This window comes from Escherichia sp. E4702, from assembly GCF_963883545.1.
Classification (GTDB): Bacteria; Pseudomonadota; Gammaproteobacteria; order Enterobacterales; family Enterobacteriaceae; genus Escherichia.
The window spans coordinates 1-57,671 of the sequence record NZ_CAWORF010000008.1 but is presented as its reverse complement, the minus strand read 5'-3'; the positions used below and the strand labels follow the sequence as shown (position 1 = coordinate 57,671).

Annotated in this window: 52 protein-coding genes and 2 rRNA genes (1 of these 54 running past the window's edge); 20 read left to right on the top strand and 34 right to left on the bottom strand. The window is 52.1% G+C overall.

All coding sequences use genetic code 11. The annotated features are described in order from the left end of the window. From hcaE to AACU94_RS03460, 6 genes are all read left to right on the top strand, one after another. On the top strand, positions 1–1,204 hold the 3' portion of the coding sequence (gene hcaE / locus AACU94_RS03485; RefSeq protein WP_130258868.1) for a 3-phenylpropionate/cinnamic acid dioxygenase subunit alpha. Its footprint begins 158 nt before the window's first position; only the last 1,204 of its 1,362 coding nucleotides appear in the window; its start codon lies beyond the left edge, outside the window; it ends in the stop codon at positions 1,202–1,204. Continuing rightward, positions 1,201–1,719, top strand: coding sequence for a 3-phenylpropionate/cinnamic acid dioxygenase subunit beta (gene hcaF, locus AACU94_RS03480; protein WP_135488941.1), 519 nt, complete (start codon positions 1,201–1,203; stop codon positions 1,717–1,719). Before hcaE ends, hcaF begins: the two co-directional genes overlap by 4 nt. Beyond that, a complete protein-coding gene (locus AACU94_RS03475; RefSeq protein WP_130214639.1) occupies positions 1,719–2,039 on the top strand; it encodes a bifunctional 3-phenylpropionate/cinnamic acid dioxygenase ferredoxin subunit in 321 nt (106 codons plus the stop codon). The genes hcaF and AACU94_RS03475 overlap by 1 nt, the downstream gene beginning before the upstream one ends. Continuing rightward, positions 2,036–2,848 (top strand): 3-phenylpropionate-dihydrodiol/cinnamic acid-dihydrodiol dehydrogenase, encoded by an 813-nt coding sequence (gene hcaB, locus AACU94_RS03470; RefSeq protein WP_135488940.1) that lies wholly within the window; start codon positions 2,036–2,038, stop codon positions 2,846–2,848. Before AACU94_RS03475 ends, hcaB begins: the two co-directional genes overlap by 4 nt. Positions 2,849–2,857: 9 nt before the next feature. Further along, positions 2,858–4,060 (top strand): phenylpropionate dioxygenase ferredoxin reductase subunit, encoded by a 1,203-nt coding sequence (gene hcaD, locus AACU94_RS03465; RefSeq protein ID WP_135488939.1) that lies wholly within the window; start codon positions 2,858–2,860, stop codon positions 4,058–4,060. Between the two features lie 96 nt (positions 4,061–4,156). Then, a complete protein-coding gene (locus tag AACU94_RS03460) occupies positions 4,157–4,579 on the top strand; it encodes a DoxX family protein (protein ID WP_001087245.1) in 423 nt (140 codons plus the stop codon). A 148-nt stretch (positions 4,580–4,727) separates the two neighbouring features. On the opposite strand, the gene AACU94_RS03455 is transcribed toward AACU94_RS03460, so the two are convergent. The 6 genes from AACU94_RS03455 to AACU94_RS03430 form a co-directional block, all read right to left on the bottom strand. Beyond that, on the bottom strand, positions 4,728–5,600 hold the full coding sequence (locus AACU94_RS03455) for an aldose 1-epimerase (RefSeq protein ID WP_130214645.1): 873 nt from the start codon (positions 5,598–5,600) through the stop codon (positions 4,728–4,730). 11 nt (positions 5,601–5,611) lie between these two features. Further along, the gene (locus AACU94_RS03450; RefSeq protein ID WP_167850754.1) at positions 5,612–6,706 is read right to left on the bottom strand and encodes a zinc-dependent alcohol dehydrogenase family protein; all 1,095 of its coding nucleotides are present in this window, start codon (positions 6,704–6,706) and stop codon (positions 5,612–5,614) included. 32 nt (positions 6,707–6,738) lie between these two features. After that, positions 6,739–7,737 carry an ABC transporter permease gene (locus tag AACU94_RS03445; protein ID WP_135488938.1) on the bottom strand — a complete coding sequence of 333 codons (999 nt, stop codon included), beginning with the start codon at positions 7,735–7,737 and terminating at the stop codon, positions 6,739–6,741. 24 nt (positions 7,738–7,761) lie between these two features. Next, a complete protein-coding gene (locus tag AACU94_RS03440; RefSeq protein WP_130214647.1) occupies positions 7,762–9,273 on the bottom strand; it encodes a sugar ABC transporter ATP-binding protein in 1,512 nt (503 codons plus the stop codon). Between the two features lie 22 nt (positions 9,274–9,295). After that, on the bottom strand, positions 9,296–10,279 hold the full coding sequence (locus tag AACU94_RS03435; protein ID WP_105268353.1) for a substrate-binding domain-containing protein: 984 nt from the start codon (positions 10,277–10,279) through the stop codon (positions 9,296–9,298). A 96-nt stretch (positions 10,280–10,375) separates the two neighbouring features. Beyond that, positions 10,376–13,657: a DUF5107 domain-containing protein gene (locus AACU94_RS03430; protein WP_135488937.1), complete on the bottom strand. Its 3,282-nt coding sequence runs from the start codon at positions 13,655–13,657 to the stop codon at positions 10,376–10,378. A 117-nt stretch (positions 13,658–13,774) separates the two neighbouring features. Between AACU94_RS03430 and AACU94_RS03425 the strand changes: the two genes are divergently transcribed. Next, positions 13,775–14,968 carry an ROK family protein gene (locus AACU94_RS03425; protein ID WP_130222051.1) on the top strand — a complete coding sequence of 398 codons (1,194 nt, stop codon included), beginning with the start codon at positions 13,775–13,777 and terminating at the stop codon, positions 14,966–14,968. Between the two features lie 197 nt (positions 14,969–15,165). Here the strand turns inward: AACU94_RS03425 and glyA are convergent, their stop codons facing one another. Continuing rightward, positions 15,166–16,419: a serine hydroxymethyltransferase gene (glyA, locus tag AACU94_RS03420; RefSeq protein WP_000919159.1), complete on the bottom strand. Its 1,254-nt coding sequence runs from the start codon at positions 16,417–16,419 to the stop codon at positions 15,166–15,168. Between the two features lie 330 nt (positions 16,420–16,749). On the opposite strand from glyA, the gene hmpA reads away from it, so the two are divergent. Further along, positions 16,750–17,940 (top strand): NO-inducible flavohemoprotein, encoded by a 1,191-nt coding sequence (gene hmpA, locus AACU94_RS03415; protein WP_130214657.1) that lies wholly within the window; start codon positions 16,750–16,752, stop codon positions 17,938–17,940. Positions 17,941–17,983: 43 nt separating this feature from the next. Here hmpA and glnB read toward each other — a convergent pair whose 3' ends face one another. From glnB to purL, 5 genes are all read right to left on the bottom strand, one after another. Continuing rightward, positions 17,984–18,322, bottom strand: coding sequence for a nitrogen regulatory protein P-II (glnB, locus tag AACU94_RS03410; protein WP_000717691.1), 339 nt, complete (start codon positions 18,320–18,322; stop codon positions 17,984–17,986). 60 nt (positions 18,323–18,382) lie between these two features. Then, entirely contained in the window at positions 18,383–19,717 is a 1,335-nt protein-coding gene (glrR, locus tag AACU94_RS03405; protein WP_064526171.1) for a two-component system response regulator GlrR, read from the bottom strand. Then, complete coding sequence (qseG, locus tag AACU94_RS03400; protein ID WP_135488936.1) at positions 19,707–20,420, bottom strand: two-component system QseEF-associated lipoprotein QseG; 714 nt, start codon at positions 20,418–20,420, stop codon at positions 19,707–19,709. Before qseG ends, glrR begins: the two co-directional genes overlap by 11 nt. Positions 20,421–20,583: 163 nt before the next feature. Then, complete coding sequence (qseE, locus tag AACU94_RS03395; protein WP_135488935.1) at positions 20,584–22,011, bottom strand: two component system sensor histidine kinase QseE/GlrK; 1,428 nt, start codon at positions 22,009–22,011, stop codon at positions 20,584–20,586. 596 nt (positions 22,012–22,607) lie between these two features. After that, positions 22,608–26,495, bottom strand: coding sequence for a phosphoribosylformylglycinamidine synthase (purL, locus tag AACU94_RS03390; protein WP_135488934.1), 3,888 nt, complete (start codon positions 26,493–26,495; stop codon positions 22,608–22,610). 257 nt (positions 26,496–26,752) lie between these two features. Between purL and mltF the strand changes: the two genes are divergently transcribed. Next, entirely contained in the window at positions 26,753–28,309 is a 1,557-nt protein-coding gene (gene mltF / locus AACU94_RS03385) for a membrane-bound lytic murein transglycosylase MltF (RefSeq protein WP_135488933.1), read from the top strand. On the opposite strand, the gene tadA is transcribed toward mltF, so the two are convergent. Continuing rightward, positions 28,306–28,809, bottom strand: a complete 504-nt coding sequence (tadA, locus tag AACU94_RS03380; RefSeq protein ID WP_240726430.1) for a tRNA adenosine(34) deaminase TadA — start codon at positions 28,807–28,809, stop codon at positions 28,306–28,308. The genes mltF and tadA overlap by 4 nt on opposite strands. A 57-nt stretch (positions 28,810–28,866) precedes the next feature. Further along, the gene (gene yfhb, locus AACU94_RS03375) at positions 28,867–29,502 is read right to left on the bottom strand and encodes a phosphatidylglycerophosphatase C (RefSeq protein WP_130214667.1); all 636 of its coding nucleotides are present in this window, start codon (positions 29,500–29,502) and stop codon (positions 28,867–28,869) included. Positions 29,503–29,709: 207 nt separating this feature from the next. Between yfhb and AACU94_RS03370 the strand changes: the two genes are divergently transcribed. Both AACU94_RS03370 and yfhL read left to right on the top strand, forming a co-directional pair. After that, positions 29,710–30,558 (top strand): MurR/RpiR family transcriptional regulator, encoded by an 849-nt coding sequence (locus tag AACU94_RS03370; RefSeq protein ID WP_130207550.1) that lies wholly within the window; start codon positions 29,710–29,712, stop codon positions 30,556–30,558. 55 nt (positions 30,559–30,613) lie between these two features. Next, positions 30,614–30,874: a 4Fe-4S dicluster ferredoxin YfhL gene (yfhL, locus tag AACU94_RS03365; RefSeq protein ID WP_001196283.1), complete on the top strand. Its 261-nt coding sequence runs from the start codon at positions 30,614–30,616 to the stop codon at positions 30,872–30,874. A 193-nt stretch (positions 30,875–31,067) separates the two neighbouring features. On the opposite strand, the gene shoB is transcribed toward yfhL, so the two are convergent. From shoB to rseD, 13 genes are all read right to left on the bottom strand, one after another. Beyond that, positions 31,068–31,148, bottom strand: a complete 81-nt coding sequence (gene shoB, locus AACU94_RS03360; RefSeq protein WP_130214702.1) for a type I toxin-antitoxin system toxin ShoB — start codon at positions 31,146–31,148, stop codon at positions 31,068–31,070. Positions 31,149–31,567: 419 nt separating this feature from the next. Then, positions 31,568–31,948 carry a holo-ACP synthase gene (acpS, locus tag AACU94_RS03355; protein ID WP_064526159.1) on the bottom strand — a complete coding sequence of 127 codons (381 nt, stop codon included), beginning with the start codon at positions 31,946–31,948 and terminating at the stop codon, positions 31,568–31,570. Further along, positions 31,948–32,679: a pyridoxine 5'-phosphate synthase gene (gene pdxJ / locus AACU94_RS03350; RefSeq protein WP_130222055.1), complete on the bottom strand. Its 732-nt coding sequence runs from the start codon at positions 32,677–32,679 to the stop codon at positions 31,948–31,950. Before pdxJ ends, acpS begins: the two co-directional genes overlap by 1 nt. Before the next feature lie 11 nt (positions 32,680–32,690). Next, on the bottom strand, positions 32,691–33,419 hold the full coding sequence (gene recO / locus AACU94_RS03345) for a DNA repair protein RecO (protein ID WP_130258880.1): 729 nt from the start codon (positions 33,417–33,419) through the stop codon (positions 32,691–32,693). A gap of 131 nt (positions 33,420–33,550) precedes the next feature. Then, positions 33,551–34,456: a GTPase Era gene (gene era, locus AACU94_RS03340; protein ID WP_000020738.1), complete on the bottom strand. Its 906-nt coding sequence runs from the start codon at positions 34,454–34,456 to the stop codon at positions 33,551–33,553. Continuing rightward, positions 34,453–35,133 (bottom strand): ribonuclease III, encoded by a 681-nt coding sequence (gene rnc, locus AACU94_RS03335; RefSeq protein ID WP_001068343.1) that lies wholly within the window; start codon positions 35,131–35,133, stop codon positions 34,453–34,455. Before rnc ends, era begins: the two co-directional genes overlap by 4 nt. Positions 35,134–35,405: 272 nt before the next feature. Beyond that, positions 35,406–36,380 carry a signal peptidase I gene (gene lepB, locus AACU94_RS03330; RefSeq protein WP_000002532.1) on the bottom strand — a complete coding sequence of 325 codons (975 nt, stop codon included), beginning with the start codon at positions 36,378–36,380 and terminating at the stop codon, positions 35,406–35,408. Positions 36,381–36,395: 15 nt separating this feature from the next. Continuing rightward, positions 36,396–38,195 (bottom strand): translation elongation factor 4, encoded by a 1,800-nt coding sequence (gene lepA / locus AACU94_RS03325; RefSeq protein ID WP_000790173.1) that lies wholly within the window; start codon positions 38,193–38,195, stop codon positions 36,396–36,398. A gap of 197 nt (positions 38,196–38,392) precedes the next feature. After that, positions 38,393–38,872 carry a SoxR-reducing system protein RseC gene (gene rseC, locus AACU94_RS03320; RefSeq protein WP_131162553.1) on the bottom strand — a complete coding sequence of 160 codons (480 nt, stop codon included), beginning with the start codon at positions 38,870–38,872 and terminating at the stop codon, positions 38,393–38,395. Next, positions 38,869–39,825, bottom strand: a complete 957-nt coding sequence (rseB, locus tag AACU94_RS03315; RefSeq protein ID WP_064526144.1) for a sigma-E factor regulatory protein RseB — start codon at positions 39,823–39,825, stop codon at positions 38,869–38,871. Before rseB ends, rseC begins: the two co-directional genes overlap by 4 nt. Next, complete coding sequence (gene rseA / locus AACU94_RS03310) at positions 39,825–40,475, bottom strand: anti-sigma-E factor RseA (protein ID WP_130214673.1); 651 nt, start codon at positions 40,473–40,475, stop codon at positions 39,825–39,827. Before rseA ends, rseB begins: the two co-directional genes overlap by 1 nt. 32 nt (positions 40,476–40,507) lie before the next feature. After that, on the bottom strand, positions 40,508–41,083 hold the full coding sequence (gene rpoE, locus AACU94_RS03305; RefSeq protein ID WP_001295364.1) for an RNA polymerase sigma factor RpoE: 576 nt from the start codon (positions 41,081–41,083) through the stop codon (positions 40,508–40,510). After that, entirely contained in the window at positions 41,080–41,235 is a 156-nt protein-coding gene (rseD, locus tag AACU94_RS03300) for a rpoE leader peptide RseD (RefSeq protein ID WP_064526141.1), read from the bottom strand. Before rseD ends, rpoE begins: the two co-directional genes overlap by 4 nt. Positions 41,236–41,490: 255 nt before the next feature. On the opposite strand from rseD, the gene nadB reads away from it, so the two are divergent. After that, on the top strand, positions 41,491–43,113 hold the full coding sequence (gene nadB, locus AACU94_RS03295; RefSeq protein WP_130214675.1) for an L-aspartate oxidase: 1,623 nt from the start codon (positions 41,491–41,493) through the stop codon (positions 43,111–43,113). On the opposite strand, the gene trmN is transcribed toward nadB, so the two are convergent. Continuing rightward, positions 43,098–43,835: a tRNA(1)(Val) (adenine(37)-N(6))-methyltransferase TrmN gene (gene trmN / locus AACU94_RS03290; protein WP_130214677.1), complete on the bottom strand. Its 738-nt coding sequence runs from the start codon at positions 43,833–43,835 to the stop codon at positions 43,098–43,100. The two genes, nadB and trmN, sit on opposite strands and share 16 nt — an antisense overlap. A 131-nt stretch (positions 43,836–43,966) precedes the next feature. Between trmN and srmB the strand changes: the two genes are divergently transcribed. Next, the gene (gene srmB / locus AACU94_RS03285) at positions 43,967–45,301 is read left to right on the top strand and encodes an ATP-dependent RNA helicase SrmB (protein ID WP_135488931.1); all 1,335 of its coding nucleotides are present in this window, start codon (positions 43,967–43,969) and stop codon (positions 45,299–45,301) included. A gap of 32 nt (positions 45,302–45,333) precedes the next feature. Here the strand turns inward: srmB and AACU94_RS03280 are convergent, their stop codons facing one another. Next, a complete protein-coding gene (locus tag AACU94_RS03280; RefSeq protein WP_135488930.1) occupies positions 45,334–46,215 on the bottom strand; it encodes a LysR family transcriptional regulator in 882 nt (293 codons plus the stop codon). 102 nt (positions 46,216–46,317) lie between these two features. On the opposite strand from AACU94_RS03280, the gene eamB reads away from it, so the two are divergent. Then, on the top strand, positions 46,318–46,905 hold the full coding sequence (eamB, locus tag AACU94_RS03275; protein WP_130222058.1) for a cysteine/O-acetylserine transporter: 588 nt from the start codon (positions 46,318–46,320) through the stop codon (positions 46,903–46,905). 55 nt (positions 46,906–46,960) lie between these two features. On the opposite strand, the gene grcA is transcribed toward eamB, so the two are convergent. Then, positions 46,961–47,344 carry an autonomous glycyl radical cofactor GrcA gene (gene grcA / locus AACU94_RS03270; protein ID WP_000627804.1) on the bottom strand — a complete coding sequence of 128 codons (384 nt, stop codon included), beginning with the start codon at positions 47,342–47,344 and terminating at the stop codon, positions 46,961–46,963. Between the two features lie 304 nt (positions 47,345–47,648). On the opposite strand from grcA, the gene ung reads away from it, so the two are divergent. Continuing rightward, the gene (gene ung / locus AACU94_RS03265) at positions 47,649–48,338 is read left to right on the top strand and encodes a uracil-DNA glycosylase (protein ID WP_130214686.1); all 690 of its coding nucleotides are present in this window, start codon (positions 47,649–47,651) and stop codon (positions 48,336–48,338) included. A 47-nt stretch (positions 48,339–48,385) separates the two neighbouring features. Here ung and AACU94_RS03260 read toward each other — a convergent pair whose 3' ends face one another. Next, the gene (locus AACU94_RS03260) at positions 48,386–49,423 is read right to left on the bottom strand and encodes a tRNA/rRNA methyltransferase (protein ID WP_130222059.1); all 1,038 of its coding nucleotides are present in this window, start codon (positions 49,421–49,423) and stop codon (positions 48,386–48,388) included. 206 nt (positions 49,424–49,629) lie between these two features. Between AACU94_RS03260 and trxC the strand changes: the two genes are divergently transcribed. The 5 genes from trxC to AACU94_RS03230 all read left to right on the top strand — a co-directional run bounded on the left by trxC (position 49,630) and on the right by AACU94_RS03230 (position 55,344). Further along, the gene (gene trxC, locus AACU94_RS03255; RefSeq protein ID WP_001098726.1) at positions 49,630–50,049 is read left to right on the top strand and encodes a thioredoxin TrxC; all 420 of its coding nucleotides are present in this window, start codon (positions 49,630–49,632) and stop codon (positions 50,047–50,049) included. A 68-nt stretch (positions 50,050–50,117) separates the two neighbouring features. Continuing rightward, entirely contained in the window at positions 50,118–50,816 is a 699-nt protein-coding gene (gene tapT, locus AACU94_RS03250) for a tRNA-uridine aminocarboxypropyltransferase (protein ID WP_130214690.1), read from the top strand. Between the two features lie 31 nt (positions 50,817–50,847). Beyond that, a complete protein-coding gene (patZ, locus tag AACU94_RS03245) occupies positions 50,848–53,508 on the top strand; it encodes a peptidyl-lysine N-acetyltransferase PatZ (protein ID WP_135488929.1) in 2,661 nt (886 codons plus the stop codon). A 113-nt stretch (positions 53,509–53,621) separates the two neighbouring features. Continuing rightward, on the top strand, positions 53,622–54,977 hold the full coding sequence (gene pssA, locus AACU94_RS03235) for a CDP-diacylglycerol--serine O-phosphatidyltransferase (RefSeq protein WP_130214694.1): 1,356 nt from the start codon (positions 53,622–53,624) through the stop codon (positions 54,975–54,977). Between the two features lie 43 nt (positions 54,978–55,020). Beyond that, a complete protein-coding gene (locus tag AACU94_RS03230) occupies positions 55,021–55,344 on the top strand; it encodes a YfiM family lipoprotein (protein WP_130214696.1) in 324 nt (107 codons plus the stop codon). Here the strand turns inward: AACU94_RS03230 and kgtP are convergent. From kgtP to AACU94_RS03215, 3 genes are all read right to left on the bottom strand, one after another. Continuing rightward, complete coding sequence (gene kgtP, locus AACU94_RS03225) at positions 55,341–56,639, bottom strand: alpha-ketoglutarate permease (protein WP_130222062.1); 1,299 nt, start codon at positions 56,637–56,639, stop codon at positions 55,341–55,343. The two genes, AACU94_RS03230 and kgtP, sit on opposite strands and share 4 nt — an antisense overlap. Positions 56,640–56,975: 336 nt before the next feature. Continuing rightward, positions 56,976–57,091: ribosomal RNA gene (gene rrf, locus AACU94_RS03220) — 5S ribosomal RNA — on the bottom strand. A 97-nt stretch (positions 57,092–57,188) separates the two neighbouring features. Beyond that, positions 57,189–57,671 (bottom strand): 23S ribosomal RNA (locus AACU94_RS03215); the annotation flags it as partial.

Sequence of the window (57,671 nt, the reverse complement as noted above, 5' to 3'; positions counted from 1 at the left end):
AAAACCTGGTGATTTCTTTAACACCTACATGGGGGAAGATGCGGTTGTCGTGGTGCGCCAGAAAGACGGCAGCATTAAGGCGTTTCTCAACCAGTGCCGCCACCGGGCCATGCGCGTGAGCTATGCCGATTGCGGCAATACTCGCGCCTTCACCTGCCCATATCACGGCTGGTCTTACGGCATTAACGGCGAATTGATCGACGTACCGCTGGAACCTCGCGCCTACCCACAAGGTCTGTGTAAATCCCACTGGGGATTAAACGAAGTTCCCTGCGTAGAAAGTTATAAGGGGTTGATTTTTGGCAACTGGGACACCACTGCACCGGGCCTGCGTGATTATCTTGGTGACATTGCCTGGTATCTGGATGGCATGCTGGATCGTCGCGAAGGCGGCACCGAAATTGTCGGCGGTGTACAGAAATGGGTGATCAACTGCAACTGGAAATTCCCGGCGGAGCAATTCGCCAGTGACCAGTATCACGCTCTGTTCAGCCACGCTTCTGCCGTTCAGGTATTAGGAGCAAAAGATGATGGCAGTGATAAACGCCTCGGCGATGGACAAACCGCTCGCCCGGTATGGGAAACCGCTAAAGATGCCCTGCAATTTGGTCAGGACGGTCACGGCAGCGGTTTCTTCTTTACTGAAAAACCGGATGCTAATGTCTGGGTTGATGGCGCAGTTTCAAGCTATTACCGCGAAACCTATGCCGAAGCAGAACAACGTTTAGGTGAAGTTCGCGCCCTGCGCCTGGCAGGTCATAACAACATCTTCCCGACACTTTCCTGGCTCAACGGCACTGCCACGCTCCGCGTCTGGCATCCGCGCGGCCCCGACCAGGTAGAAGTGTGGGCGTTCTGTATCACCGACAAAGCCGCCTCCGATGAAGTTAAAGCCGCTTTTGAAAACAGCGCCACCCGCGCTTTTGGTCCGGCTGGTTTTCTCGAGCAGGATGACTCGGAGAACTGGTGTGAAATCCAGAAACTGCTGAAAGGCCACCGCGCTCGCAACAGCAAACTGTGTCTGGAGATGGGGCTCGGTCAGGAAAAACGTCGCGACGACGGCATTCCAGGCATTACTAACTATATCTTCTCAGAAACGGCCGCACGTGGAATGTACCAACGCTGGGCCGATCTCCTGAGCAGCGAAAGCTGGCAGGACGTGCTCGATAAAACCGCCGCTTACCAGCAGGAGGTGATGAAATGAGTGCCTTAGTTTCGCTGGAGTTACATCACCGTATCAGTCAGTTTCTCTTTCACGAAGCCAGTTTACTGGATGACTGGAAATTTCGTGACTGGCTGGCGCAGCTCGACGAAGAGATTCGTTACACCATGCGCACCACAGTTAACGCGCAAACACGCGACCGCCGCAAAGGCGTCCAGCCGCCGACAACCTGGATTTTTAATGACACCAAAGACCAGCTGGAGCGACGAATCGCCCGTCTGGAAACGGGCATGGCCTGGGCGGAAGAACCGCCGTCACGCACCCGCCACTTAATCAGCAACTGCCAAATAAGCGAAACCGACATACCAAACGTATTTGCCGTGCGGGTGAATTATTTGCTCTACCGGGCTCAAAAAGAGCGCGATGAAACGTTCTATGTTGGAACGCGTTTCGACAAAGTTCGCTGTCTGGAAGACGGGAACTGGCGCTTGCTGGAACGGGATATCGTCCTGGATCAAGCGGTCATCTCCTCCCATAACCTGAGTGTACTGTTCTGATGAATCGAATTTATGCGTGTCCCGTTGCGGATGTGCCGGAGGGTGAGGCTCTCCGGATCGATACCTCGCCCGTCATCGCCCTGTTCAACGTTGGCGGCGAGTTTTATGCCATTAACGATCGTTGCAGCCATGGTAATGCGTCGATGTCAGAAGGGTATCTGGAAGATGACGCAACGGTGGAATGCCCACTGCACGCCGCCAGTTTTTGCCTGAAAACGGGGAAAGCGTTATGTCTGCCCGCCACCGATCCGCTAACCACTTATCCAGTACACGTTGAAGGTGGTGACATCTTCATCGACTTACCGGGGGCGCAGCCATGAGCGATCTGCATAACGAATCCATTTTTATTACCGGCGGCGGCTCGGGATTAGGCCTGGCGCTGGTCGAGCGATTTATCGAGGAAGGCGCGCAGGTTGCCACGCTGGAACTGTCGGCGGCAAAAGTCGCCAGTCTGCGTCAGCGATTTGGCGAACATATTCTGGCGGTGGAAGGTAACGTGACCTGTTATGCCGATTATCAACGCGCGGTCGATCAGATCCTGACCCGTTCCGGCAAGCTGGATTGTTTTATCGGCAATGCGGGCATCTGGGATCACAATGCCTCACTGGTTAATACTCCGGCGGAGGCACTGGAAACCGGCTTCCATGAACTGTTTAACGTCAACGTACTCGGTTATCTGCTGGGCGCAAAAGTCTGCGCTCCGGCGTTAATCGCCAGTGAAGGCAGCATGATTTTCACACTGTCAAATGCTGCCTGGTATCCTGGCGGCGGTGGCCCGCTGTACACCGCCAGTAAACATGCCGCAACCGGGCTTATTCGCCAACTGGCTTATGAACTGGCACCGAAAGTACGGGTGAATGGCGTCGGCCCGTGTGGTATGGCCAGCGACCTGCGCGGCCCACAGGCGTTGGGGCAAAGTGAAACATCGATAATGCAGTCTCTGACGCCGGAGAAAATTGCCGCCATTTTACCGCTGCAATTTTTCCCGCAACCGGCGGATTTTACGGGGCCGTATGTGATGTTGGCATCGCGGCGCAATAATCGTGCATTAAGTGGGGTGATGATCAACGCCGATGCCGGTTTAGCCATTCGCGGAATTCGCCACGTAGCGGCTGGGCTGGATCTTTAAGGACGTGCAATGAAAGAAAAAACGATCATTATTGTCGGTGGCGGGCAAACGGCGGCAATATCTGCGGCCTCGCTACGCCAGCAAGGATTCACTGGTGAGCTGCACCTGTTTTCCAATGAGCAACATCTTCCTTATGAACGACCACCGCTCTCGAAAACCATGTTACTGGAGGATTCCCCGCACTTGCAGCCCGTGTTACCCGCTATCTGGTGGCAGGAAAACAACGTTCATCTGCATTCTGGCGTAACCATCAAAACATTGGGACGCGACACACGGCAGTTAGTGTTAGCCAACGGCGAAAGCTGGCACTGGGATCAGCTTTTTATAGCAACCGGCGCGGCAGCCCGACCACTGCCGTTACTTGATGCACTGGGAGAACGCTGCTTTACCCTGCGCCATGCCGGTGATGCCGCCAGACTACGGGAAGCACTACAAGCTGAACGGTCAGTAGTGATTGTCGGTGCCGGAACTATTGGTCTGGAACTGGCTGCCAGCGCCACGCAGCGCGGTTGTAAGGTGACAGTGATTGAACTGGCAGCAACCGTCATGGGCCGCAATGCGCCGCCGCCCGTGCAACGCTATCTTTTGCAGCGCCATCAGCAGGCTGGCGTGCGCGTCTTGCTCAACAATGCCATTGAGCATGTGGTCGATGGTGAGAAAGTAGAGCTGACGTTGCAAAGCGGCGAAATGCTTCAGGCCGATGTAGTGATTTACGGTATTGGTATCAGCGCCAACGACCGCCTGGCACGTGAGGCCAACCTTGATACGGTAAATGGTATTGTCATTGACGAGGCTTGCCGCACCAGCGATCCAGCCATTTTTGCCGGTGGCGATGTGGCAATCACTCGTCTTGATAATGGTCTGCTGCACCGCTGCGAAAGCTGGGAAAACGCCAATAACCAGGCGCAAATTGCCGCAGCCGCAATGCTGGGGCTACCGCTTCCGCTACTGCCGCCACCGTGGTTCTGGAGCGATCAGTACAGTGATAACTTACAGTTTATTGGCAATATGCGTGGCGATGACTGGATTTGTCGTGGCAACCCGGAAGCCCAGAAAGCGATTTGGTTTAATCTGCAAAGCGGTGTGCTTATCGGCGCGGTAACGCTGAATCAGGGACGTGAGATTCGCTCAATCCGCAAATGGATCCAGAGCGGTAAAACGTTTGATGCGAAACGGCTGACAGATGAGAACATCGCGCTTAAATCACTGTAACCAGGATAATTAGCGAATATCTCAACGCCTGGGGCGTGGCGAGGTGCAAGAGTGTGTATTACGTTTAAATCACATTATCTTGCAAAGGGATTGGTTATGAACTCACTACGTTATTTTGATTTTGGTGCTGCCCGCCCCGTTTTGTTATTAATTGCCCGTATCGCCGTCATCTTAATTTTCATTATTTTTGGTTTTCCCAAAATGATGGGCTTTGACGGAACGGTACAATATATGGCCTCGCTGGGCGCACCGATGCCGATGCTGGCGGCAGTTATTGCGGTGATTATGGAAGTACCCGCCGCGATATTAATCATACTTGGCTTTTTCACCCGTCCGCTGGCGGTGCTGTTTATTTTCTACACGCTGGGAACGGCGGTGATTGGTCATCATTACTGGGATATGACTGGCGATGCGGTTGGGCCAAATATGATTAATTTCTGGAAGAATATCAGCATTGCTGGCGCATTCCTGCTGCTGGCAATTACCGGGCCGGGGGCTATTTCTCTCGATCGGCGTTAGGAAAGATGCCGGATGCGGCGTGAACGCCTTATCCTGCCGACCGTTCCAACACCAATTGTAGGCCTGATAAGACGCCATAAGCGTCGCATCAGGCATCGTGTGCCGAGTGCCGGATGCGGCGTGAACGCCTTATCCGGCATTTTATAAATTACAGCCACTCTACCCGCAACGACATCTCAGAGGTTGTTGATTCCCCCGGCGCAAGCGCAATGAGGTCACCCCCTTCCGGGCGATGATGGTCATCCGGCGCATGGCTCATCGGCTCCAGACAGAAGAAATCAAACGCATACCCTTTATCAAACGCGGGATCGGAGACAAAGATGAAATAGCACGGCGCAGGCGGCGTCGTTTCCATGATGACGGCGTAACCCTCCTGCGGCTGCTCGATGCGGGCCTGACCATTCCATCCGGCAAAACCATTGTTCACCCACTGGCGCGGCAACGGCGCGTGCTGGTTGAAATCCAGTTCCTGCGGTAGCTGCTCGCAAAACTCACCCGCCAGCCACTGCTCCCGCTCCAGCCAGTAACCGCTCGCCTGTGCCTGAATCCGCGTTTGCGGCGACAACGGAAAATAAGGATGCCAGCCGGTACCAAATGGCAGCGTCTCTGCCCCTTGATTGGTGACAGCGAGCGTCACCGTCAGCGTATCCGCCGTTAAATGAAACGCCTGACTTACCCGATAGTGATAGACACCGCTGCGATGTTCATACACCAGACACAAACTATCATCGCTGTGCGAGACACATTGCCACTCGCCCAACCAGCCATCGCCGTGTAGATAGTGCGCATCCCACTCAACATTCGGTTGCAGTTGATACTCACGCCCCTGCCAGACAAAACGGTTGCCGCTCACCCGGTTTGCAAATGGCACCAGCGGAAAACAAGAGGCATCGGTTGCCACTCCGCTTTTTTTACCAGGACGTAAGAGCGGCGTCGTATCGCGCCAGAAGCCTTCGATTACGCCGCCCTGGTCAGAAACGTCCAGCTTTAGCGGTCCGTGAGATAAGGTATAGATGGTCATCCGCTAACTCCTTAATCCGGGAAGTTAATCACAACTTTCCCGCATTTGCCGCTCGCCATCAGCGCATAGGCATCACCTGCCTGTTCCAGCGTGAAGCGATGGGTAATGGCGTTACGCGGCCACAGTTTCCAGTCAGTCAAATCGTGGGCGCATTTTTCCATATGGAACAGACTGGTCACCCAGGAGCCGATAATCCGCCGTTGATGGTGCATCAGATCGGCGCTAACCTCGAACTCCACTTTTCCGGTTTCTCCGATGTAAACCACCCGTCCCCAGTCAGCAGTGGATTGCAGTGCCAGCAAGCGACCTGCAGCATTACCGGAACAATCGAGCGCAACATCCGCGCCGCCGTGAGTGAGTTCAGCGATTATCTGCGGCAAGCCCTCGGTCGTCGCTAAATAACCGTGATCCATCACCCCTAACTGCTTCGCCATCGCCAGACGTTCCGGCAACATATCAACGCCGATGATCCGTTTTGCACCGCGACCTTTCGCCAGCATCATCGCCATCATGCCGACCGGTCCCAGACCGACCACCAGCACGTTATCGCTGCCGGAGACTTCGCCGCGCAAAATCCCTTCATAGGCCGTGCCAACGCCGCAACTGATAAACGCACCATCTTCGTAGCTCAGCACATCCGGCAGGAGGATCAGATCTTTTTCTTCCGCCAGCAGATATTCGGCATGACCACCGTCACGCTGCCAGCCGTAAGCCGCTTTTCCTTTGCCAGTACAAGAAATAGGAAAACCGCGACGGCAGTTCGGGCAAAAACCACAGCCAGAAATGTGATACACCAGCACGCGATCACCCTCTTTAAAATGGCGACAGCCTTGCCCCATCGCCACAATTTGCCCGCACGGCTCATGACCGTTGATAAAGCCCTGGTATAACGGTTTATCGGGCGCCGCCGCCGTGGCGCGGTGTTGATGGTAGATATAGTGGACATCGCTTCCGCAAATCCCGGAGGATTTCATTTTGATCAGTACCTGGTTAATCCCCGGCGTCGGCACCGCAACTTCCCGCAGATCGACGGTCGAATTTCCTGGTAAATAAGCTGCCAGCATCGTTTTCATAAATCCCTCATTAACAATACGATTAATTTTCATCCCTGCCGCACCCGCGCCAGGGGCGTTAAGGTTTAGCGTTTCGCTTTACTGCTTCGCTGGGTCAGCAAGATATTCGCCAGCACCGCCACCACGATAATGACGCCGCGTACCACCTGCTGGAAAAAGGAGTTAATCCCGAGCAATACCAGACCGTTACCGATTAGCGTAATCACCAGCACACCAAGCAATGTACCGAACAGGGAACCGCGACCGCCGGAAAGTGCCGTACCGCCGACCACGACCGCGGCGATGACGTCAAACTCCAGACCGTTTGCCGCACCTGCGTTACCAGAACCGAGGCGCGCCGCCAGCAAAATGCCAGTCACCGCCGCTAATAATCCCGAAAGGGTAAAGATAAGAATGCGCACCCGACGAACGTTGATGCCGCACAACTGCGCCGCCGTAGCATTACCGCCAACGGCAAAAACCGAGCGCCCGAAAGCGGTTTTACGACTGATGAACACAAACAGCGCAAACAACACCATCATGATCAGCGCGGATACCGGCACTCCGAGAAATTGTCCACCCAGCCAGTCCAGTACCTCGTTTTCGTCAATCGGCACTGGCAGGGCGTTAGTCATAAACAGCCCCATTCCGCGCAGGGCGCTCCACAGCCCCAGCGTGGCAACGAAACTTGGCACGTTAAACACACCGCGCAGCACCCCGGCCAGCGTTCCCATCAGCGCGCCTAACAGCAACACCAGCAGACAAGCAATCGCCAGCGGAACTTCAAATTGCAGCAAAAATGCCAGGCACACCGAGACAAAAGCCACCATCGGCCCAACGCTGACATCAATTTCCCCGGAGATAATAATCAGCGTCATCGCCCAGGCGGCGATCCCAATGGTAGCGGCATCGCGCAGCATGTTCATTTGGTTATTCAATGAGATAAAGCCAGGCGCGTTCAGGGAGAAGACCAGATACAAAATGGCAATCACCACCAGCAAACCGATCTCATTAATATGGCGACTGACAAATTGTTTGAGCGAGACGCTCTTGCCCTGCGGCAATGGTAATGACGAAGCAGACATCTTCAGGTTCCTCGGTAAAATTCATCAGTGCACAGACAGAATGGCGGACATCAGCTCATCCACATTGACCGGAGAGTGAAACTCCTGCGAGAACGTACCGTGCTGTAACAACAGAATGCGGTCGCACACCAGCGGTAACTCCTCCACTTCACTGGAGATAAACACCACGCTTTTTCCTTCGGCAGCCAGCTCGCGGACAATACGGTAAATCTGCTGTTTGGCTTCGATATCGACGCCGCGCGTTGGCTCGTCGAGCAACAAAATTTGGCTGGCGGCATAGACCCAACGACCGATCACCACTTTTTGCTGATTGCCGCCGGAAAGCGTGCCGATGGGCGTTTCGCTACTGGCGGCCTTGACCGTCATCCGCTGCATCACCTCTTCGGTCAGGCGGCGGATGGTGGACCATTGCAGTACGCCGTTGGCGCTGATTTTTTGCCGATTGGTCAGCACTGTATTTTCGTCAACGCCCAGCCAGGGAATGATCCCCGCTTCTTTGCGGTTTTCTGGCGTATAGCCAATGCCGCGTTTCAGCATGTCGCCGTAATCGGGGCGCGTGATTTTCTCGCCGTTGATAACAATTTCGCCCTGTTCATACGCTTCCAGCCCAACTATCGCTTTCAGCAATTCACTGCGCCCTGCCCCCAGCAGGCCAGCAATGCCGAGCACTTCGCCACGACGCAGGGAAAAACTGATCTCTGTAAGTTTTGGTCTGTGGCGTAACGCGCGAACTTCCAGTACGGTCTGGTCCGCAATCTCCTGAGCTGCAACCGGTGCAATATCAACGTGATCGCGCCCGAGCATCAACGACACAATATGGCGAGTTGAGGTGTTTTCGAGCATCACATCGCCCGCCACCTGCCCGTCGCGCATGACGGTGGCACAGGAAGCGATACGGCGGATTTCCTCCATCCTGTGGCTGACGTAAATCACCGCCACGCCCAGTGCCGACATTTTTTTCACGGCGCTGATCACCAGTTCAACTTCCGCACTGGCAAGCGAGCTGGTGGGTTCATCAAGGATGACCACGCGCGGCTCGCCCTTCATCACCCGCGCAATTTCCACCAGTTGCTTTTGCGCCGGGCTTAGCGTTGAAACAAGTTGTTCAGGACTAACGTCAACGCCCAGCGCCTGTAAGCAACGTTGGGCATCCTGCGCCATTTGCAGGTAATCAATCATGCCGTTGCGGCGAGGCCATTGACCAAGGCAGAGGTTTTCTGCCACCGTCAGCCCTTCCACCAGACTTAATTCCTGATAAACCGCGCGTACCCCCAGTTCAGCGGCACGGCGAGTCAGCGTAGCTTCGTCACCTTCCAGTCGCGTCTCGCCAATCCAGATATCACCGCTATCCGGACGTTCGCTACCGGTAAGCATTCGAATGAGGGTCGATTTTCCCGCACCGTTTTTTCCTAACAGCGCGCGAACTTCGCCTTTATTGAGCGTGAAGTTAACGTTATCCAGCGCAACGACGCCGGGGTAACGCTTATTTCCTGCCACCACTTTTGCTACCGGGACTGCCTCTGTTGCCGTGAACATAGGGACCTCTGCGAATCAGCTATTAGGGCAGACCATCAACGTGCGTTGCCAGCCACTGTTTACCGTCTTCAGTTTTGGTATAGAGATCGATTGGCACCTGAATCACTTTTTCACCGTCGGCTTGTTTATTGATAACCTTCAATGTTTGCGCGAAAACAGCATTGCCCATTTTCTTACCGGAAATATCCACTACCGCTTTCAGCACCTGGTTGTTTTCCAGCTCCTGAGCAATTTCAGTGGTCATGTCCGAACCGAAAACGGCAATTTTTCCGGCCTGATTTTGATTGCGTACTGCTTTTACCGCACCGAGTGTCGCTCCGCCCGATTCACCCATAATGGCGTTGAGATCTGGCGTGGAGATAATCAGTTTTTCACCGACAGAAATCGCTTTATCTAAAACAGTCCCTTCCTGATTAGCGACAATTTGCGCGCCGGGAACGCGGGCTTTTAATACTTCTTCAAACCCTTTACGTCGTTGCACACAAACTTCAAAGGCTTCGCAATTGATGACGGCAATTTTCGGCTGGTCAATTTTGTTGGCAATAAAATAATCGGCGGCAGCGTTACCCAGTTTTTTACCAAATTCCAGCGGGTCACCAACCAGATATGCCGAGACATATTTATCGACACCCTTTTGATTAATACAGGTGTTGTAGCAAATCACCGGAATACCCGCTTCACTGGCGCGACGAACGGTACGGCTACTGCCATTTTCAGACACTGCCGATAAAATAATGGCATCGACATTACGCGCCACGAGGGTATCTACAAAAGTACTTTCTTTCGAAATATCGCCCTGGGCGTTAGTTTCAATTAACTGTACCTGTACTGAAGAATCTTTTGCCGCATCCTGAACGCCCTGACGCACTCCAGCGTAATATCCCTGGGTATCAAGGTATATTGCACCAATGGTCATTTCTTTATCCGCAGCGTTGGCAAATAGTGCGCTACCTAATAGCGTAGCCATTAATAATAGATTACGGGTTGTTCTCATTTTTTTAGGCATAGTGCCTCCTGTAGGGTTTTTATTTACAACGGCTTATTTTAATTATTTGAGCGTGAGCGGCAGCGCGTGCCGCTCAAATATTACAGTTAATAGGGTTTAGTGAACGCGGTTAAAAATAAAAGGCATCCCGGTGGTGAATAATGCCGCTTTCGGCCAGGCCGGATTAATCGCCGTCAATTCAGCGCGAGCAGATTCATAGTGCGCAATCTCGCCTAGTCCCGCGGCCGCCAGCATCGCCACCATCAGGCATTTTTCTTTATGCTGCTGTTGTAAATCGCCATACAGCGACAACAAGTCAGGTTGCGAGACGGCAAAGAAATCCGCTTCGATACTGGTTTTCGCCATCTCTTGCGCCCACAGTTTCATTTCACTAAACAGTTGCTGTGCGGTGTGTTGTTCGCCCAGCAGTCGCAGCGCCATTCCTTGCCAGAAGAGATAATCAACCGGCTGATCGTTGTAATAACTGTGGATGTTAATTGTGCGATCGCCAGTCGCCGCCAGACGTAAACAACGCGTCGCTTCAGTTTCATCGCCCAGGGCTTTGGCGCATATCGCCTGCCAGAACCAGATGTCGTTGTCAGTTTGCCCCGGTAAACGGCCTTCGCTTAAATTCTCCGGATAATGCAACGCGGCATGAAGCAGTTCGCTGGCCTGCTGCGGCTGTCTGGCATCAAGATGCTGCCAGGCGCGTAACAATTGGTTAAGGATAAACTGACTGGTGACCTTCCCTTCCCCGCCTTCCCACGGGTGGAATTTGCGCGTAGCGAGAATGTCCGCCGCTTTGTCGGCCTGACCTGTGAGATGCCACAAATTGAGCAGTTCTGCGGTCATGTCGTCGCGTTTCAGCGCAATTTCCAGATTATTTTCCAGACGCGCCAGTCGTTTCTCCGGTGTGGCTCCGCTTAACTTATCCAGCAAATCCCGTTCGAAAAGCAGACGTGCATCCTGCGGCGCAAGCTGATAAGCATTATCAAGATAGCGCGCGGCCAGCTCATAATCGTGTTGCTTATTCCACGCATGGATCGCCAGCCCGCGCCAGCCGTCGGCAAACTCCGGTGACATCTCTACGCAACGCTGCCATAAAGTAATGGCTTTGTTGTAGCTACGCTTGTTGTAGTAGAAGCAGGCCAGTAAATGACGGGCAAACCAGCACTCTTCAATACTCTCCAGCGCCGCCACTTCTTCCAGCGTATTCGGGAAACGGACAAACTGCGGGAAGACATCAATGGCTTTTGCGACCAGTTCGCCGCGTTCGGCTTTCGGCAGCAAGCTGGCTTGCAGGTAAAGTGGCAGCGTGCGCTGACAGTCCAGTGCGTTCAGCATCTCTGCCGCCAGGGCGGGCATGCCCCAGTTAATCAGTTGCCCGGCGGTCATCAGGGCGTTAACGTCGCGTCCCTGACACAGACCGCGCCACTGCGCGAGGGCTGATTCGCTACGACCATCGAACCAGTTCAGCCACCACAGAGTGGCGTTCAGCGGATAATCACGCAGCAGTTTCTCGCGCTGCAAACGCGCGTTGTCCTGACGACCACTTAACACCAGCAGCAGGTTATGCAGGCAAAGCACTTCCTGGTTGGTTGGGCAGGCGCGAAGACTTTGTTGGCAAAAATCCAGACCAGCGTCGAAGTTACCATTACGCGCCGCCAGGCGTGCCAGACCATAATAGCCACCCGCTTTACTGTTCCCGCTCCATACCGCCCGCCAGAAATCCTCTTCGGCTTGTTGATATTGTCCCTGACGTTCGTAAGCACTGGCGCGAATCAAACTGGCCTGTCCACACTGCGGGTTTTTGTTCAGTGCATGTGCGCGTTTCAGCGCCTGACTGGCATACGCCACCGCTTGCGGGAAATCTGCGCGGTTATATTCCAGCATCGCCAGCGCCAGGTTACAGCGATAATCCAGCGGGTCCAGCGCCACGCCGCGCAGGTAGTAATCGAACGGTGAACGGCTGGCGTGATGATATTGCTCCAGATGCTGACCGATAAACCAGGCTTCATCTGTACTGGTAATGTCTTGTGCTGCCAGTGGCGCTTTGGCGACGTCCGGCAACGGCAACTCTTGCGGCTGATGTTCCTGATAACTCAGTACGATATTGCCGTCGGCATCGGAGAGTTCAATGGTCAGTCTGTCAGGATTGATACCGTGCAACACGCCCTGGATGGCGGTCGCTGGTGTCAGGGCCACGGCATCATCGAGCAACGCGTTGCATTTGCCAATTTCGCGGATCGCCAGACGGTATCCGTTCAACGGAGAGATGGCATACAGCCCCCACTCAATCCCCCGCTCGCTACGCTGGAGTTTTATCACCGCATCGCGGGAGGCATTTTGCACCATGCCCAGAGAATGATAAGGCAGGAAATACTGCTCGAAACGCTTCTCTTCGTAAGCATCAAGCCAGGTAAAATCGGGCTGGTTATCGGCAAAAATACCGGTCATCAGTTCGATATACGGGCCGTTATTGTCGGTCAGACTCTTATCCCACGCCTGGCCAAATTCACTGTGTCCCCAGCTCCACTGTTTTTTACCTGGCGCAATATGGTGGTTGGCAACGTGCAGCAAACCGCCATCTTCATCGTGACACCACGCACCGACAAAATCGTACTGCGATTTTTCGGCCATATATGAGGTTGGAACAGGCACATTTTTATAGCGAGAAATGTCCACTCCGGCGGAGTAGTCCACTTTATAATAAGTGCCAGTAGCGATAGGGAAAGCTGAAACAGCCCGTTTGCCGTGATCAAACACCGCAGTCACATCCGGCGGGAAAACGCTCTGATGCCCTTCACCCCCTTTCACTGCCGGGTTGGCCCACCACAAGAAATGACGCGGCGTGGCGTTGCCGTTATAGACGCGGCTGGCGATTTCCAGCGCCGCCCGGTCAGGGCGCAGGGTGAAACCTGTCATCACCTGTAAACCATGCATCGGCTCCGTTTCACCGACCCACACCGTCTGTGCGCCGTCGTCATGGGCTTCGAGGGTGAAATCAACGGGCATAAAGGTGGTCGGGCGATGGTGTTGTGGCCAGTTAAACTCAATCCCGCCCGAAATCCACGGCCCCAGCAGCCCCACCAACGCCGGCTTAATGACTTCATTGTGATAGACAAAATCGCGCTGTTTCACTTTATCCCACGCGCGATGCACACGACCGCCCAGTTCCGGCAGGATCATCACTTTGATGTAGTCGTTTTCCAGCCACACCGCCTGCCAGGATTTCAGGGTTTTCTGCTCGCTCAGCGTATCGGTCACGCCATAGGGATAAACCGCGCCGGACGATCCCTGATAAACGCGATTTTCCAGGAACATGGGATGTATATCCTGCGGACCGGTTTCATAGGTCGGGATCTCAACGCGCTCTTGCCACACTTTTACTGGAGTCATGGTGCCCTCAATATTAACAAGACATACTGAATTAAAAGATTTGTGGCAGTGTATTGAACAATCTGGCAATGTTTTCGCGGAATAATCACGCAATTAACTAAACAAGGTTTAGTGAAGATGAGAGCCTGCATTAACAATCAACAGATCCGCCACCATAACAAATGCGTGATTCTGGAACTGCTGTACCGGCAAAAGCGTGCCAACAAGTCGACGCTGGCCCGGCTGGCGCAAATTTCAATTCCGGCGGTCAGTAATATTTTGCAGGAACTGGAAAACGAAAAGCGGGTGGTGAATATCGACGATGAAAGCCAGACGCGCGGGCATAGCAGCGGCACATGGCTGATTGCGCCGGAAGGTGACTGGACGCTATGCCTGAACGTGACGCCCACCAGCATTGAGTGCCAGGTCGCTAACGCTTGTTTAAGTCCGAAAGGTGAATTTGAATATTTTCAGATTGATGCACCGACACCGCAGGCACTGCTGTCCGAAATCGAAAAATGCTGGCATCGTCATCGCAAACTGTGGCCGGGCCGCACCATCAATCTGGCGCTGGCAATCCACGGGCAGGTTGATCCGGTGACCGGCGTATCGCAAACCATGCCGCAAGCGCCGTGGACAACGCCAGTTGAGGTGAAGTATCTGCTGGAAGAGAAGCTGGGCATTCGGGTGATGGTCGATAATGACTGCGTGATGCTGGCGCTGGCGGAGAAATGGCAAAATAATTCGCAGGGACGTGATTTCTGCGTGATCAACGTTGATTACGGCATTGGCTCGTCGTTTGTGATTAACGAACAAATTTATCGCGGCAGTTTGTATGGCAGCGGGCAGATTGGTCACACCATTGTGAATCCCGATGGCGTTGCCTGCGACTGTGGACGTTATGGCTGCCTGGAAACCGTCGCCTCGTTAAGCGCATTAAAAAAACAGGCTCGAGTATGGCTAAAATCACAACCTGGCAATACTCAACTTGATCCAGAAAAACTGACTACAGCGCAATTAATCGCTGCCTGGCAGAGTGGAGAACCGTGGATCACCAGTTGGGTTGACCGCAGTGCCAATGCCATTGGTTTGAGTCTGTATAACTTCCTCAACATCCTCAATATTAATCAGATTTGGTTGTACGGTCGCAGTTGTGCCTTTGGTGAACACTGGCTTAATACCATTATTCGCCAGACAGGATTTAACCCGTTCGACCGTGACGAAGGACCGAGCGTGAAAGCGACGCAAATTGGCTTCGGGCAATTAAGCCGCGCACAACAGGTGCTGGGAATTGGCTATTTGTATGTTGAGGCACAGTTACGACAGATTTGACGGCGCGATAACGTAACAAGGCTTCCCGAAGGAAGCCTTGATGATCACAAACGTAAGATTGCCTGATGCGCTACGCTTATCAGGCCTACACGAAGATTGCAATATATTGAATTTGCAAGAATTTGTAGGCCGGACAAGGCGTTCACGCCGCATCCGGCATGAACAACGAGCACATTGTCAGCAAATCACCGTTTCGCTTACGCGTAAACCGGGTAACGTGCGCAGATGTCGAGAACTTTACCTTTGATGCGCTCGATAACGGCTTCATCATTGATGCTGTCCAGCACGTCACACATCCAGCCAGCCAGTTCTTTCGCTTCGGCTTCTTTAAAGCCGCGACGGGTAATCGCCGGAGTACCTACACGAATACCGGAGGTCACAAACGGGCTCTTCGGATCGTTCGGTACGCTGTTTTTGTTGACGGTGATGTTAGCACGGCCCAGAGCGGCGTCTGCTTCTTTACCGGTCAGGTTTTTATCAACCAGATCAACCAGGAACAGGTGGTTATCAGTACCGCCGGAAACCACTTTGTAGCCGCGTTCCAGGAACACTTCTACCATCGCTTTAGCGTTTTTAGCAACCTGCTGCTGGTAAGTTTTGAACTCAGGCTCCATCGCTTCTTTCAGCGCTACTGCTTTACCCGCAATAACGTGCATCAGCGGACCGCCCTGACCACCAGGGAAAACGGCAGAGTTCAGTTTTTTGTACAGTTCTTCGCTACCGCCTTTTGCCAGGATCAGGCCGCCGCGCGGACCCGCCAGGGTTTTGTGAGTGGTAGTAGTCACTACGTGAGCATGAGGAACCGGGTTTGGATAGACGCCAGCGGCAACCAGGCCCGCAACGTGCGCCATATCAACGAACAGGTAAGCACCGATGCTGTCAGCGATTTCACGCATTTTCGCCCAGTCAACCACGCCGGAATATGCAGAGAAACCACCGATGATCATTTTCGGCTTGTGTTCTTTGGCTTGTTTTTCCAGATCTGCGTAGTCGATATGGCCAGTTGCATCGATACCGTAAGGAACGATGTTGTACAGTTTACCGGAGAAGTTAACCGGAGAACCGTGAGTCAGGTGACCGCCATGCGCCAGGTTCATACCCAGTACGGTATCACCTGGTTCCAGCAGCGCGGTGTAGACCGCAAAGTTAGCCTGGGAGCCGGAGTGCGGCTGGACGTTAGCGTAGTCAGCGCCGAACAGCTCTTTCGCACGATCGATCGCCAGTTGTTCAACGATATCAACATACTCGCAACCGCCGTAGTAGCGCTTGCCCGGATAACCTTCAGCATATTTGTTGGTCAGCTGAGAACCCTGCGCCTGCATTACGCGCGGGCTGGTGTAGTTTTCGGAGGCGATCAGTTCGATGTGCTCTTCCTGACGTACTTTTTCCTGCTCCATAGCCTGCCACAGTTCGGCATCATAATCGGCAATGTTCATTTCACGCTTTAACATCCGCATCTCCTGACTCAGCTAACAATAAAATTTTTTCGCCTAATTTTGGCGGTCCTGATGGACAACGGCGAACAGTATAACCGAATCATTGTGCGATAACAGGTCTTGACAAAGGAATTTACGCAAACGATTACCTTCAAGCTGTGCAAGGCTTTGGAGAATAAAGGGCCTGCAACCGGAAACGGATTTCTTTTCAGGTTTGTGATGCAAATTTTTCACTTCATCACATTCTTGATGAAAAACACCAAAAGAACCATTTACAGTGCAGGGCTATTTTTTATAAGATGCATTTGAGATACATTAATTAAGATGCAAAAAAAGGAAGACCATATGCTTGACGCTCAAACCATCGCTACAGTAAAAGCCACCATCCCTTTACTGGTGGAAACAGGGCCAAAGTTAACCGCCCATTTCTACGACCGTATGTTTACTCATAACCCAGAACTCAAAGAAATTTTTAACATGAGTAACCAGCGTAATGGCGATCAACGTGAAGCCCTGTTTAACGCGATTGCCGCCTACGCCAGTAATATTGAAAACCTGCCTGCGCTGCTGCCAGCGGTAGAAAAAATCGCGCAGAAGCACACCAGTTTCCAGATCAAACCGGAACAGTACAACATCGTTGGCGAACACCTGTTGGCGACGCTGGACGAAATGTTCAGCCCGGGCCAGGAAGTGCTGGACGCGTGGGGTAAAGCCTATGGCGTACTGGCTAATGTATTTATCAATCGCGAGGCGGAAATCTATAACGAAAACGCCAGCAAAGCCGGTGGCTGGGAAGGTACTCGCGATTTCCGCATTGTGGCTAAAACACCGCGCAGCGCACTGATCACCAGCTTCGAACTGGAGCCGGTCGACGGTGGCGCAGTGGCAGAATACCGTCCGGGACAATATCTCGGCGTCTGGCTGAAACCAGAAGGTTTCCCGCATCAGGAAATTCGTCAGTACTCTTTGACTCGTAAACCTGATGGCAAAGGCTATCGTATTGCGGTGAAACGCGAAGATGGCGGGCAGGTATCCAACTGGCTGCACAATCACGCCAACGTTGGCGATGTCGTGAAGCTGGTAGCTCCGGCGGGTGATTTCTTTATGGATGTGACAGATGACACGCCGGTAACACTGATCTCTGCGGGTGTAGGGCAAACGCCAATGCTGGCAATGCTCGATACGCTGGCAAAAGCAGGCCATAACGCCCAGGTAAACTGGTTCCACGCGGCAGAAAATGGCGATGTTCACGCCTTTGCTGATGAAGTTAAGGAACTGGGGCAAGCACTACCGCGCTTTACCGCACATACCTGGTATCGCCAGCCGAGCGAAGCCGATCGCGCTAAAGGTCAGTTTGATAGCGAAGGTCTGATGGATTTGAGCAAACTGGAAGGTGCGTTCAGCGATCCGGCCATGCAGTTCTATCTCTGCGGTCCGGTTGGCTTCATGCAGTTTGCCGCGAAACAGTTAGTGGACCTGGGTGTGAAGCAGGAAAACATTCATTACGAATGCTTTGGCCCGCATAAAGTGCTGTGATTTGATGTTGCCGGATGGAGACATCCGGCAACCCTGACGCGGTTTAAATCGCCGCGTCGTCCTCTTCGCCGGTACGGATACGAATGACCCGTGCCACGTCGAAGACGAAGATTTTACCGTCACCGATTTTGCCGGTTTGCGCCGTACGAATAATCGTGTCTACGCAGATATCGACAATGTCGTCCGGCACGACGATCTCAATTTTCACCTTCGGCAGAAAATCCACCATATATTCCGCACCGCGATACAGCTCAGTGTGGCCTTTCTGGCGCCCAAAGCCTTTCACTTCGGTCACGGTCATGCCGGTAATACCGACTTCGGCCAGTGCTTCACGGACATCGTCCAGCTTGAAGGGTTTAATAATCGCATCAATCTTTTTCATGCTATTCCTTGAAAAGGTCGCCTGTCTTTTGATCTGCTAAACGTAACACATTACACCGATTCATTCCTTGAAATCGTTTGCATCCAGCTCGTGTCGGGAAAGCAGTTTATAAAATTCTGTCCGGTTGCGCCCCGCCATTCTCGCCGCGTGGGTGACGTTGCCTTTGGTGATTTGCAGCAACTTGCGCAAGTAATTGAGTTCAAACTGGTTACGTGCCTCAACAAAGGTGGGCAGCGCCGTGTTTTCGCCCTCCAGCGCCTGCTCTACTAATGCATCGCTAATCACCGGAGATGAGGTCAGCGCCACGCACTGTTCAATCACGTTGACCAACTGGCGCACATTTCCCGGCCAGCTGGCAGTCATCAGGCGTTTCATCGCATCGGTGGAGAACGCGCGGACAAACGGCTTATGTCGCTCTGCCGCCTGGCGCAATAAGTGGTTTGCCAGTAGCGGAATGTCTTCCGTGCGCTCCGCCAGTGCCGGAATTTTAAGGCTGACGACATTGAGGCGGTAATAGAGATCTTCGCGGAATTCCCCGCGCGCCATCGCTTTTGGTAAGTCGCGGTGGGTCGCAGAAATAATCCGCACGTCGATATCAATATCGCGGTTACTGCCCAGCGGACGGACTTTTCGCTCCTGCAATACGCGCAGCAATTTGACCTGCAAAGGTGCGGGCATATCGCCAATCTCATCGAGAAACAGCGTACCGCCTTCCGCCGCCTGGAATAAACCTTCGCGATTGCTGACAGCACCAGTAAACGCGCCGCGTGCATGACCAAACAGTTCCGACTCCAGCAACTGCTCGGGCAATGCGCCACAGTTAATAGCAATAAATGGTTTGCTGTTACGCGGGCTGGCGTTGTGGATAGCCTGGGCAAAAATCTCTTTCCCGGTGCCGCTCTGACCGTTAATCAAAACGCTAACGTCTGATTGCGCCACCAGCCGGGCCTGTTCCAGCAAGCGCAGCATCAGCGGGCTGCGAGTGACAATCGCCTCGCGCCAACGTTCGTCGGTGGCTGGGGCAGATTGCTCCAGCGCATCGTCAATTGCCTGATATAGCGCGTCTTTATCGACGGGCTTAGTGAGGAAACTAAACACGCCCTGCTGTGTCGCGGCAACGGCATCGGGAATAGAACCATGCGCGGTAAGGATGATTACCGGCATACCTGGCTGCACTTTCTGGATTTCAGCAAACAGTTGCATACCATCCATTTCATCCATCCGCAGGTCGCTGATGACTAAATCCACTTTTTCACGATTCAGTATCCGCAGCCCCTCGGCACCACTTTCTGCCGTGACCACGCTGTAGCCTTCGCTGGTCAGGCGCAGGCCAAGTAATTTCAGTAATCCCGGATCGTCATCGACCAATAATAAATGCGCAGGTTTATGGCTCATCAGGGGTGACCTCATTGGTGGATGGCGCGTTTTTTTCACTCTCGTGCGGCGTGTCCGGTGGGAAATTTCCGGCCGGTTTGCGAGTCGAGAGTTGGCGTTCAATATCCGTCAGGTTCTCCAGCTTGCGGGTGGTAAGTTCCAGTTGTTGCTGTAGAACGTGATGCTGCTGGCGCAGGGCGTCCAGTTCGCTGTCGCTGGATTGCTGGAGTTTACTGTAACGTAGGCGCTCTTCCGCCAGTTGCAGTTGCAGCGCCTGTCCGTCGCGCCAGAGTTGATACAACGGGCGAACCTGCGCCGGGATCTCAGTACTTAACGCATCAATGCGCGCGACCAGTTGGCGGCGCTCAAAAGGCGTGATTTTGGCATCGGCAAGCAAAATCCCCTGCTTGAAGGTATTTTGCCAGCAGCCATCACCATACTTGCGCGCTTCCTGACGCGACTGCGCTGGCATTAAGCGGTTGGCGCAATCCATCGCCCGTAGCCAGTAAAGCGGGTTAGTTTCAGTTGATTTACCTTGCAGCGCCCAGATGTCGCTACATTCAGTAGGAAGATAATCAGCCAGTTGATAAACCGGGATTTTTTCTTCTACTGGCGCATTAATGGCTGGATTATTGTGATTCTGCACGCAGCCCAGCAGCGCCAGACAAGGCACCCCCGCCAGCCACAGCCGTCGGGATAAAAATCGTTGAAAAATGTGTCGCATATTCACCAGACTCAGAGCCTATCCCAGTGGGCGTAATTGTTGCAGGCAGTTTGGACACGGACAGCGCGGAGAAACCGGAGCGTACACGTAGTACGTGAGGATTTCGAGCACTGCCCGGGGCCGAACTGGCAAATAAAATAGCCTGATGGGATAGGCCTTAACATTATTTCGTGTTTTTCGACGAAGGCAATTCAATGCGGAAGCAAACGTCTTGCCCGCTCTCGTCGACCAGATACAGTTCCCCCTGCATACGGCGAATACAATCCCTGGCAATGCTTAATCCCAGACCGCTCCCCTTCACCGCCCCTTTTCGCTGGTGACTTCCCTGAAAAAAGGGTTCGAAGATCATGGCGCGTTCCTCTTGCGGAATGGGTGTGCCTGTATTGATGACATCAATATAAACCCGTGCGCCATGTAAACTGCTGCGAAGGCAAATGTTACCGGATTCAGCCCCGTAGTGCACCGCATTGGAGTAAAGATTATCCAGCACACTCATCAGCAGCATGGGTTCCGCCAGGCATGCTGTTGCCTTGAGATCGACGTCGGTATGCATCATTTTAGTCCGAGCTGGCAGGCTGTGAGCGGAAACTACCGTCTCCACCAACGGTGCTAAGTCAACATTCTCCAGTTCCACCGCGCCATCTGCCTGTTTACGGTTGTAATCAAGCAGTTGTTCTATCAGTTTTTGCAAATTGCGGCTGCTGCTGTCGAGGATGCTTACCACCTCTTTTTGCTCTGGCGTAAGCGGCCCGACAACCTGGTCAGCCAGTAATTCAGTGCCCTCGCGCATACTCGCCAGTGGCGTTTTTAATTCATGAGATAAATGTCTTAAAAATTGATGGCGCTGGGATTCCAGCCATGACAGACGTTCACTTAACCAAAGAATACGTTGCCCTACCGAGCGTAACTCGCTCGGTCCACTAAACGAGACGCTATTACCCAGTGAGCGTCCTTCCCCCAGACGGTTGATCATCCGCTCGATATTTTTCACCGGACCAATAATCATTCGGGTGAAAAGCAGCACCATTATCAGACTCACCAGAAACAACACCAGTGACTGCCAGCCGAAATACTGTCCGCGTTCGGCTATCTCTCGCTGGAGTTGCTGCCCGCGTGAAAACACCACGGTGCGCGTGGCCTGTACCATTTCGGCATTGGCATTGGCAAAGGCTTCCAGACGCGCGGCAGCCGCCGCATCCGGCCCGCTGTTGTTACATTGTAATTGGGCGAGATTGTTCAAGTCCTGACGCAATGCCTGGTAAAGTTTATCGTCCGGCAGCACGCCAGCGTGGGCATCGAGCATTTCGCTGTAACGTTTACGCTGGCTTTGATAGACCTTCGCCAGGGTTGAGTCGTCCAGCACGCAATACTGACGGTAGCTACGCTCCATCTCCAGTGCCGCATTAGTCATTGCCTCACTGCGCCGGGCGTCAATAAGCGTTGTGCGATTGACCAGCGCCGCCTGATCGCTAAGCGCATTAAGGCTTTGCCAGGCTTGCCATGCCAGTACCAGCAGAGGCAGCAGAATCAGCAAGAATGCCAGCATGACTAATTGTCGTAATGAGCGGGGAAAAACGGGCCAGCGTTTCAAGGTGTTACTCTCGTCAGACGCGAATAGCCTGATGCTAACCGAGGGGGAGTTCAGATACAACAAAGCCGGGAATTACCCGGCTTTGTTGTGGAATAAGGCGGTGCCTAACTCGACGTTTCGCCCGATGGTTGATATAGCTACGCTGATATCAGAAGTTGGACGGCAGGCACCTTGTTGTGCGTCATTCGAATTTTATGTAGCACGTCCCGAAGGGGCTGACATAAGTGGGTGAATGAGCCACTGGTTATTATTATGCAGTAACTGTGCCAATAAATAAAATGGTTTGATAACGTACTGATAAAACATAGCTTTAATGAATTAATGGCTGTTCCACTGATTGGCTATAAATCAGCCAGTGTGTCGCTTAAAAGAGACGCCCAAAGCTTAAATTATTCGTTTTAAATTAAATCAATAAGTTATATGTCACCTATAAGCGACACGGCAAACCACCCATTGTCGTGATTTACAGACACAAAAAAAGCTCCCGGAGTTGGGAGCTTATAATTGTTGGCTAAGTGGTTGTGTGTAATGCCGGATGCGGCGTGAAAGCCTTATCCGGCCTACAAAACAATGGGTTGCGTGGAATTTCCGCAGCCTTACCCCAGCTGCTTACGCGCATTACGGAAAATACGCATCCATGGGCCATCCTCGCCCCAGTTTTCCGGATGCCAGGAGTTGCTGACAGTACGGAAAACACGTTCCGGATGCGGCATCATAATGGTGACTCGACCGCTTTCAGTCGTGACCGCCGTGATGCCATTCGGAGAACCGTTCGGGTTAGCCGGGTAGGTTTCGGTGACTTTGCCGAAATTATCGACATAGCGCAGCGCAACCAGCCCTTTGCTTTCCAGTGCCGCCAGATGCGCCGCGTCGCGTACTTCAACGCGCCCTTCACCGTGAGACACAGCAATCGGCATCTGCGAGCCCACCATCCCCTGCAACAGCAGAGACGGGCTTTGGGTCACTTCAACCAGGCTGAAACGCGCTTCAAAGCGATCGGAGGTGTTACGCACGAAACGAGGCCACAGCTCGCTACCTGGGATCAGCTCACGCAGATTAGACATCATCTGGCAACCGTTACATACCCCCAGCGCCAGCGTTTGCGGACGATGGAAGAAGGTTGCAAACTCATCGCGTACACGGTTGTTGAACAGAATAGACTTCGCCCAACCTTCACCGGCACCCAGCACATCACCGTAGGAGAAACCACCGCACGCGACCAGGGCGTGGAAATCCTCCAGACCAGTGCGTCCAGCCAGCAGATCGCTCATATGCACGTCGATAGCGTCGAAGCCCGCACGATGGAAAGCTGCCGCCATTTCAACATGCGAGTTCACGCCTTGCTCACGCAGTACGGCAACTTTCGGGCGCGCGCCAGTAGCGATAAACGGAGCTGCTACATCTTCGTTAATATCGAACGACAGTTTCACATTCAGGCCCGGATCGGCGTCGTTGGATTTCGCCTGATGTTCCTGATCGGCACACTCCGGGTTGTCACGCAGGCGCTGCATCTGCCAGGTGGTTTCCGCCCACCAGACTCGCAGCGTAGTGCGGCTTTCGCTGTATACCGACTGCCCGTTGGCGGTAATCACAAAACGGTCACCGGAAACCGCCTGGCCGACATAATGGACGCAATCAGCAAGCCCATGCTGTGCCAGTACCGCTTCGACCGCTTCACGGTCAGCGGCACGAACCTGAATCACCGCTCCCAGTTCTTCGTTAAACAACGCCGCCAGGTGATCGTCGCCCAGAGAGGCGATATCCGCTTCAATGCCGCAATGACCGGCAAATGCCATTTCCGCCAGCGTTACCAGCAGGCCACCGTCAGAGCGGTCGTGGTACGCGAGCAGCTTACGCTGTGCAACCAGCGCCTGAATCGCGTCATAGAAGCCTTTCAGTTGCGCGACGTCGCGCACATCAGCCGGTTTGTCGCCAAGCTGACGATAAACCTGCGCCAGCGCCGTTGCGCCCAGCGCATTATTGCCAAGGCCCAAATCAATCAGCAGCAGTGCGTTATCTTCGGTAGAAAGCTGCGGCGTGATGGTGTGACGCACATCTTCCACGCGGGCAAATGCAGAAATAACCAGCGACAGCGGCGAGGTCATTTCGCGCTCTTCGTTACCTTCCTGCCAGCGGGTTTTCATCGACATAGAGTCTTTACCCACCGGGATCGTCAGGCCCAGCGCCGGACAAAGCTCTTCGCCCACAGCTTTAACGGCTTCATACAGGCCCGCATCTTCACCAGGGTGACCTGCCGCCGCCATCCAGTTGGCGGAAAGTTTAATGCGTTTGATATCGCCAATCTGTGTTGCGGCAATATTGGTTAACGCTTCACCGACCGCCAGACGGGCAGAGGCGGCGAAATCCAGCAGTGCAACTGGCGCACGTTCGCCAATTGCCATCGCTTCACCGTAGTAGCTGTCGAGGCTGGCAGTAGTGACCGCACAGTTAGCGACCGGCACCTGCCACGGGCCAACCATCTGATCGCGCGCCACCATGCCGGTTACGCTACGGTCGCCAATGGTAACGAGGAAGGTTTTCTCCGCCACGGTCGGCAGATGCAGCACACGTTTCACCGCGTCAGCAATGGTGATCCCTTCACGGGCCAGCGCATCGCCTTTCGCTTTCAGCGTTTGCACATCGCGGGTCATCTTCGGCGTTTTGCCCAGCAGTACGTCCAGCGGTAGATCGATTGGCTGATTATCAAAATGACGATCGTGCAGAGAAAGATGCAGTTCTTCGGTCGCTTCACCAATCACCGCGTATGGCGCGCGTTCACGCTTACACAGTTCGTCAAACAGCGGTAACTGATCGGCAGCAACTGCCAGCACGTAGCGTTCCTGGGATTCGTTACACCAGATTTCCAGCGGGCTCATGCCCGGTTCGTCGCTCAGGATATCGCGCAGTTCAAATTTACCGCCGCGCCCGCCGTCGCTCACCAGTTCCGGCATGGCGTTAGAAAGACCGCCTGCGCCAACGTCGTGGATAAACAGGATTGGGTTGGCATCACCAAGTTGCCAGCAACGGTCGATCACTTCCTGGCAGCGACGCTCCATCTCCGGGTTGTCGCGCTGTACGGAAGCAAAGTCGAGGTCGGCATCAGATTGACCAGACGCCATAGAAGACGCCGCGCCGCCGCCAAGACCGATATTCATTGCCGGGCCGCCGAGAACGACCAGCTTCGCACCAACGTTGATCTCGCCTTTTTGTACGTGATCGGCGCGAATGTTGCCGATCCCGCCCGCCAGCATGATCGGTTTGTGATAACCGCGCAGCTCTTCGCCGTTGTGGCTGTTCACTTTTTCTTCATAAGTACGGAAGTAGCCGTTCAGCGCCGGACGACCAAATTCGTTGTTAAATGCCGCGCCGCCCAGCGGACCTTCGGTCATGATGTCCAGCGCGGTGACAATGCGCTCAGGCTTACCGAAATCTTCCTCCCACGGCTGTTCGAAGCCAGGAATTCGCAGGTTGGAAACGGAGAAACCAACCAGACCGGCTTTCGGCTTCGCGCCGCGCCCGGTGGCACCTTCATCGCGGATTTCACCGCCGGAACCGGTCGCCGCGCCCGGCCACGGAGAAATTGCCGTCGGGTGGTTGTGAGTTTCGACTTTCATCAGAATATGCGCCGGTTCCTGATGGAAATCGTAGCGGCCCGTTTCGTGGTCAGCAAAGTAGCGGCCCACTTCAGAACCTTCCATCACCGCGGCGTTATCTTTATACGCAGAGAGAACGTGATCCGGCGTGGTTTCGAAGGTATTTTTGATCATCTTGAACAGCGATTTCGGCTGCTGTTCACCGTCGATAATCCAGTCGGCGTTAAAAATTTTGTGGCGGCAGTGCTCAGAGTTCGCCTGGGCGAACATATACAGCTCGATGTCGTTCGGGTTACGACCAAGCTTTGTGAAAGCATCTTGCAGATAGTCAATTTCATCTTCCGCCAGTGCCAGGCCAAGACGCAGGTTAGCGTCGATCAGCGCCTGGCGGCCCTGCCCCAGTAAATCAACGCTGGTGACTGGAGTCGGTTGATGATGCGCAAACAGCTGCTCTGCATCATCTAAAGCAAAAAAGACCGTTTCCATCATGCGGTCGTGCAGTTCAGCGGTAACCTGCTGCCACTGTTCATTGGTCAGCGTACCGGCTTCTATATAGTAAGCAACGCCGCGCTCAAGGCGGTTTACCTGTTGCAGCCCGCAGTTATGAGCGATATCGGTCGCTTTCGAAGACCAGGGAGAGATGGTGCCAGGACGCGGGGTCACCAGCAGTAATTTGCCTTCCGGGGCATGGCTGGCGAGTGCCGGACCATATTTCAACAGGCGTTCAAGTTGCGCGTGCGCTTCTTCGTTTAACGGCGCATTGAGGTCAGCAAAATGGACATACTCGGCGTAAATGTTGTGAACCGGGAGCCTGGCAGCCTGAAAACGCGCCAGCAGTTTATTGATTCGGAATGCCGACAGTGCAGGCGAACCACGCAGAATTTCCATCATAAGTCTCTCGTCTTCTAAGCTTTCGGTGTACCCAAGGGGGGGAAACGGGCGTCATTATAAAGAATCTGATGCGCTGACGAAACCGTTTGCGTGGAAATAAAATCACCATCGTGAATTAGCAACGCGTGCCGCCAATGGCTGTAATAAGTTGCCAACTGGCACAGGTTTACGCAAAATGCCGCTCATTGATGATTATACCTTTGTTTAGCATATCGTTTTTTCAAGCCAGGACACGAACGACACAGAGAATTAACTAATTGAAAAAATTAAAGATTAATTATCTGTTCATTGGCATTCTGGCACTGCTTCTTGCGGTAGCTCTCTGGCCGTCTATTCCGTGGTTTGGTAAAGCCGACAACCGTATCGCCGCCATTCAAGCGCGGGGAGAATTGCGCGTGAGCACCATTCATACTCCCCTCACCTGGAATGAGATTAACGGTAACTCTTCCGGGCTGGATTATGAGTTGGCCAAACAATTTGCCGACTACCTCGGTGTGAAACTGAAAGTGACCGTACGGCAGAATATCAGCCAGTTGTTTGACGATCTCGACAACGGCAACGCCGATCTGCTGGCAGCAGGTCTGGTTTATAACAGTGAGCGGGTAAAAAACTATCAGCCTGGTCCTACCTATTATTCCGTTTCACAACAACTGGTTTACAAAGTGGGTCAATATCGCCCACGCACGCTGGGCAATTTGACGGCGGAACAGCTCTCCATCGCACCAGGACACGTCGTCGTTAACGATCTACAAAGACTGAAAGAAACTAAATTCCCGGATTTAAGCTGGAAGGTGGACGACAAAAAAGGCTCAGCGGAATTACTGGAAGATGTCATCGGAGGTAAGCTGGATTACACCATTGCTGATTCTGTCGCCATCAGCCTGTTCCAGCGAGTTCACCCGGAACTCGCCGTGGCACTCGATATCACCGATGAACAACCAGTGACCTGGTTTAGCCAGTTAGATGACGATAATACCCTTTCCGCAGCTCTGCTCGACTTCTTCAACAAAATGAATGAGGACGGCACGCTGGCACGCATTGAAGAGAAATACCTGGGGCATGGCGATGATTTTGATTATGTCGATACACGCACATTTTTACGCGCCGTCGATGCGGTGCTGCCACAATTAAAACCTTTGTTTGAGAAATACGCCGAGGAAATTGACTGGCGTTTGCTGGCGGCTATTGCTTACCAGGAATCACATTGGGACGCGCAGGCCACCTCGCCAACCGGTGTGCGTGGCATGATGATGTTGACCAAAAATACCGCGCAAAGCCTGGGCATTACCGATCGTACCGATGCTGAACAAAGCATCAGCGGCGGCGCGCGTTATTTGCATGATATGATGAGTAAAGTGCCGGAAAGCGTGCCAGAAAATGAACGGATTTGGTTTGCGCTCGCCGCTTACAATATGGGTTATGCGCATATGCTGGATGCTCGCGCCCTGACGGCAAAAACCAAAGGTAATCCAGATAGCTGGACCGATGTTAAACAACGTCTGCCTTTACTTAGCCAGAAACCCTATTACAGCAAGCTGACTTACGGTTATGCGCGGGGACATGAAGCTTACGCCTATGTCGAGAATATCCGTAAGTATCAGATTAGTCTGGTGGGGTATCTGCAAGAGAAAGAAAAGCAGGCAACAGAAGCGGCGATGCAACTGGCTCAGGATTATCCGGCAGTGTCGCCAACAGAATTGAGTAAAGGGAAATTTCCTTTTCTCTCGTTTCTTTCACAGTCGTCATCTAACTATCTGACACACTCCCCTTCGCTGCTGTTTTCCAGGAAGGGAAGTGAAAAGAAGCAAAATTAATCCGTAGAAGATTGCGCTTTTTTCTGCGCTTTGATTTCCTGACGGCGCATGCGAAAGAAGTCGCTGAGCAGCGCTGCACACTCTTCTGCCAATATCCCTTCCGTGATTTCCACCCGGTGATTCATGCCCGGATGGTGCAACACATCCATTAATGAGCCGGCAGCCCCCGTTTTCGCATCACGTGCACCAAAAACTACACGACCAATCCGGCTGTGAATCATCGCTCCGGCGCACATCACACACGGCTCCAGCGTGACATATAATGTGGCGTCGATCAGGCGATAATTTTGCATCACCAGACCGCCCTGACGCAGGGCCATGATTTCAGCGTGCGCGGTAGGATCATGCCGACCAATCGGACGATTCCAGCCCTCGCCGATTGCCCGGTTGTTATGCACTAATACCGCGCCGACCGGTACTTCCCGCTCGTCCCAGGCACGCTTTGCCAGCGTCATGGCATGGCGCATCCAGTATTCGTGACTAAATTCGACTTCAGACAAAAAGAAAACTCCGGTTATAAAAGCGCGGCGCATTATACACGGACGCTATGCTTTACTCTATTCCAGTTGCTGGAGTTCACCGCGCGGGGTTACTCGCCAACGATGCTGGCAGAAATAAAGCAGCGGGTTGTCCTGATTACTGTCGCTGTAACCACTGTACAACCGCAGTGGCGTGCCGATTTTGCGTTCCAGTTGCGCGACCTTCTCATGCCCGAGGCAACGCATTGTCAATACCCAGCCGCCATAACCACGCTGAATTTGGCTGGCAATAAGATTCACCCGCGGTAACCAGGGCGTATCGAAATAGACCGCTTCAACCAGCGGCTGTGGAGAACCGGTAATCAACCAGATATCAGCATCGGAACTGAGCAAGTAGGTGGTCAGGCGCTCTTGCACCAGCGGAAAGGCAGTCACATTGTCGCGAAACCAGTGTACAAAATCGGCTTGTAATGCCTGTAAACGCGCTTCGCTGTGACCAAAAGTGCATCCCCACAATAGCAGACTCATCGGCCAGCGCGCAGCACGGCCTTTTATCAATAATGCCATGACAATAACCGGCAATAGCGGCAGGACAAGCAGTGTATTCAGCGGTTGGCGACGCAGTAAGTAGCGCAGAAAACTACCGAACATATCCTGTTGATGCAATGTTCCATCTAAGTCAAAAAACACCACACGACGCTCGTGAGTTGCCAAACCATACTCCTCTGGACTGAAACATCCTGATTAATCATCGCTACTACATAGCCTAACAGATAGATCATCACTTTTCCGGCAACAATCTACCGTATAATGCTGAATGGAATTTTTAATTCATAGATCTTACAAGCTATGGAATATAATATTCACTCGCTTGTGTCTCATATTGCCTGTTGTCGCCATTATTTTATCGCGAGGAAAGATATGAACGGCTTACTTCGTATTCGTCAGCGTTACCAGCAGCTTGCCCAGAGTGATAAAAAACTGGCGGACTATCTCCTGCTACAACCTGATACGGCGCGCCATTTAAGTTCGCAGCAATTGGCCAACGAAGCTGGTGTCAGTCAATCCAGCGTAGTGAAATTCGCACAAAAACTCGGCTATAAAGGTTTTCCAGCCTTAAAACTGGCGTTAAGCGAAGCTCTGGCGAGCCAGCCGGAATCCCCTTCTGTCCCCATTCATAACCAAATTCGCGGTGATGATCCGCTGCGACTGGTGGGTGAAAAACTCATAAAAGAAAACACGGCTGCCATGTATGCGACACTGAACGTTAACAGTGAAGAGAAATTGCATGAATGCGTGGTGATGCTGCGTTCTGCGAGGCGGATTATTTTGACTGGCATTGGCGCTTCGGGTCTGGTAGCGCAAAACTTTGCCTGGAAACTGATGAAGATTGGTTTCAATGCTGCCGCAGAACGCGATATGCATGCGTTGCTCGCTACTGTACAGGCATCTTCACCGGACGACCTGTTATTAGCCATCTCTTACACTGGTGTACGACGTGAGTTAAATCTCGCGGCAGATGAGATGCTGCGCGTGGGTGGAAAGGTGCTGGCAATTACCGGTTTCACGCCGAATGCTCTGCAACAACGAGCGTCCCACTGCCTGTATACTATTGCCGAAGAACAGGCGACGAATAGTGCATCGATCTCCGCTTGTCATGCTCAGGGAATGCTAACAGATTTGCTGTTCATTGCGCTAATCCAGCAGGACCTGGAACTGGCGCCTGAGCGCATTCGCCACAGCGAAGCACTGGTGAAAAAACTGGTTTGAGCAAAGAATGCGCGTATAATGCCCGCCCGGTTTGTGTTGTTTTGAGAGTTTCCTTATGGCGCTGTTAATCACTAAAAAATGCATCAATTGTGATATGTGTGAACCTGAATGCCCGAATGAGGCGATTTCAATGGGAGATCATATCTACGAGATTAACAGCGATAAGTGTACCGAATGCGTAGGTCACTACGAGACGCCAACCTGCCAGAAGGTGTGTCCGATCCCTAATACTATTGTGAAAGATCCGGCGCATGTCGAGACAGAAGAGCAGTTGTGGGATAAATTTGTGCTAATGCATCACGCAGATAAAATTTAATATTCTGATCTGGAAGTAGAGTATTAATTATTTATAGACAAAAGCTTAACGCTATTATATTTATTCAAATGATGACAACAGCATAATCATTCACCAAATGAATTCATATAATATCTGCGCAGACATTTATTTATAATTATTAAAGGCGCGCCTGGCTGGTTAACCTGACGCGCCTTAAGTACGTTTCCTTGTGTTATAAGAACAGAAGGATCAGCTGTAAAACAGCAATGATGACTTTAATGACCCGTTTAAACAGGTATCGACAATCAGTCATTCGTTTTTCCTTAAACAAGGAATGCAGCTGTTCAGATTAGCCCTTACATCTCCCCAAAACTGAACGTGCGAGTTATTGAGGATACATGCTGCACTCCACACCAGAGCTTTGACGACACCACTCGTTTCAATGGGGGAATTCAGTGGCATGGTGTAAAGCACAGCAAAATCGCCAATAACGAAGCCAATTTTAATGTACTTACGAATTTGCAGTCACGTTAATATTTCCATCAATATCGCTTTCTTCGTAAAGGCTCGAGTTTTTATGATAAAGATTGCAAGTTGCTTGTAAAAGATAACCACCCTGATCCATAATCGCTGTTGTTGAGGGTGCATGCTGCACAAAATTAAAGTTATGAAGTAAAACCCCCGTTCCTTACCAGTTCGGGGGTTTTACTTTATAAAGAGAACGGTATTATTTTAACTTTCAATAATTACCGTGGCGCAAGCATAATGACGTTCATCTGCCAGCGTCACATGCATATGTGCGACGCCCAGCTTTTCCGCGAGTTTTAATGCCTCGCCCCACAGTCGCAACCGTGGCTTACCAAGCTCATCGTTGAACACTTCAAACTGATTAAACGCCAGACCATTGCGGATCCCGGTTCCAAACGCTTTTGCCGCTGCTTCTTTCACAGCAAAACGCTTCGCCAGAAAACGCACTGGCTGTTGGTGCGTTTTCCAGATTTCCCATTCGTTATCGCTTAATACGCGGCGAGCCAGGCGCTCACCGGATCGGGCGATCACCGCTTCAATGCGAGCGATCTCCACGATATCCGTGCCTAAACCTAATATTGCCATTAGCCACGCGCTTCCAGCATCAGACGCTTCATTTCTGCCACCGCATCTTTCAGTCCGGTCATCACAGCACGACCAATAATGGCATGACCGATATTCAGTTCGTGCATCTCAGGGATGGCGGCAATGGCTTTCACGTTGTGATAGGTCAGACCGTGTCCGGCGTTAACTTTCAGACCGAGACTTGCGGCAAAGGTCGCGGCTTTGGCGATGCGCGTCAACTCTTGCGCCTGTTCAGCTTCAGTTTTTGCATCGGCATAACAACCGGTGTGGATCTCGATAAACGGGGCGCCTACCTCTGCTGCAGCTTTGATCTGCTCTTCATCTGCGTCGATAAACAGAGAAACCTGAATCCCGGCATCCGCCAGACGTTTACAGGCATCGCGCATTTTGTCACGCTGACCTGCGACGTCCAGGCCACCTTCGGTTGTCACTTCCTGGCGCTTTTCCGGTACCAGGCAGCAAAAATGAGGCTTCGTCTCAATGGCAATCGCCAGCATCTCTTCGGTCACCGCCATTTCCAGATTCATGCGGGTATCCAGCGTCTGACGCAGGATGCGCACGTCGCGGTCAGTAATGTGGCGACGATCTTCACGCAAATGCACGGTAATGCCATCCGCGCCAGCCTGCTCGGCAATAAACGCGGCCTGCACCGGGTCGGGGTAAGCAGTACCACGTGCATTACGCAGCGTTGCGATATGGTCAATGTTGACGCCCAACAGTAATTCAGCCATGACAATCCTCATCAGTCATTATGTGTTTGCACTGTTCGCTTAGGTATAAACTGCCGGAACAGTTCCCTGCTCTTTAAAGGTTTACCGCCAAGATACGGCTTAAGCGCCATGCGGGTAAAGCGTTTCGCGGCACGCAATGTGTCTGCGTCAGGAAATTCCCGCGAGTGTAACGCTTTCAACTGCCTCCCGGTGAAGGTTTTATTGTCGATAACGACGCTTGCGATAAACCCTTTTTCTTCGCGATAACGATACGTCATGGTGTCATCCACCGGTTCGCCGCTACCTGCACAATGGGTAAAATTGACGCCATAACCCAGATGCCCGAGCAATGCCAGTTCGAAGCGGCGCAACGCGGGTTCCGGTGTGCCTGTGGCTCCAGCCAGAGACTGGATGCAGTGCAAGTAATCGAAAAAGAGTTCCGAGAAGCGCGTCTCGTATTCCAGCACGCGGGAGAGAAGTTCGTTGATGTACAGACCGCTGTAAAGCGTGATACCGCTTAATGGCAGCGCCAATGAGACAGCTTCAGCACTGCGCAGTGTTTTGACTTCACCGCGCCCACCGAAGCGAAGCAAGAGAGGCGTGAAAGGCTGTAATGCACCTTTCAGGGTAGAGCGTTTAGAGCGTGCGCCTTTGGCAACCAGACGCACGCGACCCGACTCCTCCGTGAAGACATCCAGCATCAGGCTGGTTTCGCTCCACGGGCGACTATGCAGGACAAATGCGCGCTGCCAGCCTTCCATCATACTCGTCGCCTTTCAAGTTGCAGGTGCCTTGGCTGCACCCGTTCCCCCTGGTCACTTACTTTAGTAAGCTCCCAGGGATTCACGGTCTTGCCGCCTTCCTGCACCTCGAAAGTCATAGAGTATGCTAATTAAAGATCGTCAACGTAACCGAGACTACGCAGTGCGCGTTCGTCATCAGCCCAGCCGGATTTCACTTTCACCCACAGCTCAAGGTGGACAGGCGCTTCGAACATTTCCTGCATGTCTTTACGCGCTTCAATACCGATGGTTTTGATCTTGGCCCCTTTGTTGCCAATGACCATCTTCTTCTGCCCTTCGCGCTCAACGAGAATCAAACCGTTGATGTCATAACCACCACGTTCATTGGTGACAAAACGTTCGATCTCCACGGTCACGGAGTACGGCAGTTCTGCGCCGAGAAAACGCATCAGTTTTTCACGGATGATTTCAGACGCCATAAAACGCTGCGAGCGATCGGTGATGTAATCTTCCGGGAAGTGATGGGTCGCTTCAGGCAGATGCTTACGCACGATTGCCGCAATAGTGTCGACATTCAGCCCGGTTTCGGCAGAGATCGGCACAATATCGAGGAAGTTCATCTGGCTTGCCAGGAACTGCAGATGCGGCAGCAGATCGGCTTTCTCCTGCACGTTGTCCACTTTGTTCACCGCGAGGATCACCGGCGCTTTGCCATCACGCAGCTTGTTGAGCACCATTTCATCGTCCGGTGTCCAACGGGTGCCTTCAACGACAAAAATCACCAGCTCAACGTCGCCAATGGAGCTGCTCGCCGCTTTGTTCATCAGGCGGTTAATAGCACGCTTCTCTTCCATATGCAGGCCCGGGGTGTCGACGTAGATCGCCTGATACGCGCCTTCAGTATGGATACCCACAATGCGGTGACGAGTTGTCTGCGCTTTGCGGGAAGTGATGGAGATTTTCTGCCCCAACAGTTTGTTCAGCAGCGTGGATTTGCCAACGTTCGGGCGTCCGACGATGGCAATAAATCCGCAATAACTTTTATCGATGCTCATTCCAGCTCCAGTTTTTTCAACGCCTGTTCGGCGGCAGCCTGCTCAGCCTTACGACGGCTTGAACCTGTGCCAACCACCGGTTCACTCAGGCCGCTGACCTGGCAGTGGATTGTAAATTCTTGATCGTGCGCTTCGCCACGGACCTGAACTACCAGATAAGTCGGCAGCGGCAGATGGCGACCCTGCAAATATTCCTGCAGACGTGTTTTCGGATCTTTTTGTTTATCGCCTGGGCTAATTTCGTCCAGACGGGTTTGATACCAGTTAAGGATTAACTTCTCGACAGTTTGAATATCACTGTCGAGGAATACGCCGCCAATTAATGCTTCGACGGTGTCGGCGAGAATTGACTCGCGACGAAATCCACCGCTTTTAAGTTCACCCGGCCCTAAACGCAAGCACTCGCCTAACTCAAATTCGCGTGCCAGTTCTGCCAGCGTATTGCCACGGACCAACGTAGCACGCATGCGGCTCATATCGCCTTCATCCACACGCGGGAAACGGTGATACAGCGCATTGGCGATAACGTAGCTCAAGATTGAGTCGCCTAAAAATTCTAAACGCTCGTTATGTTTGCTGCTGGCGCTGCGGTGAGTTAATGCCTGCTGCAGCAGTTCCTGATGATTAAAAGTGTAGCCCAGCTTCCGTTGAAGCCGATTAATTACGATGGGGTTCATGCGATACCAATAAATAAATGCGTCAACAATTCAGCACACGAAACAGACCTGATACACATAGGCTCTGTTAACCGCTTTGTCGCGGATTCATTACGCCATATATGGAAACCAACGCTGTTTCGTGTGCCGTGGCAACCAGAAGGCGCCAACCTTAAACTTCGGGGGAATATTCTATACACAACGATAAGGGATGTCGTTAGCCTGGGGAGATTTATCTCATAAATAATTCACGTTGCCGCCAGAATGACGACAACGTGAACGAGAAGCAGCAATTAATGGATGCCACCAATGCGACTTAAGCGCACACCTGTCGGCCATTCACCTTCTTGCTTATCGAAACTCATCCAGATAGCCGTTGCCCGACCTACCAGATTCGCTTCCGGCACAAAGCCCCAGTAACGGCTGTCCGCGCTGTTATCGCGGTTGTCACCCATCATGAAGTATTGACCCGGCGGGACAATCCAGGTTGCCAGTTGTTGTCCTGGTTGCTGGTAATACATCCCTACCTGATCCTGGGCGATTGGCACTGTCAGGATACGATGCGTTACATCGCCCAGCGTCTCTTTACGTTCGGAAAGACGAATACCATTTTCTTTGGTTTCGTTTTTCGGCACTTCAAAGAAGCCACTGGTCGCTTCCCCGCCGTTACGACGCGAGAAGGTCTGTACAAAATCGCTCGGTTCAACGTTGGAATAAGTTACCGGCAGCGCGTTTTCACACGCCTGACCAGAACTGCATCCAGGTTGAATGGTCACTTCTTTCGCGACCGGATCATAAGTGACTTTATCGCCCGGTAAACCTACCGCTCGCTTGATGTAATCAAGCTTCGGATCTTCCGGGTATTTGAAGACCACGATATCGCCACGTTTCGGATGACCGGTTTCGATCAATGTTTTCTGGTAAATAGGATCTTTAATGCCGTAAGCAAATTTCTCTACCAGAATGAAGTCACCGATTAACAGAGTCGGCATCATCGAACCTGACGGGATCTGGAACGGTTCATAAATAAATGAACGCACAATCAATACGATAGCCAGCACCGGAAATACAGAAGCCCCGGTTTCCAGCCAGCCTGGCTTCGGCGCAACCTTTTTCAGTGTTGCTTTATCCAGTGAATCCCCGGCAGCCGCTTGCGCCGCTGCCTGACGTTCCCGTCGTTTAGGTGCGAAAAAGAATTTATCCACGCACCATAAAATGCCCGTCACCAGTGTGGCAATCACCAGAATCAGGGCAAACATATTCGCCATGCCAACTCCTAAGGGTTATTTGTTGTCTTTGCCGACGTGCAGAATGGCAAGGAACGCTTCCTGCGGCAGCTCAACGTTACCGATCTGCTTCATACGTTTCTTACCTTCTTTCTGTTTCTGCAGCAGCTTTTTCTTACGGCTGATATCACCACCATAGCATTTAGCCAGTACGTTTTTACGCAGCTGCTTCACGGTAGAACGCGCAATGATGTGCGTTCCAATCGCTGCCTGAATAGCGATATCAAACTGCTGGCGTGGGATCAGATCTTTCATCTTCTCCACCAGCTCGCGACCACGGTTTTGCGAATTATCACGGTGGGTGATCAATGCCAGCGCATCAACACGTTCACCGTTGATTAAGACGTCAACACGCACCATGTCAGAAGCCTGGAAGCGTTTGAAGTTGTAATCCAAAGACGCATAACCACGCGAGGTAGATTTCAGTCGGTCGAAGAAATCAAGCACCACTTCCGCCATCGGGATCTCGTAGGTCAGCGCTACCTGGTTTCCGTGATAGACCATGTTGGTCTGTACACCGCGTTTTTCCACGCACAGGGTAATGACGTTACCGAGATACGCTTGCGGCAGCAGCATGTGACACTCTGCAATCGGCTCGCGCAGTTCGTAGATGTTATTTACCGCTGGCAGCTTGGATGGGCTGTCGACGTAGATAACTTCTTTTGCCGTAGTTTCAACTTCATACACTACTGTCGGTGCTGTGGTAATCAGGTCAAGATCGTATTCACGTTCCAGACGTTCCTGAATGATCTCCATGTGCAACAGGCCGAGGAAGCCGCAGCGGAAACCAAAGCCCAGCGCCGTTGAGCTTTCTGGCTCATAGAACAGTGAAGCGTCGTTCAGGCTGAGTTTGCCCAACGCGTCACGGAAGGCTTCATAGTCGTCGGAACTTACCGGGAACAGACCGGCATATACCTGCGGTTTAACTTTCTTAAACCCAGGCAACGCTTTTTCTGCCGGATTACGCGCCAGCGTTAAGGTATCGCCTACCGGTGCGCCGTGGATGTCTTTGATCGCACACACCAGCCAGCCTACTTCGCCGCATTTCAGTTCAGTACGATCAACCTGTTTCGGCGTGAAGATCCCCAGGCGGTCGGCGTTATAGGTCTGCCCGGTGCTCATAACTTTCACTTTGTCGCCCTTACGCAGGGTGCCGTTTTTAATACGGATAAGTGAAACCACGCCCAGGTAGTTATCGAACCAGGAGTCGATAATCAGCGCCTGTAACGGACCTTCTGGATCGCCTTCCGGCGGCGGAATGTCACGCACCAGACGTTCGAGAACATCCTGCACGCCAACGCCGGTTTTCGCTGAACAGCGCACCGCGTCGGTGGCATCGATGCCAACAATATCTTCAATTTCTTCCGCCACGCGTTCAGGATCGGCTGCCGGCAGGTCAATCTTGTTCAGTACCGGCACCACTTCGAGATCCATCTCCATCGCGGTGTAGCAGTTCGCCAGAGTTTGCGCTTCTACGCCCTGCCCGGCGTCGACCACCAGCAATGCACCTTCACAGGCAGCCAGCGAACGGGAAACTTCATAGGAGAAGTCTACGTGGCCCGGGGTGTCGATAAAGTTAAGCTGATAGGTTTCACCGTCAGACGCTTTGTAGTCCAGCGTCACGCTTTGCGCTTTGATGGTAATGCCACGCTCACGCTCAAGATCCATGGAATCGAGAACCTGCGCCTCCATTTCACGGTCAGACAGGCCACCGCAGATCTGGATAATACGGTCAGACAGCGTCGATTTACCGTGGTCAATGTGAGCTATGATCGAAAAGTTACGTATATTCTTCATAAAGTATGATTATTGTGCCTTAACGCCCGGTTAACCAGGCTTTTAGAAGTCGCTGTTCTGAGCTTAACGTCTGTATTAATAGAAAGGCCGCATTCTACACTACAACATTGAGGCGAGGAAATGTTCATACCGTATGGATTGTGGTATCTGGAAACGTCCTCGCATTTGTTATGCAAAATGCAACAAAGCCAGTGAAATCACTGGCTCGCGTCTTCCGAAGATGTTTCAAACCGCACAAGGCCTGGCGGCAATGCCACGCTTAAGATGATCGGTTGCCATTCAGCCCGGGCAGCAAACTTTCGCGAGAAGCCGCGCGCAATCAGGAATCCACCAACGCCACCAAGAATTGCGCCGCATAACGCCGCGATGTCTGAAGCAAAGAGTAGCTGAAATAACGAAGCAACAAGGAATAATCCCAACAGTGGCGACATATAAACCAGTAATGCGGAACTAAGCAGGCTACCTTCAGCGATTCCTAATTCCACTTTTTGCCCCGGCACTAACGGCTCATCACAGGGTACGACGATGGTATGTGTGGTTTGCGGACCAAGTTTATTCAACACGCGACTGCCGCAGCCAGCGCGGGAAGCGCAGCTGCTGCACGAGGCTTTGACATCACAACTGACCAGCGCCTGCCCGTTTTGCCAGGAGACGACGGTAGCCCACTCTTTGATCATTGTGCGGCCCCGAACTTAATGTTCTCGGCAATGCGTTTCGCCGTTTGCGGCGGTAGTTCACCAACAATAGTGATTTCCGCGTTGTCACGTATGCTGGTGCTGACTGTCCGGCGTCCGGTACGCAACATCTGATCGGTGCTCGATGGCGTCGCGCGGTTAACGTTTACCGAGAAGCTGAACAAGCCGTCTGAATAGAGACGTGATTCGATGGGCATATTGTCCATCGTGGGCAACGGGCGTCGGCTACTGGAGACTTCGCTAAACCCCTGCGGCAACCAGGTTGGAGTCCAGTTGAATTTGGCTTTTTCACCTACAGGAACAGAAAGCAGTGGCGGCAAGTTCGCCTTCGCCAGTGTCTGCATACTGCTGCTGATATCCTGATTGACGTTAAAAGCAATCACGCGAAATTGTTCCAGCGTTTCACCATCGCGATCAAGGAGATCAACCCTCATCGGTAATTTCGATTCAGTGTCCATCCACACGATGTAGCTGTAGCGTGTACCATCTCGGGCAACCACGCGAATGACTTCGCAAAGACGATCAGCAATACGCGTGCGCCCGACGGAGATAAAGTCGTAGTAAGGAGAAAGGCGTTTGAAATCGGTATAGATGAGCGATGGCAGAGAATCAACAATGTAATCGCCATTAAGCGTGAACGGTTCAAGTCCCGGTTCAAAATAGCTGATTTCATTGCCGCGCTGTACCACTTCCCGGCGCGGGCCATCCATTTGCAACAGCTGTGCAAGCGGACGGTTATCGAGGCGTGCATGTCGATAACGCAGAGACTCAACACCCTGTTTATTGATGCTGATGAATGACAGCTCGTAATTCAGTGACTGACTGGCCAGGTTCATCTGCTGTAATAACGCCCCGGACGCGGGAGTGGCCGAGGCGTTAGCAGAGAATAACAGGCTACCTGTCACTAATGACATGGCAAACCAAAGTTGCTTCATTACTGCGATTGCGTTCCTAAAGTTTGAATTCCTGGCACCTGTACAGCGGCTTGCTGTGTTTGTGCCTGCTCAAACTGAAGCTGTTCAGAGTGGAGTCGACGTTGCAGTTCGTAATCCTGCAACATGGCATTAATGCGACGACGCTGCTCCTGTACCTGCTGCTGCTGACCATTGTTTGCGGTCGCTTCAGAAGGTACTCCCAGACTTACCGGACTGGCTTTCCCCATCATCGGCAGAGTATTAAATACCGGTGTTTCGGGCTGCTGGGACGTTTCAGATTGTCCATTATAGTGCTGGACGCCAACGATAACTGCAAGCGATACACATGCCGCTACGCCCATTTGGGTAAGCTGTGCCGCCCATGGACGTACTTTCTGCCAGAATGGCATTTTCTGCCATTGATGCGGCGCAGGCTGGGCCTCTGGGATCAATGTCGTCGGTTGACGAACGGGCTCTTCTTCAATGGCGGCCATCACGCGTGATGAAATATCGAAATGAAGCAACTCAGGAGTATCACCCCGCATAGAGTCACGGATTAAGTGATAGCTTTCCCAGGTTTTCTGCATTTCCGGGTTGTGAGCCAGTTCGTTAAGCAGCTCACTATCCAGCGTTTCGCCATCCATTAAAGCGGAAAGTTGTTCTTTCTGCATGCCTAATACCCTTATCCAGTATCCCGCTATCGTCAACGCCTGATAAGCGGTTGAACTTTGTTATCAATAGCTTCCCTCGCTCGGAAGATACGTGAACGCACCGTACCTACCGGACAATCCATGATAGCGGCTATCTCTTCATAGCTCAGGCCATCCAGCTCCCGCAAGGTTATTGCCATGCGTAAATCTTCCGGGAGGGACTCAATAGTTCGGAAAACTATCTGTCTCAGTTCTTCTGACAACATTAAGTTCTCAGGGTTCGAAATTTCTTTCAACGCGCCGCCACTTTCGAAGTTTTCTGCTTCAATGGCATCCACATCACTGGAAGGTGGACGACGCCCCTGAGCAACCAGGTAATTTTTCGCTGTATTTACAGCAATCCGATACAGCCATGTATAAAAAGCGCTATCTCCCCGGAACGAATCCAGCGCACGATAGGCTTTAATAAAAGCTTCTTGTACCACATCGGGAACATCACCCGACGGCACATAGCGGGAAACCAGACTCGCCACTTTATGCTGATAGCGCACTACCAGTAAGTTAAAGGCTTTCTGATCTCCCTTCTGGACCCGTTCAACCAGGACCTGGTCCGTTAACTGCTCGCTCATCCGAGGTAAAGTCTCCCCAAACCAAATTTCCACGCGCTATCGAAACGCCACTCCATTAGCTGCAATTTGAGCAAGCAAAACGTTAGAGTGTCTCGTTTTTGTAAAGTTCCGTAACGCATCTGTTTTTGTTTGTCATGCTGTAGACGGATCATTATCTATCATTATAAGTCTACAGAATCTGAACATCGCATTATCTGTGTAGAAATGCCCATTTAACTGCCTGAAGAGTACCCCAACGGCCTTTTTATTTCACCACCTAATCCTCCGCCAGCAAGCAACTTCTCTTTTTTCCACCGTCCAGGATCTCCCTGTTTAGCCATTGTAACAAATATTAAAATAGCAGGTGTTTAATTACACAACGTGATGCTATGCTGACCAAACCGTGTTTAGTAAATTAAACAAACAAAATGAATACTCTTCCTGAACATTCTTGTGATGTGCTGATTATCGGTAGCGGCGCAGCCGGGCTTTCACTGGCACTACGTCTGGCTGACCAGCATCAGGTCATCGTTCTTAGCAAAGGCCCGGTAACGGAAGGCTCAACATTTTATGCCCAGGGCGGAATCGCCGCCGTGTTTGATGAAACTGACAGCATAGACTCGCACGTGGAAGACACATTAATTGCTGGTGCTGGCATTTGCGATCGCCATGCGGTTGAATTTGTCGCCAGCAACGCGCGTTCCTGCGTGCAATGGCTAATCGATCAGGGAGTGTTGTTTGATACCCACGTTCAGCCGAATGGCGAAGAAAGCTATCATCTGACCCGTGAAGGTGGGCATAGTCACCGTCGCATTCTTCATGCTGCCGATGCCACCGGTAGAGAAGTAGAAACCACGCTGGTGAGCAAGGCGCAGAACCATCCGAATATTCGAGTGCTGGAACGCAGCAATGCGGTTGATCTGATCGTTTCTGACAAGATTGGTCTGCCTGGAACGCGACGGGTTGTCGGCGCGTGGGTGTGGAACCGTAATAAAGAAACCGTGGAAACTTACCATGCTAAAGCGGTGGTGCTGGCAACTGGCGGTGCGTCGAAGGTTTATCAGTACACCACCAATCCGGATATTTCTTCTGGCGATGGCATTGCTATGGCGTGGCGCGCAGGCTGCCGGGTTGCCAATCTCGAATTTAATCAGTTTCACCCTACCGCGCTGTACCATCCACAGGCACGGAATTTCCTGTTAACGGAAGCCTTACGCGGCGAAGGCGCTTATTTGAAACGCCCGGACGGCACACGTTTTATGCCTGATTTTGATGATCGCGGCGAACTGGCCCCACGCGATATTGTCGCCCGCGCCATTGACCATGAGATGAAACGCCACGGCGCGGATTGTATGTTCCTTGATATCAGCCATAAGCCCGCCGAATTTATTCGCCAGCATTTCCCGATGATCTATGAAAAGTTGCTCGGGTTGGGTATTGACCTCACGAAAGAACCGGTGCCGATTGTGCCTGCTGCGCACTATACCTGCGGCGGCGTAATGGTTGACGATCATGGACGTACGGACGTTGATGGCCTGTATGCCATTGGCGAAGTGAGTTATACGGGCTTACATGGTGCTAACCGCATGGCCTCTAACTCCTTGCTGGAGTGTCTGGTCTATGGCTGGTCGGCAGCGGAAGATATTACAAAACGTATGCCTTATGCGCGTGGCGTCAGTACGTTACCGCCGTGGGATGAAAGCCGTGTTGAGAATCCTGACGAACTGGTGGTGATTCAACATAACTGGCACGAGTTACGCCTGTTTATGTGGGATTACGTCGGCATTGTGCGCACAACAAAACGTCTTGAGCGCGCTCTGCGGCGTATCAATATGTTGCAACAGGAAATAGACGAATATTACGCACACTTCCGCGTATCAAATAATTTGCTGGAACTGCGTAATCTGGTGCAGGTTGCCGAGTTGATTGTTCGCTGTGCAATGATGCGTAAGGAAAGTCGGGGGTTGCATTTCACGCTGGATTATCCGGAACTGCTCACGCATTCCGGTCCATCGATCCTTTCCCCCGTCAATCATTACATAAATAGATAAAAAGCCTGGGTCAGCGCCGTATACGCTTCGGAATAGTTCTGGTCTGGCCCACGAATGACTAAGCGATCGCAAAAGCACTCCCCCGCCAGTGGGGAGAATGCCAGCAGCACCCGATGCGGCAATCGCGCTTCGTTTTCTGCCACATCCGTTCGCAAACGTAAATGCCACCCCATGCTTAATGCCAGCTCCGTAAAACTATTACCGATTTGCTCTGGCAACACCACGCAGAAAAATCCCTCTTCGGTAATGCACTCTGCCGCGCAAGTCAGCAAGGATTGATGATCCAGCGTGGTGGTATAGCGCGCCTGTTCCCGCTGCGGTGTCGCACACTCCACTCCCTGCTGATAATACGGCGGGTTGCTGATGATTAAATCGAAGCGTGCTGTCTGCTGTGTGATCCACTGCTGAATATCTGCCGTATGGACATTAATCCGCTCTGCCCACGGAGACTGGTTAATATTCTCCTGCGCCTGAGCTGCAGCTTCACTTTCCAGTTCAACTGCATCAATCATCACGCTGTCATCGGTTCGCTGCGCCAGCATCAGTGCCAACAACCCGCTACCAGTGCCGATATCAAGGCAGCGTTTTACCCCTGCCACCGGAGCCCATGCGCCAAGCAAAATTCCATCCGTTCCCACTTTCATCGCACATCGTTCGTGGCCGACAAAAAACTGTTTAAAAGTAAATCCATTACGACGAAGCACGGATGTAGACTGTGACATGTAAATAAAACCTTGCTGAAAAAACGGCGATAGCACCGGGTAAGAACAATACCTGAGAAGCGATATCCATACAAACAGATGAAGATTGCAGCCGTAACGTCTATAATCAGCGCCCCACACAGAGGTAGAACATGACTGTAACGACTTTTTCCGAACTTGAACTCGACGAAAGCCTGCTGGAAGCCCTCCAGGATAAAGGTTTCACTCGCCCGACCGCCATTCAGGCTGCCGCCATTCCGCCTGCGCTCGATGGCCGTGATGTACTCGGTTCTGCGCCGACAGGCACCGGTAAAACGGCGGCGTATCTGCTGCCAGCGTTGCAGCACCTGCTCGATTTCCCACGTAAGAAATCCGGTCCGCCGCGTATTTTGATCCTCACCCCAACTCGCGAACTGGCGATGCAGGTGGCCGATCATGCCCGCGAACTGGCGAAACATACGCATCTGGATATCGCCACTATCACCGGCGGCGTGGCCTATATGAACCACGCAGAAGTTTTCAGCGAAAACCAGGACATCGTGGTCGCCACGACCGGACGTCTGCTGCAATACATAAAAGAAGAGAACTTCGATTGCCGCGCAGTTGAAACGCTGATCCTCGACGAAGCTGACCGTATGCTGGATATGGGCTTCGCTCAGGATATCGAGCATATTGCTGGCGAAACGCGCTGGCGTAAACAGACCCTGCTCTTTTCCGCAACGCTGGAAGGCGATGCGATTCAGGATTTTGCCGAGCGTCTGCTGGAAGAACCGGTGGAAGTTTCTGCGAATCCGTCTACCCGTGAGCGCAAAAAAATTCATCAGTGGTATTACCGCGCCGATGATCTTGAGCATAAAACCGCATTGCTGGTGCATCTGTTAAAACAGCCTGAAGCGACTCGCTCAATCGTATTTGTGCGTAAGCGTGAGCGTGTGCATGAGCTGGCAAACTGGCTGCGTGAAGCGGGCATCAACAACTGCTATCTCGAAGGTGAGATGGTACAAGGCAAGCGTAATGAAGCGATTAAACGCCTGACCGAAGGTCGCGTTAACGTGCTGGTTGCAACCGACGTTGCCGCACGAGGTATTGACATTCCTGATGTCAGCCACGTCTTTAACTTCGATATGCCGCGCAGTGGCGATACTTATTTGCACCGTATCGGGCGTACCGCGCGCGCCGGTCGTAAAGGCACCGCAATTTCGCTGGTGGAAGCTCATGACCATCTGCTGCTGGGCAAAGTTGGCCGTTACATTGAAGAGCCGATTAAAGCTCGCGTAATTGATGAGTTACGCCCGAAAACGCGTGCACCAAGCGAGAAACAGACTGGCAAGCCATCTAAGAAAGTACTGGCAAAACGCGCCGAGAAGAAAAAGGCTAAAGAGAAAGAGAAGCCGCGGGTGAAAAAACGCCATCGCGATACCAAAAATATTGGTAAGCGCCGTAAACCAAGCGGAACGGGCGTGCCATCGCAAACAACAGAAGAGTAATCATAATGCCGGGTTTAAGCCCGGCATTGTTTTTATCCAGCCACAAAACACTCTTCAACACACTGAATAAAAGCGTGCATCGCCGGGCTAACCGCTTTTCCGGCATGGTGTGCGCACATTGCTGTAATGGTCTGCGACTGCTCGCCAAAGGGCAATTCAATTAATTCACCGCTCGCAAGTTCTTTTGCCACCGCAAAACGCGGCAGGTAGCTGACTCCGATATTGGCCGCGACACAACGCTTGATGCTTTCGATACTTATAAGTTCAATGGTGTTTTCCACCGTGATCCGCCGCTGGCGCAGCGTGCTCTCAAATATCTGCCGGAAGACACATTGCGGTTCGTTGATAATAAAGCTACAGGCGTTATGTCTTCCCGACTCAGTAAAATCGACATCTGCAATTTGCGGTGAAGCCACCAGCACCAGCGATTGTTCACCCAACTCACGTCGGTTCAGGGCATCATCATTCCCTACGCGATAAGAGATGCCGACGTCTGCCTCATCATTCAGTAGTGCATCACGAATAACGTAACAGTTCAGTGACTGCAATGATAAACGCACTTTTGGTGCGCGTTGCCGAAAACGCTGCAACACCTGCGGCATTCGGTAAGAGAGCAACGTTTCGCCCGAAACAACGCGTAGTTCTCCGTCCGGATCCGACTCTTTTTTGGCAGCTTCACGAAGTGTATCCATCACTCTGGTGAGTTCATAGATGTGCGGAAGCAGCTTTTTGCCTTCGCGAGTGAGGCACATCCGTCGACCAATTTTCTCAAACAACTGGACCGAGAACTCCTGTTCAAGCTGCTGAATATGAAAAGTCACCGTCGACTGTGTGCAGCACAATTTTTGCGAAGCTCGCAAAAAAGAACCCTCTTCCACCACGGTTTTTAGGGTAATAAAACGGCGCAGATCCATAATCCCAAACCTATCGAAAATATCGAACTTAGAATGTGAAAACATTCATTTTTTTAAATGTTTTGTGTCGGGTACTGTCTACCAAAACAGAGGAGATAACAAGTGACACCGACCCTTTTAAGTGCTTTTTGGACCTACACCCTGATTACTGCCCTCACGCCAGGACCAAACAATATTCTCGCCCTTAGTTCTGCCACGTCGCATGGGTTTCGTCAGAGTACCCGCGTACTGGCGGGGATGAGTCTGGGATTTTTAATCGTCATGCTACTGTGCGCGGGAGTTTCGTTTTCACTGACTGTTATTGACCCGGCAGCAGTGCATCTGTTGAGTTGGGCGGGGGCGGCATATATTGTCTGGCTGGCGTGGAAAATCGCTACCAGCCCAACAAAGGAAGACGGGCTTCAGGCAAAACCGATCAGCTTTTGGGCAAGCTTTGCGCTACAGTTTGTGAACGTCAAAATCATTTTGTACGGCATTACAGCACTATCGACGTTTGTCCTGCCACAAACGCAGGCGTTAAGTTGGGTGGTTGGCGTCAGCGTTTTGCTGGCAATGATTGGGACGTTTGGCAATGTGTGCTGGGCGCTGGCGGGGCATCTGTTTCAGCGATTGTTTCGCCAGTATGGTCGCCAGTTGAATATCGTGCTTGCACTGTTGCTGGTCTATTGCGCGGTACGCATTTTCTATTAACGAAAAAAAGCGGAAGAAGTCGCCCTCTTCCGCTTAGTAACTTGCTACTTAAGCCTTACAGGCTTTCAGTAAAGGTACGAGCAATAACGTCGCGCTGCTGTTCCGGAGTCAGAGAGTTAAAGCGAACTGCATATCCGGATACACGGATGGTCAGCTGCGGATATTTTTCCGGATGCTTAACTGCATCTTCCAGAGTTTCACGACGCAGAACGTTTACGTTCAGGTGCTGACCACCTTCTACGCGAACTTCTGGTTTAACTTCTACTGGAACTTCACGGTACTCAATGTCACCCAGTTTGCTTACTGCAACCACTTCGTCTTCTGCAAAACCTGCTTTCGCAACGATGCAACGTGCTTCGCCTTTTTCGCTGTCCAGCAGCCAGAAAGAGTTCAGCAGATCGTCGTTAGCGGCTTTAGTAATCTGGATACCTGTAATCATGTGATGCCTCCCCGGCAAAATTATTTGATTTGTTCAGCCTGTCGCGGCCAATTGGTAAAACCATTGTTGCTTGAGTGTATATATACTCCTCAAATACCCCTGATTCTTTGATTTAAATCAATAAAAAACACACATCAAATGTAGCGACAAGTGGATTTTATTGTTTTACATCAACTTATGCGGGTGTGAAATTTTACCAATTTACATTTTTTTACAGTCGATTATGTCTATAAAATGAGCTTGATTTTGTTCTGTAGAAAGAAGCAGTTAAGCTAGGCGGATTGAAGATTCGCAGGAGAGCGAGATGGCTAACGAATTAACCTGGCATGACGTGCTGGCTGAAGAGAAGCAACAACCCTATTTTCTTAATACCCTTCAGACCGTCGCCAGCGAGCGGCAATCCGGCATCACTATCTATCCGCCACAAAAAGATGTCTTTAACGCCTTTCGTTTTACCGAGTTAGGCGATGTCAAAGTTGTGATTCTCGGCCAGGATCCTTATCACGGCCCCGGACAGGCTCACGGCCTGGCGTTTTCTGTTCGCCCCGGTATCCCCACTCCGCCATCATTACTGAATATGTATAAAGAGCTGGAAAACACCGTTCCAGGCTTTACCCGCCCGGCGCATGGCTATCTCGAAAGCTGGGCGCGTCAGGGTGTTCTGCTGCTCAATACCGTATTGACGGTACGCGCAGGTCAGGCGCATTCCCACGCCAGCCTCGGTTGGGAGACATTTACTGATAAAGTCATCAGCCTCATAAATCAGCATCGCGAAGGCGTGGTGTTTTTGTTGTGGGGATCTCATGCGCAAAAGAAAGGGGCGATTATAGATAAGCAACGCCATCACGTACTGAAAGCACCGCATCCGTCACCGCTTTCTGCGCATCGTGGATTCTTTGGCTGTAACCATTTTGTGCTGGCAAATCAGTGGCTGGAACAACGTGGCGAGACGCCGATTGACTGGATGCCAGTATTACCGGCAGAGAGTGAGTAAATTAGCGGGAAAATGCCGGATGGCAGAGTTGCCACCCGGCTGATTTATCAGGCTTTATTCTGACGCCACCATTCGCCAAGCAGAACGCCAGTTGCGACAGAAATATTCAGTCCAGCAACGTTGCCAGTACCGTCAATCTTCACGCGCAAATCGTTCGGATCGCGTGCGGCATCCGGTAACCCTTCATATTCCTGCCCCAGCACCAGCACCATTTTTTCTGGCAGACTGGTTTTGAACAGCGGTTTACCTTGCTCGCTGGAAGTGGTCACCACGGTGTAGCCCGCCTGACGGAAATCATCCAACACGTCAACAATGTTGTCGCCAGTAATCGGCTGAACGTGCTCTGCGCCGCCTTCTGCGGTACGGATAGCCGCACCAGACTCCAGCAGTGCCGCATCCTGCACCACAACGCCTTTCACGCCGAAGTGCGCGCAGCTACGCATCATGCCACCCAGGTTATGCGGGTTAGATTCGTTTTCCAGCGCCAGTACACAATCCTGCGCGCCTGCCTGGCTTACCCACTGCTGCACGGTTGTACCGTTACGCTTTTTGATCAGGAAGCACACGCCGCCGTGATGTTCCGTGCCTGACGCTTTTGTCAGTTCCGCTTCATCCACCACATGGTACGCTTTGCGGTTTGCCGCCATCCAGCGCAATGCTTCTTTAAAACGTGGCGTTACGCTCTGGATAAACCAGGCGCGAACAATTGCTTCCGGACGGCTCTGGAACAGTGCCTGACATGCGTTTTCGCCGTAGACGCGGGTTTCTTCCGCACGCTGACGACGCAACACTTCCGGATCAATAAAACTTTTACCACTGATGCCACCGTGATCGGCCTTTTCCGGCGCATCATCACCAGGCGCGCGGGAAACTGTGCGCCACGGCGACTCTTCCCACTTGCGGTCACGGGGCTGACTCTGTTTGTCATCGCGGGCGGGGCGACGGCCACCGTCGGCACGAGATTTTCCTGGACGCCCGCCCCCTTTCCCGGTACGCGGGTTATGGGTACGTTTATCAGAATCATCATCACTGCGGACATACATCACTTTGACCTTGCCGCTTTTACCTTTCATTTCATCGTTCATGCTTTTCTCCACCAGCGCTGCGCGAAGCGCGCAGATTACCCGAAGTGCGCGCGGTTCGCCATGATTTCGTTCCAAAGCCTGCGTCTATCATACCCATTGAATAAAACAGATTGTTGTCTGGAACAATGTCCCCGATAATATGTAACATATTAGAAACATACCGGCGTCGTTGCCGATAAGTCTCCTTACTCATCCCGAGGTTAGTTATGAATACCGTTTGTACCCATTGTCAGGCCATCAATCGCATTCCCGACGATCGGATCGAAGATGCGGCAAAATGCGGACGCTGCGGTCACGACTTGTTTGACGGAGAGGTGATTAATGCGACCGGTGAAACGCTCGACAAATTGCTGAAAGATGATCTACCTGTGGTGATCGACTTCTGGGCGCCGTGGTGCGGCCCCTGCCGTAACTTCGCGCCAATTTTTGAAGATGTTGCGCAAGAGCGTAGCGGTAAAGTGCGCTTTGTGAAAGTGAATACCGAAGCTGAACGTGAATTAAGCAGCCGCTTTGGTATTCGCAGTATTCCGACGATCATGATTTTCAAAAACGGTCAGGTCGTCGACATGCTTAATGGCGCAGTGCCGAAAGCGCCGTTCGATAGCTGGTTGAACGAATCTCTTTAATCTTACCGGGGCGCATCTTGTGCCCCGTTTTCTCCTCTGCGACAATGGCGTTTTTTCGACGCTCTCTTATGACCGAAAACGCTGTTCTCCAGTTACGCGCCGAACGTATTGCGCGCGCAACACGTCCTTTTCTTGCCCGCGGTAATCGCGTTCGTCGCTGCCAACGCTGTCTTTTGCCAGAGAAATTATGTCTCTGTTCGACAATCACGCCAGCGGAAGCAAAAAGTCGCTTCTGTTTGCTGATGTTCGACACCGAGCCAATGAAGCCAAGTAACACCGGGCGTCTGATTGCTGATATTTTGCCTGATACCGTTGCGTTTCAATGGTCGCGTACCGAACCCTCGCAAGATTTGCTGGATCTGGTACAAAACCCGAACTATCAGCCAATGGTGGTCTTTCCCGCCTCATATGCTGATGAGCAACGGGAAGTGATCTTCACCCCGCCTTCCGGTAAGCCACCGCTGTTTATCATGCTCGATGGTACCTGGCCGGAAGCGCGCAAGATGTTTCGTAAAAGTCCGTATCTGGATAATCTCCCTGTCATTTCCGTCGATCTTTCCCGGCTTTCTGCCTATCGCCTGCGTGAAGCCCAGGCTGAAGGCCAATATTGTACCGCTGAAGTGGCTATCGCACTTTTAGATATGGCGGGCGATACCGGGGCTGCGGCCAGCTTAGGCGAGCATTTCACTCGCTTTAAAACACGCTATCTGGCAGGAAAAACGCAACATCTGGGTAGCATCACAGCAGAACAGTTAGAAAGCGTTTAAAATCATTCGGTCACTTCTGCGGGAGACCGGTATGAGTCAGCGAGGACTGGAAGCACTACTGCGACCAAAATCGATTGCGGTAATTGGCGCATCGATGAAACCCAATCGCGCAGGTTACCTGATGATGCGTAACCTGCTGGCGGGAGGATTTAACGGACCGGTGTTACCGGTGACGCCGGCCTGGAAAGCGGTACAAGGCGTACTGGCCTGGCCGGATATCGCCAGTCTGCCCTTTACGCCCGACCTTGCTGTGCTGTGTACCAATGCCAGCCGCAATCTGGCGCTTCTGGAAGAACTCGGCGAAAAAGGCTGTAAAACCTGCATTATTCTTTCTGCCCCGGCATCGCAACACGAAGATCTCCGAGCCTGCGCCCAGCGTCATAACATGCGCCTGCTTGGACCAAACAGTCTGGGATTACTGGCGCCGTGGCAAGGTCTGAATGCCAGCTTTTCGCCCGTACCAATTAAGCGCGGCAAGCTGGCGTTTATTTCGCAATCGGCTGCCGTCTCCAACACCATCCTCGACTGGGCGCAACAGCGTGAGATGGGGTTTTCCTACTTTATTGCGCTCGGCGACAGCCTGGATATCGACGTTGATGAATTGCTCGACTATCTGGCGCGCGACAGTAAAACCAGCGCCATCCTGCTCTATCTCGAACAGTTAAGCGACGCGCGACGCTTTGTTTCGGCGGCCCGTAGTGCCTCGCGTAATAAACCGATTCTGGTAATTAAAAGCGGACGTAGCCCGGCAGCACAGCGACTGCTCAACACGACGGCAGGAATGGACCCGGCATGGGATGCAGCTATTCAGCGTGCCGGTTTATTACGAGTGCAGGACACTCACGAACTGTTTTCGGCAGTGGAAACCCTTAGCCATATGCGCCCATTGCGTGGCGACCGACTGATGATTATCAGCAACGGTGCAGCGCCAGCTGCGCTGGCGCTGGATGCCTTATGGTCGCGCAATGGAAAGCTGGCAACGCTAAGCGAAGAAACCTGCCAGAAACTACGCGATGCGCTGCCAGAACATGTAGTAATCTCTAACCCGCTCGATCTGCGCGATGACGCCAGCAGTGAGCACTATATTAAAACGCTGGATATTCTGTTCCACAGCCAGGATTTTGATGCGCTGATGGTTATTCATTCGCCCAGTGCTGCTGCTCCCGCCACAGAAAGCGCACTGGCATTAATTGAAGCGGTAAAGCATCACCCTCGCAGCAAGTATGTCTCTCTGCTGACGAACTGGTGCGGCGAACACTCCTCGCAAGAGGCGCGACGTTTATTCAGCGAAGCCGGGCTGCCGACCTACCGCACTCCGGAAGGAACCATCACCGCTTTTATGCATATGGTGGAGTACCGACGTAACCAGAAGCAACTACGCGAAACGCCGGCACTGCCCAGCAATCTGACCTCTAATACCGCAGAAGCGCATCTTCTGTTGCAACAGGCGATTGCCGAAGGGGCAACGTCACTCGATACCCATGAAGTACAGCCAATCCTGCAAGCGTATGGCATGAACACGCTTCCCACCTGGATTGCCAGCGATAGTACCGAAGCGGTGCATATTGCTGAACAGATTGGTTATCCGGTGGCGCTAAAATTACGCTCGCCGGATATTCCACATAAATCGGAAGTTCAGGGCGTCATGCTCTACCTGCGTACAGCCAATGAAGTCCAGCAAGCCGCGAACGCTATTTTCGATCGCGTAAAAATGGCCTGGCCGCAGGCGCGGATCCACGGTCTGCTGGTGCAAAGTATGGCTAACCGTGCTGGCGCCCAGGAGTTGCGGGTAGTGGTCGAGCAGGATCCCGTTTTCGGACCGTTGATCATGCTGGGTGAAGGCGGTGTGGAGTGGCGTCCAGAAGATCAAGCCGTCGTCGCATTACCGCCGCTGAACATGAACCTGGCCCGTTATCTGGTCATTCAGGGAATAAAAAGTAAAAAGATTCGTGCGCGCAGTGCACTGCGTCCATTGGATGTTGCAGGCTTGAGCCAGCTTCTGGTGCAGGTTTCCAACTTGATTGTCGATTGCCCGGAAATTCAGCGTCTGGATATTCATCCTTTGCTGGCTTCTGGCAGTGAATTTACCGCGCTGGATGTCACGCTGGATATCGCGCCGTTTGAAGGCGATAGCGAGAGTCGGCTGGCAGTGCGCCCGTACCCACATCAGCTGGAAGAGTGGGTGGAATTGAAAAACGGCGAACGCTGCTTGTTTCGCCCGATTTTGCCAGAAGATGAGCCACAGCTTCAGCAATTCATTTCACGAGTCACTAAAGAAGATCTTTATTATCGCTACTTTAGCGAGATCAACGAATTCACCCATGAAGATTTAGCTAACATGACGCAGATCGACTACGATCGGGAAATGGCGTTTGTGGCGGTGCGACGTATTGATCAAACGGAAGAGATCCTCGGCGTCACGCGTGCGATTTCCGATCCTGATAACATCGATGCCGAATTTGCTGTACTGGTTCGCTCGGATCTCAAAGGGTTAGGCTTAGGTCGACGCTTAATGGAAAAGTTGATTACCTATACGCGAGATCACGGACTGCAACGTCTGAATGGTATTACGATGCCAAACAATCGTGGCATGGTGGCGCTGGCCCGCAAGCTCGGGTTTAACGTCGATATCCAGCTCGAAGAGGGGATCGTTGGGCTTACGCTAAATCTTGCCCAGCGCGAGGAATCATGAGTAAGGTACTGGAAATGTTGACCACTTAATCGGGACAGGTGTTATTATTGCCCGCTTATGTCGTCTGCATTGCACAGAGGACCCTTCAATGAACAGAGAAGAAATGCACTGTGATGTTGTCAAAATTTAAGCGTAATAAACATCAACAACACCTTGCCCAACTACCCAAGATTTCTCAATCAGTTGATGATGTCGATTTCTTTTACGCTCCCGCCGACTTCCGGGAGACGCTGCTGGAAAAAATAGCCAGCGCGAAGCAGCGCATTTGCATTGTCGCCCTGTATCTCGAACAGGATGATGGTGGCAAAGGCATTCTGAGCGCACTATATGAGGCTAAACGGCAGCGTCCGGAACTGGATGTGCGGGTGCTGGTCGACTGGCATCGTGCGCAACGTGGACGCATTGGCGCTGCGGCATCTAACACTAATGCTGACTGGTACTGCCGCATGGCGCAGGAAAATCCGGGCGTAGATGTTCCGGTTTATGGCGTACCCATCAATACCCGTGAAGCCCTGGGCGTTCTGCATTTTAAAGGCTTTATCATCGACGATAGCGTACTTTATAGCGGTGCCAGCCTGAACGATGTTTATTTGCATCAGCACGATAAATACCGTTACGACCGTTACCATCTGATTCGTAACCGCAAGATGTCAGACATTATGTTTGAATGGGTTACGCAGAATATTATGAATGGTCGCGGTGTTAACCGTCTGGATGATGAACATCGCCCAAAAAGCCCGGAAATCAAGAACGACATTCGCCTGTTCCGCCAGGAGTTGCGTGATGCCGCTTATCATTTCCAGGGAGATGCCGACAACGATCAACTTTCCGTTACGCCGTTGGTGGGTCTGGGGAAATCGAGTCTGTTGAACAAGACCATTTTCCATCTGATGCCCTGTGCAGAACAGAAACTGACTATCTGTACGCCATACTTCAACCTACCGGCAATCCTGGTGCGCAATATCATCCAGTTGCTGCGTGAAGGGAAAAAGGTCGAAATTATCGTTGGTGATAAAACCGCGAACGACTTCTACATTCCGGAAGATGAACCATTCAAGATAATTGGCGCGTTGCCTTATCTTTATGAGATTAATTTGCGTCGCTTCCTGAGTCGTTTGCAGTATTACGTCAATACTGACCAGTTAGTGGTCCGTTTGTGGAAAGATGACGATAATACTTATCACCTGAAAGGAATGTGGGTTGATGATAAGTGGATGCTGATAACCGGTAATAACCTGAATCCACGTGCCTGGCGTCTGGATCTGGAAAACGCCATTTTGATCCACGATCCACAACTGGAGCTTGCTCCACAGCGAGAGAAAGAACTGGAGCTGATCCGCGAGCATACCACCATTGTTAAGCACTACCGCGATCTGCAAAGTATTGCCGATTATCCGGTAAAGGTTCGCAAACTTATCCGCCGTTTGCGCCGCATCCGCATCGACCGATTAATTAGCCGTATCCTGTAATCTGAACCCCGTCCTGTACGGGGTTTGTTTTTTGGAGGCCGCGTTGCGTATTCTTTTTATCTGTTTGCTATTGTTACTTTCTGGTTGCAGCCACATGGCTAACGATAGCTGGCAGGGGCAGGATAAAGCCCAACACTTTATCGCCTCGGCGATGCTTTCCGCCGCAGGAAATGAATACGCGCAACATCAGGGGATGAGTCGCGACCGCAGCGCGATGTTCGGGCTGATGTTCTCTGTAGGGCTGGGAGCGTCAAAAGAGCTTTGGGATAGCCGCCCAGAGGGGAGCGGCTGGAGCTGGAAGGATTTTGCCTGGGATATCGCCGGTGCAACTACCGGCTATACCGTCTGGCAAATAGCGCATCACTAAAGACGCATCCCCTTCCCTTTGCGGTGCAGCATCAAAGAAACCAGAAACGCTACCACGGCCATCAATGTCACATACCAGAAGAATGCCGTTTCCATTCCTATCGATTTCAGCGACAACGCTACGTACTCCGCCGAACCACCAAATATAGCATTGGCGACCGCATATGACAGACCAACACCTAATGCGCGAACCTGTGCCGGGAACATCTCAGCCTTCAGTATTCCACTGATTGATGTATAAAAACTCACTATCAGCAGGGCGCACATCACCAGACCAAAAGCGGCATAAGGAGAGGAGACGTTCTGCAATGCTGATAGTATGGGGACGGTAAAAATAGCGGCCAAAGAGCCAAAGCATAACATTGAGGTTCGGCGTCCAATCTTATCTGACAGCGCGCCAATGAACGGTTGAATGAGCATAAATACAAACAATGCCGCAGTCATAATGCCGCTTGCCACGTTGGCGTGCATTCCCGCAGTATTCACCAGATATTTCTGCATATAGGTGGTAAAGGTATAGAAACAAAGAGAACCCGCAGCAGTGAAGCCGAGAACCATGATGAATGCACGGCGATTGCGCCATAACCCTTTCATTGAGCCCGCTTCTTTTAAAGCGCGCGTTTCTTGTTGCGAAGTTTCATCTAATTGACGGCGTAACCATAATGCTACAACGGCTAACACTGCTCCTAACGCAAAAGGAATGCGCCATCCCCACTCTCTGAGAGCAGAATCTTCCATAGTATGTTGTAGAACAACCACCACCAGTAAGGCCAGCAACTGACCGCCAATTAGCGTGACATATTGGAACGAAGCATAGAACCCTTTGCGCCCTTCAACAGCAACTTCACTCATATAGGTTGCGCTGGTGCCATATTCTCCACCAACGGATAATCCCTGGAATAAACGCGCGAGAAGCAATAATGCCGGAGCCCAGGTACCGATAGTTTCATAACCTGGGAGGCAGGCGATAACCAGAGATCCGAAACACATCATACACACCGATAACAACATTGATTTTTTACGACCATGTTTATCGGCTATGCGTCCAAATAGCCAGCCACCTATTGGACGCATCAGAAAGCCCGCGGCAAAAACACCGGCTGTTTGCAGTAACTGAGTGGTAGTGTTACCAGAAGGGAAGAAGATGTGGGCGAAGTAGAGGGAACAGAATGAGTAGACATAAAAATCGAACCACTCGACCAGATTACCTGAAGAGGCCCCTACTATTGCCCAGATGCGGCGACGAGTATCACTACTTGTCAGTTTGCCGTCTGCCGTTACAGTGCTTTCTGCCATGCCAATATTTCTCCTGCCATAATCCGATGCTTTTGTCGGCCAATGTTGTTTATTATTTAGTAAGACGAATGTTATACATTTGTTACCGATGTTTGTGCAACCATAACTGCGAATTTAGTTAGCAGGGGAATGATTATTCTGGATGACCAGGAAGGATTTCAGGTGAGGTTGTCGTATGGAAATGGGCGAACATCTGGCGTATACAAGGGAATGATAGGGTTTTTATTTCTTAGCCAGAACCACATCAGGTGGTTTTTACTGCCTACGCTATTCCGGACGGACGACAGATAAAACAAAAGGCCCAGTCTTCCGACTGAGCCTTTTGTTTTATTTGATGCCTGGCAGTTCCCTACTCTCGCATGGGGAAGCCCCACACTACCATCGGCGCTACGGCGTTTCACTTCTGAGTTCGGCATGGGGTCAGGTGGGACCACCGCGCTAAGGCCGCCAGGCAAATTCTGTTTTATTAACCCGCTTACGCCGGTTAATCTAATCTGTTATCAAGCTTACTTATCGATGTCTCATCCGCCAAAACATCTTCGGCGTTGTAAGGTTAAGCCTCACGGTTCATTAGTACCGGTTAGCTCAACGCATCGCTGCGCTTACACACCCGGCCTATCAACGTCGTCGTCTTCAACGTTCCTTCAGGACCCTTAAAGGGTCAGGGAGAACTCATCTCGGGGCAAGTTTCGTGCTTAGATGCTTTCAGCACTTATCTCTTCCGCATTTAGCTACCGGGCAGTGCCATTGGCATGACAACCCGAACACCAGTGATGCGTCCACTCCGGTCCTCTCGTACTAGGAGCAGCCCCCCTCAGTTCTCCAGCGCCCACGGCAGATAGGGACCGAACTGTCTCACGACGTTCTAAACCCAGCTCGCGTACCACTTTAAATGGCGAACAGCCATACCCTTGGGACCTACTTCAGCCCCAGGATGTGATGAGCCGACATCGAGGTGCCAAACACCGCCGTCGATATGAACTCTTGGGCGGTATCAGCCTGTTATCCCCGGAGTACCTTTTATCCGTTGAG

What these genes read in the sequence shown, in the direction of transcription:
- hcaF (WP_135488941.1), top strand. Translation starts at nt 1,201, where the DNA reads ATGAGTGCCTTAGTTTCGCTGGAGTTACATCACCGTATCAGTCAGTTT.
- AACU94_RS03475 (WP_130214639.1), top strand. Translation starts at nt 1,719, where the DNA reads ATGAATCGAATTTATGCGTGTCCCGTTGCGGATGTGCCGGAGGGTGAG.
- hcaB (WP_135488940.1), top strand. Translation starts at nt 2,036, where the DNA reads ATGAGCGATCTGCATAACGAATCCATTTTTATTACCGGCGGCGGCTCG.
- hcaD (WP_135488939.1), top strand. Translation starts at nt 2,858, where the DNA reads ATGAAAGAAAAAACGATCATTATTGTCGGTGGCGGGCAAACGGCGGCA.
- AACU94_RS03460 (WP_001087245.1), top strand. Translation starts at nt 4,157, where the DNA reads ATGAACTCACTACGTTATTTTGATTTTGGTGCTGCCCGCCCCGTTTTG.
- AACU94_RS03455 (WP_130214645.1), bottom strand. Translation starts at nt 5,600, where the DNA reads ATGACCATCTATACCTTATCTCACGGACCGCTAAAGCTGGACGTTTCT.
- AACU94_RS03450 (WP_167850754.1), bottom strand. Translation starts at nt 6,706, where the DNA reads ATGAAAATTAATCGTATTGTTAATGAGGGATTTATGAAAACGATGCTG.
- AACU94_RS03445 (WP_135488938.1), bottom strand. Translation starts at nt 7,737, where the DNA reads ATGTCTGCTTCGTCATTACCATTGCCGCAGGGCAAGAGCGTCTCGCTC.
- AACU94_RS03440 (WP_130214647.1), bottom strand. Translation starts at nt 9,273, where the DNA reads ATGTTCACGGCAACAGAGGCAGTCCCGGTAGCAAAAGTGGTGGCAGGA.
- AACU94_RS03435 (WP_105268353.1), bottom strand. Translation starts at nt 10,279, where the DNA reads ATGCCTAAAAAAATGAGAACAACCCGTAATCTATTATTAATGGCTACG.
- AACU94_RS03430 (WP_135488937.1), bottom strand. Translation starts at nt 13,657, where the DNA reads ATGACTCCAGTAAAAGTGTGGCAAGAGCGCGTTGAGATCCCGACCTAT.
- AACU94_RS03425 (WP_130222051.1), top strand. Translation starts at nt 13,775, where the DNA reads ATGAGAGCCTGCATTAACAATCAACAGATCCGCCACCATAACAAATGC.
- glyA (WP_000919159.1), bottom strand. Translation starts at nt 16,419, where the DNA reads ATGTTAAAGCGTGAAATGAACATTGCCGATTATGATGCCGAACTGTGG.
- hmpA (WP_130214657.1), top strand. Translation starts at nt 16,750, where the DNA reads ATGCTTGACGCTCAAACCATCGCTACAGTAAAAGCCACCATCCCTTTA.
- glnB (WP_000717691.1), bottom strand. Translation starts at nt 18,322, where the DNA reads ATGAAAAAGATTGATGCGATTATTAAACCCTTCAAGCTGGACGATGTC.
- glrR (WP_064526171.1), bottom strand. Translation starts at nt 19,717, where the DNA reads ATGAGCCATAAACCTGCGCATTTATTATTGGTCGATGACGATCCGGGA.
- qseG (WP_135488936.1), bottom strand. Translation starts at nt 20,420, where the DNA reads ATGCGACACATTTTTCAACGATTTTTATCCCGACGGCTGTGGCTGGCG.
- purL (WP_135488934.1), bottom strand. Translation starts at nt 26,495, where the DNA reads ATGATGGAAATTCTGCGTGGTTCGCCTGCACTGTCGGCATTCCGAATC.
- AACU94_RS03370 (WP_130207550.1), top strand. Translation starts at nt 29,710, where the DNA reads ATGAACGGCTTACTTCGTATTCGTCAGCGTTACCAGCAGCTTGCCCAG.
- yfhL (WP_001196283.1), top strand. Translation starts at nt 30,614, where the DNA reads ATGGCGCTGTTAATCACTAAAAAATGCATCAATTGTGATATGTGTGAA.
- shoB (WP_130214702.1), bottom strand. Translation starts at nt 31,148, where the DNA reads ATGACTGATTGTCGATACCTGTTTAAACGGGTCATTAAAGTCATCATT.
- acpS (WP_064526159.1), bottom strand. Translation starts at nt 31,948, where the DNA reads ATGGCAATATTAGGTTTAGGCACGGATATCGTGGAGATCGCTCGCATT.
- pdxJ (WP_130222055.1), bottom strand. Translation starts at nt 32,679, where the DNA reads ATGGCTGAATTACTGTTGGGCGTCAACATTGACCATATCGCAACGCTG.
- recO (WP_130258880.1), bottom strand. Translation starts at nt 33,419, where the DNA reads ATGGAAGGCTGGCAGCGCGCATTTGTCCTGCATAGTCGCCCGTGGAGC.
- era (WP_000020738.1), bottom strand. Translation starts at nt 34,456, where the DNA reads ATGAGCATCGATAAAAGTTATTGCGGATTTATTGCCATCGTCGGACGC.
- rnc (WP_001068343.1), bottom strand. Translation starts at nt 35,133, where the DNA reads ATGAACCCCATCGTAATTAATCGGCTTCAACGGAAGCTGGGCTACACT.
- lepB (WP_000002532.1), bottom strand. Translation starts at nt 36,380, where the DNA reads ATGGCGAATATGTTTGCCCTGATTCTGGTGATTGCCACACTGGTGACG.
- lepA (WP_000790173.1), bottom strand. Translation starts at nt 38,195, where the DNA reads ATGAAGAATATACGTAACTTTTCGATCATAGCTCACATTGACCACGGT.
- rseC (WP_131162553.1), bottom strand. Translation starts at nt 38,872, where the DNA reads ATGATCAAAGAGTGGGCTACCGTCGTCTCCTGGCAAAACGGGCAGGCG.
- rseB (WP_064526144.1), bottom strand. Translation starts at nt 39,825, where the DNA reads ATGAAGCAACTTTGGTTTGCCATGTCATTAGTGACAGGTAGCCTGTTA.
- rseA (WP_130214673.1), bottom strand. Translation starts at nt 40,475, where the DNA reads ATGCAGAAAGAACAACTTTCCGCTTTAATGGATGGCGAAACGCTGGAT.
- rpoE (WP_001295364.1), bottom strand. Translation starts at nt 41,083, where the DNA reads ATGAGCGAGCAGTTAACGGACCAGGTCCTGGTTGAACGGGTCCAGAAG.
- rseD (WP_064526141.1), bottom strand. Translation starts at nt 41,235, where the DNA reads ATGATCCGTCTACAGCATGACAAACAAAAACAGATGCGTTACGGAACT.
- nadB (WP_130214675.1), top strand. Translation starts at nt 41,491, where the DNA reads ATGAATACTCTTCCTGAACATTCTTGTGATGTGCTGATTATCGGTAGC.
- trmN (WP_130214677.1), bottom strand. Translation starts at nt 43,835, where the DNA reads ATGTCACAGTCTACATCCGTGCTTCGTCGTAATGGATTTACTTTTAAA.
- srmB (WP_135488931.1), top strand. Translation starts at nt 43,967, where the DNA reads ATGACTGTAACGACTTTTTCCGAACTTGAACTCGACGAAAGCCTGCTG.
- AACU94_RS03280 (WP_135488930.1), bottom strand. Translation starts at nt 46,215, where the DNA reads ATGGATCTGCGCCGTTTTATTACCCTAAAAACCGTGGTGGAAGAGGGT.
- grcA (WP_000627804.1), bottom strand. Translation starts at nt 47,344, where the DNA reads ATGATTACAGGTATCCAGATTACTAAAGCCGCTAACGACGATCTGCTG.
- ung (WP_130214686.1), top strand. Translation starts at nt 47,649, where the DNA reads ATGGCTAACGAATTAACCTGGCATGACGTGCTGGCTGAAGAGAAGCAA.
- AACU94_RS03260 (WP_130222059.1), bottom strand. Translation starts at nt 49,423, where the DNA reads ATGAACGATGAAATGAAAGGTAAAAGCGGCAAGGTCAAAGTGATGTAT.
- trxC (WP_001098726.1), top strand. Translation starts at nt 49,630, where the DNA reads ATGAATACCGTTTGTACCCATTGTCAGGCCATCAATCGCATTCCCGAC.
- tapT (WP_130214690.1), top strand. Translation starts at nt 50,118, where the DNA reads ATGACCGAAAACGCTGTTCTCCAGTTACGCGCCGAACGTATTGCGCGC.
- patZ (WP_135488929.1), top strand. Translation starts at nt 50,848, where the DNA reads ATGAGTCAGCGAGGACTGGAAGCACTACTGCGACCAAAATCGATTGCG.
- pssA (WP_130214694.1), top strand. Translation starts at nt 53,622, where the DNA reads ATGTTGTCAAAATTTAAGCGTAATAAACATCAACAACACCTTGCCCAA.
- kgtP (WP_130222062.1), bottom strand. Translation starts at nt 56,639, where the DNA reads ATGGCAGAAAGCACTGTAACGGCAGACGGCAAACTGACAAGTAGTGAT.